Genomic DNA, 54650 nt, shown 5'->3' with positions numbered 1-54650 from the left:
CGCCGAGCAGGCGACAGCCGAACCAACGAATCTGAACACCCATCAACCCCTGCTGACCAGCTGATCAGCACCTCCCGCATGACGGGGGAACCTCACACCGCAAGGTCCGCGCCCGCGTCGAGCATGCCTTCGCCCGTATCAAGACCTGGAAGATCCTCCGCGACTGCCGTCTCAAGGGCGACGGTGTCCACCACGCCATGCTCGGCATCGCCCGCCTGCACAACCTCACCCTCGCCGGATGACAAAGCAAACAGCCAGGTCAGCAGGCATACCCGAAGCCATTTACGGGACAACGCTTAGGGGAGGCCACTGACAACGGTCACCGGACGGGCCGTCTCAGTTTCCGTCTCATTCAGCCCGGTTCACCGCCGTTCAGCCAAGCCCTAGAGCCGATCCCAGCCTAATGGCCATCCGCCAGTGAACGCAGGTGAATGCCCCTGCACGCACCCCAACGCCCCAACAACACAGTTGGAGAGCGTGTTGGCGAGGCGGATCCGACTCGGACACAACGGTGAGAGTGTCAGACCCCGATGACAATGTGTCCGGCATGGAGACACCCAATGCCCCTGACAGCGGGGATGAGGAGCACGCCGTCATCGCACACTTCCGGCTTGCCAGTCACGGTTTCGGCGATGTCGACCAGCGCGAGCGAATCTACGAAGCTGAGCAGGCGATGGAGGCAGCGACCGAGACGGCCGGCGTCGGGGAGGTTGACGGGAACGAGTTCGGAGGAGGCGAAGCCGTCGTGTACGCCTACGGCCCCGATGCCGATGCTCTATTCAAGGTCCTGGAGCCGACTCTGCGCAGTCTGCCGTTCCGGCCGGCGCACGTCCTTCTCAGACGTGGCGACAGCGAGACACGTGTGGATCTGTAGAGGCGCGCCGAGTAGCGCGAGGCGTCGACGAACGCACCACAAGCGCACCAGATATGGCGGGGAGCAGAGGGGAACCACAGTGAAAGCAGCCAAGCCCGACGACCCCACAGCGCAGGCCTTCGCCCAGGTCAGCACCCGAACAGGCCTCAAATGACCGCAGCTTCCCAAGCTGAGAGCGCGAGGTCGATTCTCGTCACTCGCTCCAGATAACCCCCAGGTTGAAGACCCGGGGGTTCCCTTTCTGGACCAGTGGACGAACAGGCGGACGTGAGGGTCATGGCGGCGAATTCCGCACCGGTGCGCCGCTGGTGACGCCGACGCCGGCTACGGCGGTGCCCGCGGCCCCTGCGGGAGGATCCGGCGGTCTGAAGCTGGGGCACGGCTCCCGGCGGTCGCCACAAGCTAGCCTCGCCGCATCGGCGTCGTGGCCGTGTCACAGGCTCTCATGGTCTCTTGCTGGACCACCTGCGGCTCCTGTTGAATCCACTGGATCCACGTGGGTGGAGCGGACGGGTTGGCGGTCGAACGCTAGGGGGATGGCCCATGGACGACACGGGGAGAAGTGGCGGCCCGGCGGGCGTGAACACGAAGCTGTATCTCTCCTCGCTGGGTCTGGCCGCCGCGCTGCTGATCGTCATCAGGCTGTTCGCGTTGCCGCACCTGGGCGGGGCGACGAAGGTGAGTCTCAGCGACACGATCATCTCGATCGTCGACTCGCTCACCGGGGCCGCAGTGGCCTCCTTGTGCGTCTCACTGCTCGTGGTGTTCTTCTACGGCATGAAGCGGCAGAGACCGATGGAGGTCCAGGTCACCGACCCCGGATCGATCTCCACCGAGCTGAACAGGGCCGCAGGCGCCACCAACTCCTGGGACTACCGGGGGCACACGGCTCGGTATTTCAGATCGGCGGTCCTGCCGACCCTTCTCCAGCGCGCCGAGCGGCAGGGACACTATCTCTCCGTGAACGTACAGGTGCTCGATCCGGACAACGTCGAACTCATGGACTTCTTCGCCGAGTACCGGAGAAACGCGAACCCCGACCGGCAGGACTACTGGACCCGGCGGCGCGCGCAGGCGGAAATCGCCGCGACCATCATCAGGCTCCAGCTCCTGAGTTACCAGTTCTCACGGCTCAACTGCCGGGTGTACCTGGCATCCACCGTTTCACCGTTCACAATCGACCTGTCCGACACCTGCGTGATCGTGACCCGCGAAAAGGCTGGCACGGCCGCGTTGAAATACCCGGTCGGCTCGTCCTTCTACGACTCGACCAAAGAGGACATGCGGCTGAGTAACCGCCAGAGCACGGAGCTGCCTCTCCCCCGGTCCGCCACCGAGCTGGATCCTGGTTCCGTCGCGGACCTCAGAGATGTCCTGTCCGTGCTGAACATACTCCAAGGGGCGGACGACGAGCTCGTGAGCATGACGCTGGACGCGTACCGGAGGCCGGTGAACCCCTATGCCAACGCGTGAGGCGATCGGCTCGTGGATGACCCGTCAAGAGTGGCGGGACCTGCGGACGTTTCTGGACGACTCGCCCTCATACCTACACCCCTACGGATTCCTCGTGTTCCGCCTCCCCTTGGACACGTTCCCGGAGTGGGGCATCCGCGTACATCTGTGGCCACCCGCCGGAAAACGGAGAACGGACTCCGACCCCTTCATCGTGCACAGCCACGGCTGGGACCTGCTGACACGTTCCGTCGTGGGCTGTGTCCGGCACGCGATGTACGACGTGGATGACGGCTCGACGGCCGCCTGGTACGACTCGTTCACCGTCGAGAACTCGCCCGGCGCCGGAGTCAGCGTGCTCTCGCCGGAAGGAAGGTCCACCAGTGTCCGCATGGTCTCGGAATGGGACGCCACACCGCAGGAAAGCCCGCTTTACATTCCTGCCGGGAGGTTCCACAGCACGACAAGCCCGCATGAAGCTGTATGGGATTCCTGGTCCGTGACCCTGGTCGCCACCGAGCACGTGACCAGCAACGACTCAAAGGTACTCGGCCCCTCGAATGGCAGTGCCGTGGTCAACGAACGAGCCGCGATCACGGATCCTGGTGTTCCGCTTTCCGCCGTCGACCACGCGTACGAGCAGCGGGCCAACGGATCCAACCTGTGGACCTCCTTCGTCTTCCTGATCGACTCGGGAAGAATCCTGCTCGCGCGGACTCGCCGCTATCCCAGGTACTGGCATCCCGTCGGGGGCCAGATGGAGCCCTGCGACGACACGCCCTTGGACACCGCTCGCCGCGAGGTGCGGGAAGAGCTGAGCATCGACCTGGACGCGAGGGAGATGATCTCACTCGGGTGCCTCCCCAGGGACGAAGGGCCCGGAAAAATCCACGCATGGGTCTGCGTCGGAAACTTTCCCGCGCATCCCGAGCTACAGGAGGAGGAAATCCACGAGGTCCGGTGGACGACGCTGGACGAGGCCCTTCGGGCGGACTCCCTGGCCGCGTCACAGAGCTTCCTCACCACCATCTCGGACCGGCGGCGCGAGTTCGACCTGGAGATCTGACCCTGGCCCCGAAGACGGCGCCGGGCCCACGGGAACGCCCCACGGACTCAGGGCACCTGACAACCCCGTACAGACGACATGGCGTACGCGTTCGCCCACCGTCAGACGCATGGACAGCTTCAGACGACGCAGACACTTGATGAGACGGAAGGGGAGTTGGTGGCGGAGAAGGAAGCGGTGGCACGCGTCGTGGCGCAGTTCGCTGACCATGTGCAGTGGGTGCGGGAGTGGCCGGACAAGCCGACCTGGCGTGACCGACTCCGTCGATGGGCATTCCCCGAGTCGTACCGCTTCGACGAGTCCGCCACACCAACGAGACCCTGGGTCGACCGGCCCGCCGGGCACTATGAGCGGACAGGCTGGCGCATCCGAGCGGCCTACTACAGATCCGACCTGGCTTTCGAAGTCGAGTACGTGGTGTGCGATCAGTGCAAGATCGGCTGGGTCGAATCGCCCTACACCTACGACGGCTACAAGCGCTGCGGCCTGGCCTCGGCCGCTCTCCGGTCCCTGCGCCGAGCCTATCCCGCGCTTCAGTGGCACACGGGTGGCGGACACTTCCGCGAGTCCAAGCCCTTCTGGGATTTCGTCAGCGTGGATGTTCCCGGGGGCTACACCCGGCGGGAAAGATGTCATCACGTGGAACCACACCGAGCGCGGTGAGCCCCTTCCGGCAGAAGCCACGGGGCGACCACTCACCCGTCTCCTGCCCCAGCGCTTGGCGCCGCTCCCCGCCCATCGAGCCAGGGCGACTCCGCTAAGAACTGGAGCCCCCGGAAGCCGACCGCGCGCTGCAGACCCCCAAGTCTGGCACTGACAACGGTGGCACCTGATCCGGGCGCTACATGCCCGAGTGGGAGGCGAGCCGCATGAGTTACCGGCTCCCCTCCCACTCGGAAAAGTGGCATCAAAGGCGCAATGTTCGAGTGCGTCCTTCAACGCCCTTGCAGCTCACCCACTGCCAGAAGATGACCGCGGCTGGCAGCCACGTGGAGAACGTCTCGGAGAGCTCCGACCAGTTCTCTCGCCAGTCGCTCCACCACCGCCGGGTCGACGTCCCGGTCAGCAAGGGCGTCCGACGCCTGCTCCAGCAGCTCAGTTGCGGTTCCGAGCTGGACCGCTTCAACGTTGTCCGCCAGGCGGGACATGTAGCCGTCTTTGTCGTCGGTGCTCAGGTAGCAAGGCTTGCCCTCAGGGCCCGTCCATGGCAGAAGCCGCAGTCCGTTCGACGTTGTCATCCCTGAGTCTGCCTCTCATCGGTCACATGGTGGACGGTAAAGACGGCATCGACGCGGTCCCCTGGGAAGGCCAGTAGTGCGGCCTCAACGACCCGGCCCGCAGCATCGGTCGCGAGGCGAGTGATCCCTAATACGGCCGTCGTGAGGCCGATACGGAGAGCCGTTGCTTCCTCCGGCGTCGGAGGGCGAGCGCACACCGTCTCCCGAACTGCGGCCGGCGGCGGACCGAGAATGGCGAAGCGTGTGACCGCCTCTCGGCGGCCGGAGTCGTCGTCCAGTACGCTGGCCGGGGCCAAGTCTCGCGGCATATAGATGCGGGCCAGCCCGCGCGGTGACTCCCCTTCGAGGCCGAGGCAAGAGAACTCCGCCAAGGGACTCCCCGACGGGACTCTCAGGAGCGCCGACAGACTCCCAACAGCTTGAACAGTGGCGTTGCGAACCGTGACACGCAAAGACGGCTCAGCGGCGGTCCAAGGGTCCAGAGTGCCCCAGCCGCCCACGTAGGTGATCTTCCGTGGAGGGCGGCGAACATAGTTGCCCTTGCCGTGGATCTTCTCCAAACGTCCCTCGCCCTGAAGCACTGCGAGGGCCAGTCGCAGGGTGACCGTGCTGACCGCGTACCGCTGGGACAGAGCGGTTTCCGACGGCAGCCTCTCGCCCGGCTGGAGACGACCGTTCGCGATCTGTTGCCGAAGGTCGTCCGCAATGTCGTTGTGGCGTGGAGGCACGAGATCGCTCACCGCCTTCTCAGCATCCGCACGGCAAGCAGCCGGGTACGCGCGTGAATCGTCAGCAGCTCACCCGAGTCGAAAATGAGTTGCTTCGCACCCTGTGAAAGCTGGAAGAGGTCTCTCACCCGGCAAGCCCGACCACCAACTTGAATCACGTCACCGCGCTGAACAGTGGTCGCCGTGATCTCGACGTTGGTCACCAGGGCGCCGCTTGGAATCCGAGCGATCACGACGCCGCCCCCGTAAGTGCGGACGGGCCGGCCGTCGAATGGCACGAGCAGTCGCACGCTTCGTAGATCACAGGCACGTCGGACGGTGCTGCCGCCGGATCGGACTCGGTGCAGACGGGATGCATACCGATCCGACAGGCAACCGAGCGGTAGGGGATAGGCAGCGAGTCTGTGGCGTGCGGCTGTCGGCCGGGAGCCATCAGCGGACCCCCATGACAGCCGGAGGCCACGCATGCTTCGGCATGTTGGGCGTCACGATGACCGTACGAGCCCGCGTGCGCCTCTCCCAGGCCAGCACATACGGCCTGACGAGCGCGACGTCCTCACCCGGCCACAGCGAACCGCCAACCGCCCCCAAGGGCGCCTGGCGCAAGGTCAGCGGCGAGTAGCCAATGGGTACGGGTGAGGCGGCGGCTGGAGACTCCGGACGTGCCGAAGCTAACGGGCGGCGGTGCCTGCCCCGGGAGACGGTCCGCACCCCGGTGAGGGCGAGGGCGCGGCGGATACGGTTGAGCACGCTGAATCAGCTCCTATCGCTGATGGCCCGGTCCCCCGACATCGCCCGTCGTGGGGACCGTTCTGCGTACGACCGCCCAAAGGGTGCGGCCGTTCAAGCTGGTGGCGAGGAGCCCGAACCGGTCGGCTTCAGCCACCACGTCCAGGACCGCCCGCCATAACTCGGCGGAGAGCCCCTCCGGGACCTCCGCTTCGACCGACGTGTGACGGTCTTGTTCCTCCACTCGCGTGGGAAGCCCGAGGGCGGACAACCGGGCGGCGATGGCCGCCGCGCTAATTCCCGAAACGGGCACAGGGCAGCCTCCGTCACCAGCGATCACTTTGAGTGAAGCTAGTTAACTAGATTAGAGCTAGTGGACTAGATTTTCCATATGCCTGAGCAGCCGCCCTATCTCCGCATCGCCGACGAACTCCGGCGCCGCATCGCGGAGCACGTCTGGGAGCCGGGCGACCGCCTGCCCTCCCGTGCCCAGATCGGCCAGGAGTGCGGAGTGGGCGAGAACGTGGTCCGCCGGGCGCAGGAGTTGCTCATCTCGCACGGAGTACTGGAGGGCCGTGCCGGGTCGGGGACTTACGTCGCCGAGCCCCGACAGCGGGTGCGGGTCGTACGGTCGTCGGCGCGGGAGCACCCCAACGAGTCGCCCTTCCGGACGGACATGAGGGCCGTGGGCAAGCAGGGCGATTGGGAGAGCCGTACGGACGCCAAGGTGCCGGCACCTGCCGACATCGCCACCCGGCTGGGGATGGCCGAGGGCGAGCTGTGCGTCAGAACGACGTACGAGTTCCTCGCGGACGGCAAGCCGGTGCAGCTCTCGACGAGTTGGGAGCCCTACGACCTCACCGCCGGTTCACTCGTCGTCCTCCCCGAAGGAGGCCCTCACGCCGGGGCCGGCGTCGTGAACCGTATGGCCGCCATCGGCGTGAGTGTCAGCCATGCCGTCGAGCAGCCTGAGCCTCGGACGGCGACCGCCGAGGAAGCGTCCCTGCTCGGCATCCAGAAGGCCGCACTCGTGACGCACATCCGGCGGACCTACTACAGCGACCAGGGACGCCCCGTCGAGACGGCGGACATCGTCGTGCCCGTCGCTCACTGCGAAATCGTCTACGAGATCCCGATCAACCGTTAGCCGATCGCCCTCACGGCAAGACTCGCGACCCTCGCCCGTATCGTGCACGCATGGGCAATGAGCGGCATGACGAACGGCTGTCGGACGACGAGTTGGAGCTGTTCCTTCAGTACCTCCACCGGTTCGCGAACCATGACCTTGACCTCTTCGCCCTCATGCAGGTGGGCGATCCTGAGCATCCCGCCTATGTGAGCATCAGCAGGGATCCCCAAGACGGTGTCGATCCATCGGCCTACCGGCGCCCGTAGCGAGCTTCAGCGAGGCCGTGTCGCATGCGTGTCGAAGAGCGTCCGCCAGGCCAGACCGTCCCAGGGAATGGGCAGGTCAGAGTGGGTACACCCTGCGTCGCACCCAGCGCCTTCTAAGCGCTTGGCCGCAGGTTCGAGTCCTGCCGGGGGCGCCAGTCTCCGCCCTCCCTCCGGGAGGGCTTTTCCGCTGGACATGAGGGCCGCGGCTTCCCGGCGGGCGCCCCTACCTTCGACGGCGGATGTACCAGGCGGCCGCCACCACGATGAGGATGGCAACCACGAAGGCCAGCAGCGTCGTTGGGCCGTGGTACGAGCGGTACGTCGTCAGAGCGAGCATGTACGGACGGATACCCGGAGTCGGCCCGGTCAGCCGACCGTCCCCATATGTCCGAAATGGCGTTCGGGCATACCCTGGAAGTGGGTCCGCGCACTCTCACGTGCAGCGACCCGGAAGGGCGGTCCCGGTGTGCATACGCCGGGACCGTTGAAACAGCGGCGCGCATTGTGGCGAAGATCGCCGGGTCGGCGGCCCGGGATGTGCCGGGCGGGCATGCGAGGGGCGGTGGAGCAGTCCGTTCGGCTTCTTCGGGGAGTAGCGTGACAGGTCCGCGCGATGTCCGCGACCACCACCCGCTCCCCGCCAATGGCATTCCCCTTCCGGGCCCCGCCCGCACGCCTGGCGCTGAAGTCCGCGAGCCCTTCCGCAGGACCCGCTGGGCTGGACGGCCGCCCGGCTGATGACCGCCGCAAGTGCGGACACCGGGCCGCCGAGGACCCCGTCCGCGCTCCTTGCGCCGGAGCGGCTTCGCCGTGGAGGCGGAGAGGGCGCCGGCGCCCCCTCAGCACACGGACGGCGTCAGCGGCTCGCCGGGCGGTGTGACTCGCGCGTGGGCACGGCGTGCAGTGCCCGTCACACCCGACCGCTCGCCGCCGCCATGAGCGGTTCCGCCGCCTCCGCGGTCGTATCCGGAGGGACCACCAGCAGGTCCCAGCGGCCCCGGCCGGGCGAGAGCAGGACGATGGTGTGCGCGGCGGATGGGGCGAGGGCCCGGTGCAGTTGTACCGCCTGGTTGGAGACGAGCATCCGGCCGGGCACCGCTGACCAGGTGGTCCCGTTGACGGTGGCGCTGGTGATGTGACCCCATGCCTGCGGCAACCCCTCGAGCAGTTGGGGGAGTTCGGTGAGGAGGTCGTACGAACGCGGCCACCACGCTCCGTCGATGGGCCGCGGCACGGTGCTGTGGGATGCGAGACGCAGCCGCAGGAGGGGTTGGGAGGGAAGCGGGGGCTGCAGTGCGGTGGTCATGGTGGCTCCTGCCAACTGCCGTGCACGGGTGGGGTGGTCGATGTCAGGCGCGACGGGCCGCGACCCGCTCCTCGGTCGGCCAGCGCACGTCGTGCACCCAGCCGAGGCGTTCGAAGAGGCGGATGACGGCGGCCGAAGGGTCGAGCTGACCGCGGTCGACGCCGTGGCGCGCGCTGGTGGGGTCGGCGTGGTGCAGGTTGTGCCAGCTCTCGCCGAAGGAGAGCAGGGCCAGCGGCCACAGGTTGGTGGCCCGGTCGTGACGCCGGGTGCGGAACGGGCGCTCACCGATCAGGTGGCACAGGGAGTTGACGCTCCAGGTGACGTGATGGAGCAACGCGATGCGCACAAGTCCCGCCCACAGCAGGGCGGTCACGCCGTACGGCCAGGTACCGCCGATGGCCCAGCCCAGCCCGAACGGCAGGGCGAGCGTGAGCACGCACAGCACCGGGAAGGCGCGGGAGACGGCGCGGATGTCGCGGTCGGCGAGCAGGTCGGGGGCGTAACGCTCCGGCGGCGTCCGGTCGTTGCGGAACAGCCAGCCGACGTGCGCGTGCAGCAGCCCGCGCAACTGGCCGCGCAGGTGCGTGCCGTAGCGGTACGGCGAGTGCGGGTCCCCCGGCCGGTCGGTGAAGGCGTGATGGCGGCGGTGGGTGGCGACCCAGCCGATGACATCGCCCTGGAAACTCATCGACCCGGCCACCGCGAGCGCGATCCGCACGGGCCGGACGGCCCGGTAGCCGCCGTGGGTGAGGCCGCGGTGGAAACCGACCGTCACACCGAGGCCCGTGATCGCGTAGAAGACGAGGGCGAGCACGATGTCGGCGGGGTGGACGAGACTCCCCCACAGCAACCAGCCGGCAAGACCGAGCGCCACGAACGGAAGGACGACGATCGCCGCGGTCACCGTGACGTACAGCCGGTCGCTGCCGCTGCGCGCGGGCGCCGGGCCGTCCGTCGGGAAGGGGGACGTCCCGTCGTAGCCCTGAGGTGGCGGGGCGGGGTCCGGCGGCGTGCGCCTCGTGGACGTGGTGGGACTGAGTGGCATACATGACTCCTCGGCCTGGATGCGGATGCGCGGCCGGGGTCACGGGCTGCCCATGGAGGGACGTCGCGAGAACGGCGCCGGTTCGGAGACCGGCACACGAAGGGCCCTCGCTCCCTCCACCGTACTCCGGCACGCTCCGGGACGAGGCGGGCCGAACCGAGCCGGGACGGCGTACGACCGCACACGCGCTCACCTTTCGATCGGCGAGTGCTCCATATTCGGGCGGCCACTTCTCTCCGCCGAAGCGGGACGCGGAGTAACATGGACATTACCGAGGGCACTTCGCACACCGGCTTCCACGCCGGGTCGTCCTCGGTGAAAGATGAAACCCGGGCCGCCGTAGACGCGGCCCGGAGACGGGTCCGCATCATGTCGGCGACCTTGCTTCCTCCCCTGCCGCATCCCGAGCCCGTCGCAGCCCCGGCCGCGCGTCTCGCCCTGAAGCCCGGGGAGACCGACGGCACCTCCCGTGGACTCCTGGACGGTGCCTGGTGGCCCCGCTCCCGGGATCTGCTGAGCGAACTACCGGCGCTCACCGACACGTTGGACCCCCTGTGGGGCCGTATCACCCGCATCGCCGTCAACCCGGAGCACTGGCCGGTCATCCCCCGCAAGGTTCCGGTGGACGGTCACATCGTCAAGGTCGGCTGGTTCACGCGGGAGCTGGACCCGCACAAGCTGCTGCTGCTCTCCTACGGTGCCAGGCGCTGGGACCTGCTGGTCATCCCGCCCGAGACCGACGCGGAGACGGCGGCCCGGCTGATGGCCGCCGCGTCCGGGGACGACGGTCCGCCGCTCACCGCGAGCGCGCTCATCGCCGCAGACGAATCCCGGCACGGCGTCTCCGGATCCGATGCCCCGCCGAGCCCGGACGACAGGACCAGTACCCCGCCCAGCCCGGACGACCGGACCAACACCCCGCCCAGCCCAGCCGAGGCGTGGGAGGCCGAGGGCGGCGCCTCCGCGGAGTCCGCGGCCGTGCCGGCGCAGACCGGTCCGCTCCATCGCGCCGGCCGCATGATCACCGGGATGTGAGGTGGCCACCATGAATACCTTCCTGACAGCCGCAGCCCTCGTCGTGCTCATCGCGGCGGGCGCGTACGCGATCCACCGGCTCAACCTCCAGCACGCCGACAGAATCGCCGTGCACCGGTACAGCGACCCCCTGCCCGGCCGCGGCGGCCGCAACACTCCGCAGCCCTCCGGACCGGACCGCTCCGAGTCGCCGCCCACCGGCGAACCGCGGGACCCCCGCGAGGGACGCGGCCGCTTCCCTCCGCGCCGCCGCAGCCGTACCCCTCACCACAAGTGACCAGCCGATCCGCTGAACGGCCCCCTGCCCGGCAGGGGGCCGTTCAGCTCGGCAGGTGCGGCTGAACACGCTCCCCCAGTGCGCCGCCAACCGCACAACCCACCGCCCCTCTATCGGAATTAGGCTGCTTCGAACCCGTCCGTCACCCGCCGCGAGGACTACGCTGCTGGGGAGACGTCCCAGACCCCGGCGGCACACTGTTGCTGAACACGGATGGCTGCGGGGTGCGGACTCCTGGTCCGCCACCGGCCGATTCCCTGGAGGGCACGGGTGGGTCCTACGTCCGGCCGCGCAGGCTGCCGGACCGGCCGCCGCTCTGCCTCCGCCGCACGTACGCCCCTGCCGCAAGCGCGCCCGGAGTGCCGTAACTCCGGCTCACCGGGCCGCTGCCGGATGGCTTCCGAACCGAGGCGTCATGCCCCTCTCCCAGCTCACCGTCCACCACCATGGCCACCGGGAACAGGCGTTGATCACCCTGTACGGCGAGATCGACCTCGACTCCGCGCCGCTGGTGCGCGAGTGCCTGGAGCGGTGCCTGCGGGACGGCATCCGCACCATCGCCGTCGACCTCTCCCCCGTCACGTTCTGCGACTGCAGCGGACTCAACGTGTTCCTCTACGCCGCGCAGCGGACCGCCGTCGCCGGTGGAACCCTGCGCCTGCACCATCCGCCGGCCACGCTGGCCCGGATCGTCGACCTCGTCGGCTGCGGGTACCTGCTCCTCGGCCCTCCGTCCGGCCGGCTGCCGCCCCCGCTCGGCGGCACCCCGCCCGCGCCCGCTCTCTCCGGCGACGCGCGATGACGGCCCGACCGGGGCGGGGACCGTCACGGCGGCCGGGGGCCGACGAGCTGCACGCGTCCGCCGCCATCCTGCCCCGGCCGCACGCGCGGGACCGGGAAGCCGCCCGCCGAGTGCGGGAGCGGCAGTTGACCCTCCGTCAGGCAAGGCCCGGCGCAGGCGGTGCCCCGAGTGGCCTCTGACAGGCGATCGGCCCGCATCCGGATGCTGGTGGCCGAGCAGGCGGTCCGACGAGGCGCACCGGTGAGTGTGCTGGACGTGTGCACCGCTGCCGTGGCCGCGCTGCCGGTCAGCGGGGCCGGGCTGTCGGCGATGTCCAGGGCCGCGGTGAGCCATCCGCTGTGCAGCACCGACGCCATCAGCGAGCAACTGGAAGAGCTCCAGCTCACGTTGGGCGAAGGGCCCTGCGTGGACGCCTTCGTGCGCGGCTCGGCCGTCCTCGCGCCTGATCTGCTCACCGCCGAACTGCGCGACCGGTGGGCCGTGTTCGCCGACGCGGCCCTGAAAGCGGGAGCCCGCGCGGTGTTCTCGCTCCCCCTGCAGATGGGGGCGATCAGCCCGGGAGTCCTGGACCTCTACGCCGGCGTTCCGACCGTACTGGACGCGGAGGAGCTGGCCGACGCGCTGGCGTTCGCCGATCTCGCGACGCTGCTGCTGCTCGACACGGGGATCGACGAGACGGGCGCGCCGGCCGGCGTACCGATGCCGGACCGCGGCTTCGAGGATCTCGGCGCGTACCGGGCGGAGATCGACCAGGCGAGCGGAATGCTCACGGTTCAGCTCGGAGTCGGCATCGAAGAAGCCTTCGTCCGGCTGCGCGCCTACGCCTACGCGCGGGAACGCAGGCTCGCGGACGTGGCCGCCGACGTGGTGGCCCGACGGCTTCGTTTCTCCCCGGACGCGGAGCCGGATCTGGCCGGGGAGGGAACCTGACGTCCGGTTCCGGTCGGGAAACGTGCGTACTTCCCGCCCCTTCGGGCAGGGGACTAGTCTCTATCGAGGGTGCCTACGATGGATCAAAAGCTTCTGGCCAAGACCTTCGTCGAGTTGGCCGACAACCTGGTCGCCGACTTCGACCTCATCGACTTCCTGCGCCTGCTGACCGACCGCTGCGTCGGCATGCTCGACGTGAGCGCCGCCGGGGTCCTGCTCGCCGACCGGGACGGCAAACTCCGCGTCATGGCCGCCTCCGACGAACAGGTGCGCCTGCTGGAGCTGTTCCAGCTGCAGAACGACGAGGGCCCCTGCCTGGAGTGCTTCCGCACGGGCGCCGCGGTGATCGTCCCCGACCTCGGTGCGGCGACCGTCCGCTGGCCGCGCTTCGCGGTGGCGGCCCAGCGCAGCGGGTTCGGGGCGGTCCAGGCCCTGCCGATGCGTCTGCGGGACGAGGTCGTCGGCGCCCTGAACCTCTTCCGCGCCCATTCCGGCCCCTTCGACCCGGCCGCCGCACCCGTCGCCCAGGCGCTGGCCGACGTCGCCACCATCAGCGTGCTGCAGCAACGCACCACCGAGCGCAGCACGGTGCTCAACGAGCAACTGCAGACGGCGCTGAACAGCCGGGTACTGATCGAACAGGCCAAGGGCAAGCTCGCCGAACGCCAGGGCATCGACATGGAGCAGGCGTTCACCGCGCTGCGCGGTTACGCCCGTGCCCACAACCGGCGCCTGGCCGATGTCGCCCGCGTCCTCATCGACGATTCCGAACCGCTCGCCGGCCTCGGATCCTGACCCGCACGGCGTCGGCTACGAGCGGCAGGACCCCCGGACGGCAGGCCGGGCACGGCTCACCGGCGGTGCCCACGGTCCCGGCGGTCCCGCCGGTCCTCGCGCCGCCACCGCGCCCGGTTCTGACGGCTGTAGCGGCGGTCCCAGCGTTCCTGGCGACTCCGGCGCTCCTGGTACTCCCGGTAGTCCCCGGCACCGGAACGGCCCCCGCGGCCTTGGCCGCCGCCCCGATCGCCGCCGCCCCGATCACGGCCGTGCCGGATCGCGGCGTACACCAGCACCGCCGCGGCCACCCACCAGAGGGGACTGAGAAAGCCGAGGCCGAACAGGACCGCGACGAGGACGAGGAGCAGGACGAACACAGTGGGCCTCCCGGGAGCTGGACACAGCTTCGATACCGGGGACTGGGGCCTCACTCCACAGCGTAGTACGCCGGAAGGCCGCACCGGCATGCCGGCCGACCACCATGGCCGAAACCCGCGGCACGCGGGGCGCGGCGCGGAGATACCCGGTTAGCCTGGAAGAACAGAGGCTCGGAGGCAAGCCATGATTCATGCAGCCGACATCCGCGAGTGGCGCAACCGCAGCGTCGTCGACCCGAAGGGCCACAAGATCGGCGTACTCGAAGCGGTCTACGTCGACACCGCCACCGACGAACCGGCCATGGCCACGGTCCGCACCGGGCTCCCCACCCGCCACCAGCTGGCCTTCGTCCCCCTCGACGAGGCGACCCTCGGCCCGGACTACGTCAGGGTCCCCTACTCCAGGACGCTGGTGAAGAAGGCGCCCTCGGTCGGCATGGACGACATCCTGCCCGCCGAGTCGGAGGAAGCGATCTTCCAGTACTACGACCTGCCCTACCAGCCGGGCCCGGGCGGCGAGCGGAAGCTCGCGCGCCGCTGACCGCCCGCGCTCAGCCGCCCGAGGAGGCGTACGCGTCATGGCCCTCTTGCTGTTTCTGCTGCTGGTCGCCGTCGTGCTGGGAATCATCGGAGTGGCCGCGGAAGGGCTGGGCTACTTGTTGATCATCGGCATCGTGGTGCTGGTGGCCGCGCTGGGCATCACCGCCGTCCGCTGGTCCCAGCGCGCCGGTCACCGCCCCATCCGTTAGGGACTTCACCGTGCCGCTGCGCTGTGCCGTGCTCGACGACTTCCAGCAGGTCGCTACCGGGCTCGTGGACTGGGCGCCGCTCGCCGAGGACGTGGAGGTGGTGTCCTTCGGGTTCCACTTCGGCGACGAGGACGCCCTGGCCGCGGCGCTCGCCGAGTTCGACATCGTGGTCACCCTGCGCGAGCGGGTCCCCTTCCCCGCCTCCCTGTTCGCCCGTCTCCCCCGGCTGCGCCTGCTCGTCGCCTCCGGCATGCGCAACAGCGTCATCGACTACGCCGCCGCCGAGGCCCACGGCGTCACCGTCTGCGGTACGGCCTCCTCCTCCACCCCGCCCGTCGAACTGACCTGGGCACTGCTGCTCGGCCTCGCGCGAGGGATCGTGGCGGAGAGCAACAACCTGCGCTCGGGCGGCCCTTGGCAGTCCACCGTCGGCGCCGATCTGCACGGCAGCCGCCTCGGCCTGCTCGGACTCGGCAGGATCGGCTCCCGGGTGGCGCAGATCGGCCTCGCCTTCGGCATGCGGGTCTGCGCCTGGAGCCAGCACCTCACCGACAAGCGCGCGGAGGAAGTCGGCGTCCACCGGGCCCGGTCCAAGGAGGAACTGCTCGCGGACAGCGACTTCGTCTCCGTCCACCTCGCCCTCGGCGACCGCACCCGCGGTCTGCTCGGCGCCCCCGAACTCGCCCTCCTCAAGCCGACCGCCTACCTGATCAACACCTCCCGCGCGGCCGTCGTGGACCAGGACGCCCTGCTCGCCGCCCTGCACGCGGGCCGGTTCGCCGGCGCGGCCGTGGACGTCTTCGACACCGAACCGCTCCCCGACGGCCACCCGATGCGCACGGCACCCCGCCTGCTGGCCACCCCGCACCTCGGCTATGTCTCCCGGGCCAACTACCGCACCTACTACGGCCAGGCCGTGGAGAACATCAAGGCCTTCCTCGCCGGTTCGCCCGTACGGCAGCTCCCCTGACTCCGCGCTCACACCCCGTCGGACACCGCCAGACGGGTTACAGGACCGGGTGATCTCCCCCCGGGCCCCGTGACCAGCCGTGGGCCCCGGCGTTGAACGGGAAGTCCGGCGGCGCACCCTGCCGCCGGACTCACCGAATCAAAGGAGAACGTGATGTCGCGCATCGCGAAGGCAGCCGCTGTCGCCGTCGGCACCGGTGCCATGGTGGTCAGCGGAGCCGGCCTGGCCCTGGCGGACGCGGAAGCCAACGGCACGGCCGCCCACTCGCCCGGCGTCCTCTCGGGCAATGTGCTCCAGGTCCCCATCCACATCCCCATCAACCTGTGCGGGAACACCGTCAACGTGATCGGCCTGCTGAACCCGGCCTTCGGCAACACCTGCATCAACAACGGCGGCGACGACGACAAGAAGGACGGCGGCCACGACCGCGGCAACGGTCACGACCGCGGCCACGGCAACGGCGGCTACGGCGGCTGACGTCCCCGACGTCTCCGCACCGCCCGTACGTCCCCGTACGGAACAGAGCCCCGGCACCTCCGAGCGCCGGGGCTCTGCCCTGTTCCCGTCTCCCTGCCCCCGCCCCCGCCCCCGCCCCTGTCACGCGTACCGGTAGATGTGGCTCACGTCCTCCAACTGGTCCGGCGTCACGTCCCACGGCGGCAGCTTCTGGTGCCGGGCGACGATCCGCCCCCGCTGTTCGTCGCCTGTCGAGGGCGGCTTGGCCGGCAGATACCGGTGCACCCGGTGCCGCCGCTGCCAGCGCGTCCAGCACAGGTCGACGAAGGCGTGGTGCAGCCAGAACACCGGGTCGTTGACGGAGGCGCCACCGACCATGTCACCGCCGACCCAGCGGTGCACCCGGTTGTGATTGCGCCAGGCCACCGGGCCGCGCCCCGCGCCCCACCCCTCCAGCTTGTTGCGGAACCCCTTGCGGGCGGTCGAGTCCCACGGCGGCGCGTCGTAGACCGGATCCGCCAGCGCCCACTCCAGATCGCTCTTCGTCGGCAGCGCGATCGGATCGCGCACCCGCCCGAGGTCGCGGGTGAGGAACCTGCCGTCCGTGACGTTCTCCCGGAGGGTCCAGTTGCCCTCCGCGTAGGCGAACGGCCCGGTCATCACCTGCCGGTCCGAGCGCCGCCCGGTGCCGCCGAGCAGGTCCGCGGTCCAGGGCGCGGAGGCCGCCGAACGGTCCTTCGTCCAGTCCCAGTACGGCAGCGTCACCGAGGAGTCCACCCGCCGCAGCGCCCGCTCCAGGTCCAGCAGGAACTGCCGGTGCCAGGGCAGGAAGGACGGCGTCATATGGGCCGTACGCAGTCCGCCCTCGCCGTCGGAGACGTAGTACGCGATGTGCATCCGCACGAACTCGTCGTACTCGCCCCGGCGTTTGAGCTCCAGCAGTGCCTTCACCAGCCGCCGACGCTCGGTCCGGGTCAGCGTGCTGACGTCCTTACGCGTGTACGCCATGGTGGCCCCCCGAGCCCGACTCCTCGTCCCGCAGCCGCTCCCCCGGCCCCAGTTCGTCGACCGCCGCCCGGGCCGCGTCCAGCGGGGTGTCGTAGGAGCGGTAGTGGTCGATCATGCTCAGCCAGGTGCCGTCGGCCCGGCGCATCAGGTGCAGGCGTACGCCGTCGACCGTGACGTACCACTGGGCGGCGCCGGCGCTGGGGCCCGCCGACGTCCGGATGCCGCGGAGGCGGCGGCCGCGGTAGGTCTCGTCGAAGGCGATCTCCCCGGGGGCGTCCAGGCCCTGGACGGGGTCCTGCGGCCGGGAGGCCGCGACGACGGGCGCCAGCGTCAGGGCACCCACCGCCGCGACCAGCCCGCGCAGCAGGTCCCGCCGTCCACCCGGTCTCACCGTGCCCAGCGTTCCGGGCTCCGCTTCCACTGCCACTGTGCCGACATCGACGACCATCGTGCGCTCCTCTTCCGGTTGGCTTGTCACAGCGGTAACCCCCACCCGGCCCGCCCGGTCACCGGGTCCGCCCCGGAGACCGGAAAAGCCGAAGGGCCCGGTCGGCGGTGCGCGCCCCGGGCCCTCGCGAAGTCGCGGCTACAGGCCGGGCCCCGTCGCCACGTCGGCGGCCGTCACGGTCTGCACGACCGGGGCCAGCACGCCCGCCTGCGGCAGCTTGGGCTCCGGCAGACCGAAGTTCTCCGGCTTCGGCGGGGTGAGCGGGGCGTCCAGGGTCAGGCCCGGCGCCAGGGCGCGCAGGTCGGAGGCCGGGGCGTGGAGGGCGAGGTGGTCGAATTCGTCGCCGAGGATGCGCGGCAGCGGCGCACGCAGGTCCCCGCCCGGCAGACCGCCGCTGACCGGCAGCTGCGGGATGACCCGCTCGGGGATGAGCCGGCCCTCGACGTACCGCGGGCCGTCGGGGGAGCCCGGCACCGGCACCGGGATCTCGGCGCCGAGCTGGGGCAGTTCGATGTTGAGGGACTTCTCCACGCCGTCCAGCGGCACCGGGACGGGGACCGTGCCGACCGCGGCGGCGGGGGTGGCGCCGGCTACCGCGGCCGCGAGGCCCGTGACGACGGCGGCGAGGGTTCCTCGGGTGGTCGACTTCATCTCAGCTACGGTCCCTTCCAGGGGTTCGATGGATCGGCGTCCGTACCGCACAACGACTCCGGGATCACCTCCAGCGCACAATTCCCCCGATCGCCGCAGTAGTACGACCTACGTCCTGTCAGCTCGTCCAGAAGTCCCACCAGCGGGTGAGGATCAGCATCCCGACCACCCCGAGGTGCACCACCGCGAGCACCCAGGTGAACTCGCCGAGGAAGGCGACCGCCCGGCCCGGCGCGGGCAGCAGCCGCTCGCGCACGACGAGCGAGGTGACGTACCAGAAGAGGACGATGGTGGCGATCCACGCCAGACAGCACCACAGGCACAGGGCGTTGATCCGGTACAGCGACTCGTACTGGAGCCAGGACACGAACCCGACGCCGAACAGACAGCCCGCGGCGAGGGTCAGCCAGTACCAGCGCGGGAACCGGGCACCGGCCAGCAGGCTGACGCCGACGCAGCCGACGACGGCGTAAGTGACCAGGCCCAGCATCGGGTTGGGGAATCCGAAGGCCTCGGCCTGGTCGCTCTCCATCACGCTGCCGCAGGACACCACCGGGTTCAGGCTGCATCCCGGGGTGAAGTCCGGGTCCTCCAGCAGCTTGAACTTGTCGATGGTGATGACCCAGGAGGCCAGCAGCCCGGCGGCGCCGGTGAGCACCAGCAGCAGGGCGAACCCCCGCCCCGCGCCCACGGTCCGCGCGGTCCGTCCCGCGGCCGTGGCCATCAGCCGCGCGGGGTGCGGGCCGGGAGCACGATGTGCGCGGCGGCGTTCAGGGTCTCGTCGGCGCCGACGAACTCGGCCAGCGCCTCGGGCGCGATCGGCTTGCCGGGCTGGGCCTCGGGCCAGGGCCGGGTGGTGAACACGAAATAGGCGTAACCGCGTTCGGCGACGGCCTCCAGCCACTCCTGGGGCGGAGCGCACCGGCAGTTGAAGCCGGGCATGCTGACGACGGCCTGTCCGCCCTCGACGAGCAGGCTGACCGGGAGGCTGGGCTGGGCCGCCCCGTCGACGAGGTCCCCGTCGACCGGCAGTCCGTTGTTCTCCAGCAGCGCCGTTACGGCGTCGACCGAGCCCTCCGGTCCCCCGGCACCGTCGCCGAGGGTGTAGGCGAGCAGATAGGGCATGTCGCCACCGGGGGCCTCGCCGCTCCAGGCCATCACGACGAGCGTGCCGAGGTCGGCGGCACGGAAAGCGTGGCTTTCGCTTGAGGTTGAGGTCACCGCGCGACCTTATCGACGCACCGGAACGGCTCCGGAACACTTCTCACCCGACCGGGCGACGTCCCGCCTGCTGTCCACACGAACGAGTTACCCGTGCCTCGAACGAGGCCCGGCGACTCGGCGGCACATACCGAGCGCCGATTCCGTGCGCCACGAAATCGGCCGATCTCGGTGCGGAATTGCCGAATTCAGCTCTGCAAGGGGAGCCCGCCGAGCAGTCCGCTCTGGTTCAGGGTGGTGGTGGCGTCCTTCACGGTGCTGAGCATGGAGTCCTTGTTCTCGGTGTTGAGCGCGTTCGACTGGTTCTGGAGCGGCATCGCGTCAGCGGGCGACAGGCGGCCACTGGTGAGCGTGTTCCAGGCGCCGTTGAGGCTGGTGGGCGTGAGGTCGGCGGTGCTGTGGGCGAACGCGGGCGCGGCGGCACCGGCGACGACCAGGGAACCGGCAACGACAGCGGCGGCCTTCAGGGACTTCATCGTGTTCCTTTCTTCGGCAACTCACAGTCGCCGCAGGGAATTCTGACGCCGTGCCTAACGACCTGGCGACGGACCGGAAACCCTGGGCCCGCATCCTCATATGAGATCCAAGAAAGACGGAGAGAAATACGGAAAGCCGTTGTGCCGGTCAAGTCGACCGGCACAACGGCTTTTTGCGGTGTCTCCGTGTGCTAGGAGGTGAGCGCCGGAGCGGCCGGTGCGGCGGGTGCGCTCGGCAGTTGCGGCAGCCCGGCCAGGGTCGGGGCGGGCAGCTTGCCGCCGAGCAGGGTGGCGGCGACCACGTCGACCAGATCGGTCAGCAGCCCGGTGACGGACGAGGTCACCTTGCCGACGTCGCCGTCGGTGAGGGCGGCGAGCAGGGAGTCGACGCCCTTCTGGAGGGCGGCCAGGGCGTCCCCGACGAGGTCGGCGGGGACCTGCGCGACGGGCGCCTTGGCGTCGTCGCCCTTGCTGAGCGTCGGCAGCGTGGCCGGCAGGCTCGGCGCGGCGGGCAGCGCGGGCGCGGCCGACGCGCTGGGCGCGGCGGGGGTGCTGGGCGCCGTGGGGACGGCCGGCACGTCCGGCGCCGTGGGAACAGCCGGGGCCGTGGGAACAGCCGGGGCAGTGGGGACAGCCGGGGCAGTGGGGACAGCCGGGGCAGTGGGAACAGCCGGCGGGGTGGGGACGGTCGAGGTCGCCGAGAGGTTCGCGGCCGGAGCGGCGGCCGAGACCTTGGCGATGGCGTCCTTGGCGGCCTTGCCGAGCTTCTCGGCGTCCGCGGCGGACAGCCGGCCCTCGTCGGCCTTGAGCACGCCGGTCAGCAGGTCGGTGACCGGCGTGAGCACACCACCGATGTCGCCCAGGGACTTGACCTGGGCGAGAAGCGCTTCCGCGTCGGGGACGGGCGCGTGGGACGCCGCATGGGTGCGCTCACGGGCGGAGTCGTCGGCGGCCATCGCGGCTGGACCGGCGATTCCGAGCAGGAGGGTGGCGCACAGCGCGGAGGACGCGATACGCCGTGCGGGCAGAGCACGCATGGGTGTTCCTTTCGGTGGTGCTTCCTTCTTGTGCCCACCGTGAGATCGCCCCTCGCGCTCTGCAACCGTTCGAGCGCCTCCGGTCACCACCCGTACGCCGTACGGACGGCGTCATGCCTGATGAAAGGCGTGTCAAGGCTGCCCGTGCGAGTCGGTGCGGGGATGCCCCGTTCGGGGTAACGCGAACCGGCCGCCCCACCGTGGCGGATCCACGGAAGTGCGGCCGGTCAGAAGGTCTGGCGACGACGTCAGTCGTTGATGCAGGTGTTGCCGAACGCCGGGTTCAGCAGACCGATCACGTTGATCGTGTTGCCGCAGACGTTGACCGGGATGTGGACCGGGACCTGGAGGACGTTGCCCGACAGGACGCCCGGGGAGTGGGCGGCGACGGCCTTCGCGTCGGCGTCGGCGGCGGCGATGCCGGCGCCGCCCGCAACGGCCGCGGCGGCAACGGACGTAAGGACCAGGCCCTTCGCGATACGCGACATGGAGAGGTGCTCCTTGGGGTTGACACAAACAGCCGGGCGGGGATGCCCGGCGCTGTGTCAACGCGCAACGCGCACCGGGGTTGTGCCGCCAATGGGGTGATCCGGTGACCAGTCCGGCTTCACCAATCCGACACACTTGTCCGGTTTCGACGGATTAATACGGATAGCAACTAGAGTTGCGGGCCTCCAGACGCGCCCCTATTGCCAGCCCATCGCACCGTCCCCTCGCCGTTCTCCCGAAAGGCATCCCGGTGATGCGCCACTGTCTGGGCCCGCCACGGCTCCGCCCTGTTCGAACCGAGCACGGCACCGCGAGCCGGTGGTGACCCGTGGGCCGTCCGGCTCGTTTCCCAGCGGGACGCAGTGTGCGCCGGCGCGCTTCTGGTCGCCGTCGACGCCCAGAGCCGGGGCGCGATCCCGCCCGTCCCCCGCGACACCCGTGAGCGAGGAAACCGCGCAATGCACCTGTCAGCCACCGACCCTCCGCCTCGGGTCCTCCATCTGACCCAGCCCGTGGAGGGCGGGGTCGCCCGGGTCGTGACGGACCTGGTACGCGCCCAGCTCACCACCGGACTGCACGTCACGGTCGCCTGCCCCGACAGTCCGCTGAGCGCGACCCTGGGGGCGCTCGGCGCCGACGTACACGCCTGGCCCGCAAGTCGTGCGCCGGGCCCGACTCTTGTTCGAGAGGTACGGCGTCTGACGCAGGTGATCGAGGCGGCACGGCCCGATCTGGTGCACGCGCACAGCGCCAAGGCCGGGCTCGCCGGACGGCTCGCGGTACGCGGGCGGATCCCGACCGTCTTCCAGCCGCACGCCTGGTCGTTCGCGGCGGTCGGCGGCGCCATGGCCGCCTTCGCGCTCAACTGGGAGCGCCAGGCAGCCCGTTGGGCCTCACGCGTGGTGTGTGTGAGCGAGGCGGAGCGGGTGACCGGGGTACGCGCCGGGATCCGCGGCCGGTACACGGTCATCCCCAACGGCATCGACCCCGAGCATTTCCGCCCCGCCGCCGCGGGCCCCGTACGCGCCGGGCTGCTGCCGGACGTCGATCCCGGGGCGCCGCTTGTGGTGTGCGTGGGACGGCTGTGCCGGCAGAAGGGGCAGGACGTCCTGCTGCGGGCGTGGGACTCGGTGGCGGAACGGGTGCCCGGGGCCCGGCTCGTGCTGGTCGGCGACGGCCCCGACGCCGGGTCACTGCGGGCCCGGGCGCCCGAGTCGGTGCTGTTCGCGGGGCCCGTCACCGACGCCGGCCCCTGGTACCAGGCCGCCGATCTCGTCGTCCTGCCCTCGCGCTGGGAGGGCATGGCGCTCGCCCCGCTGGAGGCGATGGCGTGCGGGCGTCCGGTGGTGGTGACCGATGTGGACGGCGCCCGGGAGAGCCTGCCCCCCTCGCTGGAGCCGCACTGCCTGGTGCCGCCGCGCGACCCGGCCCGGCTGGCCACGGCCGTCACCGAACTGCTGCGCGACCCGCTGCTGCGCGAGTCCCTCGGCCATCAGGGGCGCCGGCACGTCCGGTCCACGCACGACACGCGGCACACGGCCGAGGCGGTCGCGGAGGTCTACCAGGACCTGCTGGCCCGCCGCGTGCCCACCGAGCACAGGGAGTCCATCCACTCGTGACTGCCGACAGCACCGTCCCCTCGCCCGGCGGGCAGCCACGGGACCTGCCTGCCTCGCCCGTCTCCCTCATGCCGCCGCGCGGCGCGGCCCCGGGGTTCCGCTTCCCGGCCCGCAGACCCCGCCCGCGGCCCGCCTCCCCCGTACCGCTGCTGGCTGCCGACACCGCCGCCGCCCTGCTGGGCGCCTGGGCGCTCACCGGCGCCCAGCTCCGCCCGCTGCCGGCCGCGCTGCTGGTGGCCGCCGCGCTGCTGCTGCGCCCGCAGCCGTCCCGGACCGCGACCGGCGTACTCGACGAACTGCCCGCCATCTGCGGCCGGACCGCGGTGGCCTGGCTGGCGCTGGCGACCGCGGTCGCCGCGTACACCCCGGACCAGGCGCTCTCCGCGCGCACCCTCGCGCTCGGCTTCCTGACCCATGCGGCGGCCGGCTGCGCGGCCCGCGGTCTGGTGCACCGGCACCGGGCCGGCGCGCTGCTCGCCCGGCCGCGCGCCGCCCTCGTCATCGGCCCGGCGGCCACCGCCCAGCGCGTGGCCGACGGCGTGCTGCGCCACCCGCGGTGCGGGGTGCGGCCGGTGGGCATCGTCGCCGACGACCCGGACGGCACCGAAGGGCTGCCCGTGCTGACCACCGGCGAGGAGGTCGAGCGGGCCCTGATCCAGAACGGCGTCCGTGACGTCCTCGCCGTGCACCCCTCCGTACGGTCCGAACGGGCGCCGCTGCTGCGGGCGCTCGCCGGGTCGGGGTGCGCGGTGTGGGAGGTCGACGCGGACTCCCCGACGTACGCCACCCGCGACCAGCTCGCCGGGTTCGCCTGCCGCCGCCTCGACCTGGGCACCACCCGGCGCCGCGGCAGCGCGGGCAAGCGGGCCCTGGACATCACGGTGTCCGGGGCGCTGCTGCTGCTGGTCAGCCCGATGCTGCTGCTCTGCGCGGTGGTGCTGCGGCTGACCGACGGGCCCGGGGTGGTCTTCCGGCAGGAGCGCATCGGCAAGGACGGGCGCCCCTTCACCCTGCTGAAGTTCCGCACCCACCGCCCGGTCGACGAGCACGAGGCGGCCACCCGCTGGAGCGTCGCCGGCGAGGCGCGCATGTCGTGGTTCTGCCGCTTCCTGCGCCGCACCTCGCTGGACGAGCTGCTCCAGCTGTGGAACGTGCTGCGGGGCGACATGAGCCTGGTCGGACCGCGGCCCGAACGCCCGTACTTCGTGGGGAAGTTCAGCCAGACCTACCCCGGCTACGCGGCCCGCCACCGGATGCAGACCGGTATCACCGGGCTGGCCCAGATCCACGGGCTGCGCGGTGACACCTCCATCGAGGACCGGGCCCGCTTCGACAACGCCTACATCGACAACTGGTCGCTGTGGCAGGACATCTGCATCCTGCTGCGCACGGCGTCCGCCCTCGTCCGCCCGACGGGAAGCTGAACCGGTGGCCGGCCTCGCCCTCACCCCGCCCCGGGCCCACCCCGCCCTCACCCCGGCCCTGCCCCTGGTGGCGGTCGTCGCCCTGCTCGCCCTGCCCCTCGGCGCCGGCGGCGAGGGCGGCGCCGGCCCGGCCGACGCGCTGTCCGCACTGGTGGTGCTGTACTGCGCGGTCCGGGTCGTACGGGACCGGCGGCGCCCCCTGTCCCGTACGGCCGCCGTGGTCCTCGGCCTGCCCGTGCTGGGGCTCGCGGTCGCGGCCATGGGCGCGGCCTCGCCGGGTGCGGGGCTCACCGGCATGGGCCGCTATCTCCAGGTCTTCGTCCTGGTCCCGGCGGCCGTCCTGCTGCTGCTCCGGGACCGGTCCGACTTCCGGCTGCTGGCCTGGTCGTTCGTCGCCCTCGCCGGGTGGCAGGGGGCCCTGGGGGTGCACCAGTACGTGACCGGCACCGGCGCCTCCTACCAGGGCGAGCCGGTCCGGGCGGTCGGCACCTTCGGGGCGCAGGACGTGATGGGGATGGCGACCGTGGTCTCCCTGGGCCTGGTGTGCGCGCTGGGTCTGGCGCTCGGCCGCACGCCGGTACGGCAGCGGATGATCGCCGCCGGCTGCGCCCTCGCCCTGCTCCTGCCGCTCGCCCTCTCCTTCAGCCGGGGCGCCTGGATCGCGACCGCGGTGGCCTGCACGCTGCAGCTGGCGCTCGCCGGGCCGCGCCGGGCGCTGACGGTGGCCGCGGCGGTGACGGCGGTGGCCGTGATCCTGGTGGGCGGGTTCGGCCTCGGCTCGGCGATGCTGCAGCAGCGGATCAGCAGCATCACCCAGGTCACCGACGCCCCCGACCAGTCCGTCACCGACCGGTACACGATGTGGGCGGCCGCCGCCGGCATGTGGCGCGAACAGCCGCTGACCGGCGTCGGACTGAAGGGTTTCCCCGAGCACCGGGACGCGCACGCCTCCCTGGCGCTGTCCGCCGCGAGCGACACCGAGGGCGCGGGCGCCGGGTTCCGCAAGCAGCCGCTGCTGTCCCCGCACAACATGTACCTCCTCGTCCTCGCCGAGCAGGGTCTGATCGGCCTGCTCGCGCTCGCGGGCGGCTGGCTGGCACTGCTGGTGTGCGCCCTGCGCAGGCTCCGCGGGACGACCGCCCCGGACTGCGGGCTCGTCGCCTGCGGGCTGCTGGTGTGGCAGCTGACCGACTTCGCGTACGCCGACATCGGCGGTCCCTCGACCGTGCTGACCGCGGTCTGCCTGGGCCTCGTGGCGTGGTGGGCACTGGCCCCGAGGACCGGGGAGGGCCCGGCACGATGACGGTGACGCCTCCGCGGACCGGAGCCGACGGCCCGGCGATCCTGCCCCCGGCGCGCTCCGGGGAGCCGGGGCCGGTGCGGGACGGCACCGGACTCGCCCCCGTCTCCGGGAAGTTCCTGGCCCGGGCCACCCTGCTCACCGCCGTGCTGTCCATCGCCGGCGCCCTGCTGGGGCTGGCCCGCGACCAGGCGCTGGCCCGGCTGTTCGGGGCGGGCACCGAGACGGACGCCTTCCTCGTCGCCTGGACGGTGCCGGAGTTCGCCTCGACCCTGCTGATCGAGGACGGGCTGGCCTTCGCCCTGGTCCCCGCGTTCAGCCTGGCGCTCGCCCGCCGCGCCCAGGGCGCCCCCGGCGACCCGGTCCGCTCCCTGGTCGCCACCACGCTGCCGAAGCTGACGCTCACCCTGGTCGCCGCGGCGGGCCTGGTCGTCGCGACCGCCCCCTACCTGGTCGAGGCCCTCGCCCCCGGCCTGCCCGACCCCTCGCTCGCCGTCGACTGCACCCGCCTGACCGCGACCTGCGTGCTGAGCTTCGGGCTCGCCGGGTACTGCAGCGCGGCCCTGCGGGCGCACCGCCGCTTCCTGGCGCCGGCCGCGATCTACGTGGCGTACAACACCGGCATCATCACGGCGATGTTCGTCCTCGGCGGCCACTGGGGGGTGCGTTCGGCGGCGGTCGGGGTCGCGGTGGGCGGCGCCTTGATGGTCGTCATCCAACTGCCGTTCGTGCTGCGGCAGCTGCGGCGCAAGCCGGTCGCTTCGGAGGCGGCGCCCGGCGACGCTCAGGCGGTGTCGCTCGGGCTGGTCGCGTCGGTGCTGCTGTTCGCGCTGTGCCGTCAGTCCCAGGTGCTCATCGAGCGTTTCCTCGCCTCCACGCTGCCCGCCGGGTCCATCTCGCATCTGAACTACGCGCAGAAGGTGGCCCAGATCCCGATGACGCTCTCGCTGATGCTGTGCACGGTCACCTTCCCGGTGGTGGCGCGGGCGGTGGCCGAGGGCGACTTCGAGCGGGCCCGCGTCCGGGTGGAGCGCGATCTGGCGCTGGCCGCCTGCGTGGTGCTGCTCGGTGCCGCCACGGTCATCGCCTGCGCCCCGCAGATCGTCGAACTCCTCTTCCAGCGCGGCGCGTTCACCGCCCGGGACACGGCGGCTACGGCGGACGTCATGCGCGTGTACGCCCTCGGGCTGCTCGGCCAGACCCTGACCGGCGCCCTGATCCGCTCCTACTTCTCGGCGGGCCGCCCCAGCTGGTACCCGCTCGCGACGATGACCGTCGGCATCGCCGTCACCTGCTGCCTGGGCGCCTGGTCCGTGGCGCCCTGGGGCGTGGCCGGGATCGCCGCCGCCAACGCCGCCGGCATCACCGTCACCGCCCTGCTGCTGCTCGCCGGAATGCGCCGGCGGGCCGTCCCGATCGGCACCCGGCGGGTGCTGGGCGAACTGAGCAGGCCGACAGCGGCCGCGGTGCTCGCCACCGCCGCCGGCGCCCTGGCCGCCGCCCGCTTCGACACCGCCCTGCCCGCCCTGGCCGCCGGGGCCACGACCGTGACCGGCGTGTTCCTCCTGACCGGCTGGGCCCTCGGCGCCCAAGGCCTCGCCCCTGTCCGCACCGTCACGCAAAGGCTCCGCCATGTCCGTCTCCGTTGACACCGGCCCCCGCCTCGGGCCCCGCCCAGGACCGGCCCCGTGGGTGGCGATGTACCACTCCGTGGGCGACTGCTCCGACGACCCCTACCGGATCACCGTCACCCCCGAGCGCCTCGGCGAACAGCTCGGCCGGCTGCGCCGCCGGGGCCTGCGGGGCGTGTCCGTGGCCGCCCTGCTCGCCGCCCGCGCCCGGGGCGAGGGGCACGGCCTGGTCGGGCTCACCTTCGACGACGGGTACGCCGACTTCGTCGACCACGCCCTGCCCGTGCTGCGCCGACACGACTGCGGCGCCACCCTGTTCGTCCTGCCCGGCAGGCTCGGCGGCGACAACGCCTGGGACCCGCTCGGCCCGCGCAAGCCGCTGCTGACCGCCGACGGCATCCGGCACGCCGCCGAGGCCGGAGTGGAGATCGGCTCGCACGGCCTGACCCATGTCGACCTGACGCAGGCCGACGACGCCCTGCTGCGCGCCGAGACCGCCGAGAGCAGAGCGCTGCTCTCGGAGCTGACCGGTGCTCCGGTCGACGGCTTCTGCTACCCGTACGGCACGGTCGACGCCCGCGCCGTCGAGGCGGTCCGGGCGGCCGGCTACACCTACGCCTGCGCCATCGATCCCGGCCCGCTCACCTCCCTGCACGCCCTCCCCCGCGTCCACGTCGGCCAGAACGACACCGCCGTACGCCTCTATCTCAAGCACCGTCTGCACCGGCTGCGCCGACGCCCCGTGGCGGGCCTGCGGTGAAGGCCCTGCACATCATCACCGGTCTCGGGGTGGGCGGCGCCGAGCAGCAACTGCGGCTGCTGCTGCGGCACTTGCTGGTCGACTGCGATGTCGTCACGCTCACCAACCCGGGCGCGGTCGCCGACGGCCTGGTCGCCGACGGCGTGCGCGTCGTCCACCTCGGCATGGCCGGCAACCGCGATCTCGCCGCCCTGCCCCGGCTGACCCGCCTGATCCGCACCGGCGGCTACGACCTGGTCCACACCCACCTCTACCGCGCCTGCCTCTACGGCCGGCTCGCCGCCCGCACCGCCGGCGTCAGGGCGGTCGTGGCCACCGAACACTCCCTCGGCGACTCGCAGATGGAGGGGCGGCGGCTCAGCCCGGGGGTGCGCGCCCTGTACCTGGCGGGCGAACGCCTCGGCCGCAAGACGGTCGCCGTGTCGCCCACCGTCGCCGACCGCCTCAAGCGCTGGGGGGTGCCCGCACCCCGGATCGAGGTCGTCCCCAACGGCATCGACCTGGACCGCTTCCGCTTCGACCCGGCGCGGCGCGTGCGCACCCGCCGCCGTCTCGGGCTGCCCGAGGACGCGTACGTCATCGGCGGCATCGGCCGGCTCGCCGCGGGCAAGCACTTCGGCACCCTGGTGCGAGCCCTCGCCCATCTCCCCGAGGATTGCTGGCTGCTGCTGGTCGGCGGCGGCCCCGAGGAGAGCGTCCTGCGCCGTACCGCGCACGAGGCCCGGGTCGCCGACCGGGTCCTGTTCACCGGCGAACGCCCCTACGTCCCCGACGGCTCCCCCGGCCCGGACCTGCCCTCCCTCACGGCCGCGATGGACGTCTTCGCCTCCCCCTCCCCGGAGGAGGCGTTCGGCCTGGCCGCCGTGGAGGCGCTGGCGAGCGGACTGCCCGTGCTCTACACCTCCTGCCCGGCGATCGAGGACATCCCCGCCGAGGCCGCGCCGGCCGCCCGCCGGGTCCGGGGCGGCCCCGAGGAGTTCGCCCGCGCCCTCGCCGCGACCCGCGCCGAGGGCCCCCGGCCGCGCACCCCCGCCGAGGCCGCCCTGCACTACGGCATCACCCGCAGCGCCGCCCGGCTGATGGACGTGTACCGCACCGTCACCGCCCCGTCGTCCCCGTCACCCCAGGAGGTCAGTCCCGCATGACCGACACCCTCACCGGGCAACGCCGCCCGATCGCTCCCCTGGTCCGCGCGAAAGCCCTGCCACCGTGGTCCCTGATCGTGGCCGGCGCCCTCGCCGGCGGCCTGCTCGGCGGCGCGTACGGCCTGGTCAGGACGCCGACCTACACGGCCACCAGCTATGTCGTCGCCGTCCCCGGCGAGAAGTCCGACCCGGTCTCCGCGCTCGGCTTCGCCCAGGCGTACGGCCGGGTCGCCACCCAGCTCGCGGTGCTCGGGGACGCCCAGGTGTGGGCGGGCGTCCCGGTGTCGACGCTGAAGGAGAGCGTGCGGACCGCGACCTCCCCGGACGCCCCGATGGTCGCCGTCACCGCCACCTCCGAGCGCGCCGATCTCGCCGCCGACATGGCCAACGCCGTCTCCCGCGCCCTGACCCGGCACGCGAACGACGTCGAGAAGTCCACCCACGTCGAGCTCCAGCAGTTCGCCCGCGCCACCGAGCCCACCGAGCCCTCCTCGGCGTCCGCCGGGGTGACCGGGCTGGTCGGCGCGAGCGCGGGCGGACTCCTCGGCGGCCTGGCGCTGCTGGTGCGGCCCCGGCGCGGCGCCGCGGACCCCGGGCGTCCCGCCGTACCGGGCCCGGCCTCCGCCGCCGACGTCCGCGGACAGCTGTGACGTACACGACCGAACTCGTCACCGACGAGGCCGCCTTCGCCGACCTGTCCGCCGACTGGTCGCGGCTGTACGGCAGTTGCGCCACCGCGACCCCGTTCCAGAGCCACCCCTGGCTGCACTCCTGGTGGCTGTCGTACGGCTGTCCCGGGCGGCTCCGGGTGGTGCTGGTCCGCGACCGGGACGAACTCGTCGCCGCCGCCCCGCTGATGCGGGTGCGCCGCCCGCTGCCCGCGCTGGTGCCGCTCGGCGGCGCGATCTCCGACTACGGGGACGTGCTGCTGGACGACGAGCGCGGCGAACCGGCGGTCGCCGCGCTCACCGACGGCCTGGCGGCAGCCGCCCGCACGGCCCTGATCGATCTGCGCGAGGTCCGCCCGGGCGGCGCGGCCGAGCGGATCTACGACCACTGGCCGGGCCCGCGCAGCCGGGTGCCCGACTCCCTGTGCCTGGAACTGCCCGCCGCGCCGATGCCCGAGCTGATCGCCCGGCTGCCCCTGGCGAAGACCCAGCAGCGCGCCCGCGCCAAGCTGCGCAGGCTGGCCGCGCTCGGCATCCAGCGGCACGTCGTGGAGCCGGCCGAGGTCGACAAGGCGCTGCGGCGGCTGCTGGAGCTGCACGAACTCCAGTGGCAGGGCCGCAAGGTGACGCCCGAGCACCTGCGCCCCCGCTTCCGGGACCATCTGGTGCGCGCGGTCGGCCCGATGGTGGCCGGCGGGGACGCGGTCGTCACCGAGTTCCGGCTAACCGACGACGTGGTTGCCGTCGATCTGACGCTGCTGTCGCCCAGTCTGGCGGGTGGCTACCTGTACGGCGCCCATCCGTGTCTGCGGGAGCGCAAGGCGGACGTGGCGGTGATGCTGCTGGAGGCGTCCACCGAGTACGCGCGCGGCACGCTGAGCCTGCTGCGCGGCAATGAGCCGTACAAGCACCACTGGCGGCCCGAACCGGTGGAGAACCGGCGGCTGCTGCTGGCCCGGCGGCGCACCGCCCCGCTGCTGGCGGCGGCGCTGGGCGCGGTCGCCGCCCGGCGTCAGGGCAAGGAACTGGTGCGCCGCTGGAAGGAGCGCGACGGTGGCGGCAGGTCCTGACGGGCCCGCCACCACCGGGGGCTCACCGGTTGCGCGAGAACCAGTCGAAGCGCAGGCACAGCTTCCCGCCGAGCCAGTACTCCACCCAGTCGCCCAACTCCAGCGGCGAGCAGTTCGGCGGGGTGACGGGCGGAGCGGTGGGCTCGCCCGGGGTCGGCTCCGGCGTGGGCTCGGGCGTGGGCTGCGGCACGTCCGTACGGCCGGACAGGACCGAGCGGTAGATCTCCGCCGACTCGGGGTTGGCCCGGCACTGCCACACACCGTGCGGGCAGTAGTCGGTCAGCGTGTTGTACAGCGGCTTGTGCTCGTCCATCCAGGCGAGCATCCGCCGCATGTACTCGGGATTGTCACCGTTGCGGAAGAGTCCCCATTCCGGATACGAAATGGGCTTGCCGTGGGCTTTGGCGAAGTCCACGTGCGCCTGGAGGCCGTAGGGCTCCTTCACCTGTTCGTCGAACGGCATTCCGCGCGGCTGGTCGTACGCGTCCATTCCGATGATGTCGACCGTGTCGTCGCCCGGATAGCACTCCGTCCAGGGAACGGCGTCCCGGCCCCGGGTCGGGGTGAAATCGAACAGGAATTTCTGCCCCGGCACCGCACGCATGGTGGTGACGATCCTGTTCCAGTACTTCTTCCACGCCTCCGGGTCGGGGCCGCAGCGATGGGTGTACGTGATGCCGTTCATCTCCCAGCCGAGCACGATCACCGTGTCCGGGACCTTCAGCTCCACCAGGCGCTCGGCGAGGCGGCGGTAGTGGCGGTCGAAGGCGCCGGCCGCGCCCTGCCGCAGCAACTGCCGGACCTCGGTGTCGGAGACTCCCTCCTCGTTGCGCTCCTGCATGGGGACGTTGAGGACGAACATCCGGTCGTCCCGTTCCCGCCGCCAGTCGGCCCAGGCCTCCAGGAAGTTGGGGGCGCCCTCGATGTTGCTCCACCGGTCGCCGGGCAGGTACGTGTGGCCGACCCGCAGGTCGGCGCCGTCCAGCCAGCGGCTGAGCTCGGCGATCCGGTCGACGCCCCGGGCGCTGTAGTCGAGGTAGGCGCCGAAGGCGGGGGTGTGCTGGGGCGGCGCCGCGGGTGCCGGAGTCGCCTGCGCGGTGACCGTGGGTGCCGGGGTCGCCTGTGCGGTGGCCGTGGGTGCCGGAGCGGGAGGATCGGCGACCCGGCCCACCCCCGTGCCCGCGGCGAATCCCGTACCGGACGCCAGGGCTGCGGACGCGGCGACGACCACCGCGACACACGCCAGCCGCCGACGGGACCGGGACGGTCGCTGCTGTGGGGCCATGCCTGCTCCTTTCTCCACACTCGCGGTATTTCCCATTACTGACACCCAGTCATATGAACAGGCATTACGCCACCGTTGTTACGGCTTTCGAGTGCCCCGCTCGCCCGACCGAAGGAATTGAGTCCGTGTCGCTGTTCGACACCCGGATCCCCGCAGTACTGCTGCGGATCGACCGGAATCCCTTTCACCACGGAACGCTGGGCGCCGTGCGCTCGCTGGGCCGGGCGGGCGTGGAGGTGCATGTGGTCGCCGACTGCGCGGCGTCCCCGGTTCGCCGCTCCCGTTTCGTGACCCGCGTGCATCCGGCGCCGCCGCCCGGTGCGGCCCCGGCCGACATCGCGGGGGCGCTGCGCAGGGTGGCCGCCGGGATCGCGAGGCCGGCCGTGCTGATCCCGATGGACGACGCGGGCGCGGTGGCGGTGAGCCGGCTCGGCGCGGAGCTCTCCCCTGCCTATCTCCTGCCGCAGCAGCCCCGTTCACTGCCCGAGCGGGTCGCCGACAAGGCCGAGCTGGCGGGGATCTGCGCCGCGGCGGGCGTACCGCACCCCCGCACGCTCGTCCCGGCCAGCGCCTCCGAGGCCGCGGCGGACGCCTGGCGGCTGGGCCTGCCGGTGGTCGCGAAGTGGAGCCGCCCCTGGCTGCTGCCGCCGGGCAGCGGGCTGCGCAGCACGGCGATCATCCGCTCGGCGCAGCAGGCACGGGAGCTGTACGCGCGCACAGCGGAGGCGGGCAGCGAGCTGCTGCTCCAGGCGTTCCTGCCGCCGGGTCCGGACCTGGACTGGTTCTTCCACGGGTACGTCGACCGCGCGGGCGCCCTCCGGGCGGGCGGCACGGGGGCGAAGCACCTGTCCTGGCCGCGCGGCGCGGGGCTGACCGCGGTGGGCCGCTGGACTCCCGACCCCCAAGTGCGGGCGCTGGCGGCGGGCTTGGTGGCACACCTCGGTTACCGCGGCATCCTCGACCTCGACTTCCGCCGCTGCGCCACGACGGGCCAGTACCACCTGCTCGACTTCAACCCGCGCCCGGGCGCCCAGTTCCGCCTCTTCACCGACACCGCGGAGCTGGACGTCGTACGGGCCCTGCACCTGGACCTGACCCACCGTCCGCTGCCGGAGGGGTCACCGCGTCCGGGGCGGCTGTTCGTCGTGGAGAACTACGCGCCGTTGACGGCCCTGCGTCCGACGCGGCAGGGCCGCGAGACGGCCTGGTACGCCCCGGACGACCGGGCGCCGGGCCGGGCGATGTGGACCCTGTGGACCAGGCACGTGTCGCGCCGCGTGCTGGACCGGCTGCGCCGCCTGTGCCGGCGGTCGGTGCCGCCGGCCGAGGCGCGCGTGGTCCGGCAGGGGAAGGCGCCGGTCGCCGACGACGAGAAGGCGGGCAGTCACTGAGGTGCGCGGGCGCACACACCACGGGTGCCGGACGTCCTGGACGTCCGGCACCCGTTGTCCGTCTCACCGATGGGACGCGGCCCGTCCTCGCCGGTACAGAACGGCCCCGCCCGCGATCAGCGCGGCACTGGCACCGGACGCGGCCAGCATGCCCTCAGCGCTACCGGTCTCGGGCAGCATGGGCGCCGGCCCGTTGTGGCCCCCGCCGGGAGGTGGCGGCGTGTGCTCACCGGCCGGAGGCGGAGGGGTGTGCTCACCGCCAGGGGGCGGCGGGGGCGTGTGACCGCCACCGGGCGGCGGAGGGGTCTGTTCCCCACCGGACGGCGGTGGCGTGTGACCGCCACCACCCGGGGGCGTGTGACCGCCACCCGGAGGAGTGTGGCCGCCGCCCGGGGGCGTCGTGGGCGGTTTCGGCGGGGGCGTGTCGCCGTACCCCCCGTCCCCGTCCCCGTCCCCGTGGTCGCGGTCGTCGTCGCCGTGTCCGGAATCGTCGTACGGCTCCCCGTACGCACCGCGCTTCGTCGCGTCGTCCGCCGTGGCGCAGTCGTTGCCGAAGGACGGGTTGAGCGCGGCGACCACGTCGACGGTGTTGCCGCAGGCGTTGACCGGGAGCTCGACCGGCGCCGACACGTCGTTGCCGGACGCCACGCCGGGCGAATCCTTGGCACCCCCGTCCGCGCTCGTGTCGGCGAGGGCGGGAGCACCGCACAGGGACAGAATGCTTGTCGCGGCTGCGGCCGCGACCATTCCCCTGCTCAGGGTCTGTCGCAATCTCGTTGTCTTCCTGCTTGAAGAAGTGAAGGAAAAAAAAGCCGGCCTCGGAACGGGGAGAAGGCGTCCGAGGCCGGCCGTGCCACAAGCGGAGTGGCTGGTGCGCTGCGTCGTCAGTCGTTGACGCAGGTGTTGCCGAACGCCGGGTTCAGCAGGGCGATGACGTTCACGGAGTTGCCGCACACGTTGATCGGAACGTGCACGGGAATCTGGACCACATTGCCCGACAGGACGCCGGGGGAGCCGATGGCCGCACCCTTGGCCTCCGCGTCGGCGAACGCCGGGGTGGCCATGCCCATGGCCATGATGGCACCCGCGACAACAGCAACGCTCTTCTTCATGAACTATCCCTTCTCAGCGGTCATGCCCCTTTGTCGGCCGAAGCCGAAGCGAGCTGGAACGGCTCGCACCATGACCTGCAGCCTGCTAACGAGCAATTCACGGATGAGGAAGCCGTGGAACGTGCGACACCGCGAAATTCACTCGCATGCCTCGTTCCACGCCGCCCCCGCTCCGCCGGGAGAGCGACGAGCACACCGTCGCGTCGCCCGGAGGGTCCGTTCCCTGACGCGACCGGGCGGCCCGCAGAGAATTCCGCGGACCGCCCGGGCTGCGTGAGGCCACGGCTCAGTTCGACTCGCCGTTCGCCGACAGGACCGACAGGTCCTCCAGGATGTGCGAGAGCGCGCCATCGCGCTTGGCCTGCGTGGAGTTGTCGGAGCACTGCTGCGCCATGTCGTCCGACAGGATCGGGACGTCCTGGATGGGCACGATGTTGAGGACGGCGACGTTGATGTCCTCCAGCGCGGCGCACGGCTTGTTCAGCGTCCCGTCGACCAGCGAGAGCTGCGGGCTCATGTCGCCCTTGGTCGCCGAGTTGCCGAAGGACGAACTGGCACCGTTGCCGTTGGCCACGGCCGGGCCGGAGTCGTCACCGATGGCAAGCGCCTGGGGAGCCGCCGCCACCGACATACCAATGACAGAAGCGGCAGCCGCCGCGGCGACCATTGCCTTCTTGAGCACTTCGCGTTCCTTTCCTCGTAGCGACGCATGTCGTACGGCTTCATCAACCGAGCGCGTCGGGATTGGTTGCGGGGATTCACCCGGTTGGCCCGCACGGAGTCGAAACGCGCGGTCCCAGCGGTGCGGGCAAACGTCCCCGGTGTGGGCCGACGGAGTGAACGGGAGAAACCAAGTCGCGCCCCATCAGTTGGATCAGAGCGCTCCGGTGCACACGTTTTTCTCTGAAAGGACTGGCCAGTGATCAAGAAGGTTATTGCCACCGCGGCTCTCGCCGCCTCCGTCGTGGGTGCCTCCGCTGCCACGGCGCCGCAGGCGCTGGCGATCGGTGACGACAGCGGTCCGGTCACCTCGAACGGCAACGGGGCGATGCAGAGCTTCGGCAACTCGAGCACGTACGGCAACATGAGCCCGCAGATGGCGCTCATCCAGGGCTCCTTCAACAAGCCCTGCATCGCCCTGGAGGACATCAACGTCCCCATCGTCAACATCGTCTCGATCCAGGACCTCCCGATCCTGTCGGACGACATGAACCAGCAGTGTGCCGAGAACTCGACGCAGACCAAGCGGGACGGCGCGCTGGCGCACCTCCTGGAGGACGTGTCGATCCTGTCGGAGAACAGCGAGCGCTGACGCCGGTACGAGGGCGGGGCCACCGGTTGTCCGGTGGTCCCGCCCTTCGGTGTGTCCGGCGCTGCCGGCGGTGTGCGGTCGGTCAGTCCTCGGGGTCCAGGGGCACGGCCCGGCGGATGGTCGCGGCGAGGTCCCGCACCGCCCGGTCCCCGGTGGTGTCCGCCAGCGTGCCGGCGTGCCCGGCCAGTTCGCGCAGGGGCGGCGCGCCGGGCAGCGCCGGCCGGCGGTTGCCGTCGCGGCGGAGGGCGTCGGCGAAGTAGGCCGCGACGGCCGTGACCTGGAAGCGGGGGCTCGCGCTCCAGAGGTCGTCGTGGAGCGAGGCCCGCTCCAGCCGGCCGGACTCCTCGTGCGGGGCGCGGGTGTCGGGGTCCTGCCAGCGCACGGTGGCGGTGGCGAGATGGCCGTCGGCGCCGGGCACGGTGCGGACGGCGTACACGGCGGTCACGGTGTGGCCCGGGCCGACCTCGCCGCCGTCCACCCGGTCGTCGCGGAAGTCGTCGTCGGCGACGCGGCGGTTGTCGTAGCCGACGAGGCGGAACTCGGCGACCGTCTCCGGGTCGAAGGCGACCTGGGCCTTGGCGTCGCGGGCGGTGAGGTCGATGTTCCGCGGAAGCTGCTCGCTGAAGACCTCGCGGGCCTCCTCCTCGCCCGACACGTACACCGTGTGGCCGTCGCCCCGGTCCGCCAGGCGTTCCATCAGGGCGTCGCCGTAGTCGCTGCCGACGCCGACGCCGAAGAGGGTGATGCCGTGTTCGCGGCGGGCGCCCTCGATGCGTTCGAGGATGGTGTCGGCGTCCGTGGCGCCCGTGTTGGCGAGGGCGTCGGAGATCAGGACGACCCGGTTGGTCGCGCCCTCGCGCAGGCCCTCCACCGCGGTGGCGTAGCCGGTCTCCACGCCCGCTTGCAGGTTGGTCGACAGGGTCGGCTCCAGGCTGTCGACGGCGTCGTGGATGTCGTCGCGGTGGCCGCCCACCCGGGTCATCGGCAGGACCGTCTCGGCCTCGTCGCTGAACGTCACGATCGCGACCGAGTCGTCGTCGCGCAGGCGGTCCGTCATCACGCCCAGCGACTCCTGGGCCAGGTCGAGGCGGCCCTCCTCGCTCATCGAGCCCGAGATGTCGATGACGAAGGTCAGGGCGGCGGGCGGGCGTTGGTCCTCGTCCGGGGCGGCTCGGGTGGCCAGGCCCACGCGGACCAGGGACCAGTCCTCCCGGTCCGTGCGCGCGCCGTCGACCGTGACGGAGAAGCCGTCGCCGTCGGGGCGGTCGTAGTCCTGGCGGAAGCTGTTGACGAACTCCTCGGGGCGGACCGTCCAGGGGTCGGGCAGCCGGCCCTCGGCGAGGGTGCGGCGGGCGTAGCCGTAGGAGGCGGTGTCGACGTCGAGGGCGAAGGTGGAGAGGTGGTCGGGGGACGGGGCGATGTCCCGGGACGTGCCGTCGTCGTCCCGCTCGTCGTGCCCGCCGCTGTCGGGGGCCGGGGCCGGGTGGTAGTCGCCGTTCTTGTCCGTGCTGTCCGTCGCGTGGTCGCCGCTGCCCTGGCCGCAGCCCGTGAGCAGGAGGCCCGCCGTCGTGAGCGCCAGCACCGCGCCCCGCCACCGTCGTCGTGTGCCGTACCGTGCCATCGTCCGTGCCCCCTGGGTCCGTTGACGCCGACTTCTGTGACTGTGACGGGGCCAGGGGGCGGAACGTGCGGTACGGGGTGTTGCGGGTGGGTCTCGAAGTGGGCACGGAAGGGGGGCTTCGAGACCGGTGGGTGATCCTCCGGTGACCTAGGAGACCACGTCCTTGCGCGCGAAACCGCGGAAGGCCAGCGCGAACAGGACGACGGCGTACGTTACCGAGACGGCGACGCCCTGGATCATGCCGGACCACTCCGGGGTGGGCTGGACGGCGTCCGCCCAGGCGAACTGCCAGTGCGCGGGCAGGAAGTGGCGCCAGTCGCCGAGGGCGGTCACCGCGTCCAGGACGTTGCCGACGATGGTGAGGCCCACCGCGCCGCCGACCGCGCCAAGCGGGGCGTCGGTCTTCGTCGACAGCCAGAACGCCAGCCCGGCGGTGACCAGCTGGGAGACGAAGAGGTATGCCACGACGACCACCAGGCGCTGGGCCGCGGTGCCGGCGTCGAGCGAGCCGCCGGTGGGGATGGCCAGCGGGCCCCAGCCGTAGGCGGCGGTGCCGACGGCCAGCGCGACCACCGGCAGCAGCACCATCGCGGCCAGGCTCAGGCCGAGCCCGACGACGAGCTTGGACCACAGCAGCCGGGCCCGCGGCACGGGCGCCGCGAGCAGGTAGCGCAGGGAGGACCAGCCGGCCTCCGAGGCCACCGTGTCGCCGCAGAACAGGGCGACCGGGATGACCAGCAGGAAGCCGGCGGAGACGAACAGGTTCACCGCGGCGAAGTTGGCGCCGGAGGCGGTGGCCGTGTCCATCAGGGTGATGCGGTCGCCGCCGCGGTCCGGTTCGCCGCCGATCGCGAAGGCGACCAGCAGTACGAACGGCAGCGCGGCCAGGATGGCGCCCATCACCAGGGTGCGGCGGCGCTTGAGCTGGCGGAGCAGCTCCACGCGCAGCGGCAGGGTGCGGCCCGCCTGGTAACCGGAGGCGACCTCGGTGAGCGTGCTCATGCGGAACCTCCGATCAGGGTGAGGAAGGCGTCCTCCAGGCGGCGGTGCGGGCCCACCGACGCCACGGGCACGTCGAGGCGGACGAGTTCGGCGACCAGGCGGGAGGCGCTGCCGTCGGCGCCGAGGCGGACCAGGAGCCCGTCGTCGGTCCGTACGGCCGAGGCGACCCCTTCGAGCGCGGTCACCTTCTCCAGGACCGGCTCCTCCACCGGCGTGGCGGTGCCGACCAGCAGCGTGTCGCCGGAGCCGACGATCTCGCCGACCGGGCCCGCCTGGACGAGCCGGCCGCGGTCCATGACCACCAGGTGGGTGCAGGTCTGCTCGACCTCCGCCAGCAGATGGCTGGAGACGATCACCGTGCGCCCGGCGGCCGCGTACCGGATCATCACCTCGCGCATCTCGCGGATCTGGGGCGGGTCGAGGCCGTTGGTCGGCTCGTCCAGGATCAGCAGGTCCGGCAGGCCGAGCATGGCCTGGGCGATGGCCAGGCGCTGGCGCATGCCCTGGGAGTAGGTGCGCACCGCGCGGGCCAGGGCGTCGCCGAGGCCCGCGATCTCCAGGGCCTCGTCCAGGTGGGCGTCCCCCGCGGGGCGGCCGGTGGCGGCCCAGTACAGCTCCAGGTTCTCCCGGCCCGACAGGTGCGGCAGGAAGCCCGCGCCCTCGACGAAGGCGCCGACCCTGGACAGGACCGGGGAGCCGGGGCGGATGGCGTGGCCGAAGACGCGGATCTCGCCGCCGTCCGGGCGGATCAGGCCCATCAGCATGCGCAGGGTCGTCGTCTTGCCGGCGCCGTTCGGGCCGAGCAGGCCGAGGACCTGGCCCTTGTCGACGCGGAAGGTGAGGTCGCGGACGCTGTAGCGGTCGCCGCCCGCGTACTTCTTGCTCAGGTCCGTGATCTGGAGCGGGACGTCGGCCAGTGCCGGGTCGGGGGCGGGTGCCGTGGTGCGGCGGCGGGCGGTCAGCAGCAGGGCCGCGGCGACCAGCGCACCGGCGAGCGGCAGCCACCACACCCACGCGGGCAGCGGGGCGGCGGCGGCGGTCACGCCGGGGGCCGTAGGCACGCTCAGGTCGCTCTGCAGGGCGACCCGGTACGTCGCCGGGGCGGCCGGGGAGGCGTAGCCGAGGTCCGTGGAGGCGAGGACCAGGCGCAGCCGGTGGCCCCGGTCGATCTCGTGGTCGACGGCGGGGAGCGTGATCGTCACGTCCTTGCCGGACTTCGCGCCCTCCACGCGCACCGGGGCGACCAGCTGGGACGGCAGCACCTGCTGGGTGCCGTCGGCGCCGACGTCGTAGACCTTGGCGAAGAGGACGGCGTCCTCGCTGGTCGACTCGACGTGCACGGTGACCGTCGGGGAGCCGGTGATGCGCAGGTCGTCCCGGACGGGGGCGGAGTCGAAGCGGGCGTACTGGCCGGGGAAGTCGAGGGAGACGCCGACGCCGAGGGAGGAGAGCTGGGCGAGGCCGCCGCCGCCCAGGCCCGGGAGGGCGGAGACGGCGGGCGGGTTGGCGCCGGCCGGGTTGGCGAAGCTCTGTTCGCGGCCGGTCAGGGCGACCTCCTTGCGGCCGCTGTCCAGACCGGGGTAGCGGTCCCCGCTCGCGCCGCGCAACTGGGCCTGGCCGTCGGTGGAGTCGACGCCTCCGGTGCGGGTGACGCGGAAGGCGGGGCCGGTGTCGACGGCCTTGTCGTCCTTCAGGTACCGGTCGAACCAGGCCCGCACGCGCGCCCGGAGCCGGTCGATCTCCTGGTCGCCGCCGTCATGGCCGCCCGCGATCCAGTCGACGTCGACGGGGGCGCCGTTGGCGCGGATCGCCCGGGCGGCGGCGTCGGCCTGGCCGAGCGGGAACAGGGAGTCCCGCTGGCCCTGCACCAGGAGCGTGGGGACGTCGATGCGGTCGGCGACGGCGGACGGGGAGCGCTGCTCCAGCAGTGCGCGCGCCTCGGCGTCCGGGGTGCCGGACTCGGCGACCCGCTCGTACATCCGGCACAGCCGGTCCTCGAACCGGTGACAGCCGCCGCCGGTGTTGACGAAGAGGCCGGCCCAGAGCTTCTTGAAGACGCCGTTCGGGAAAAGGGCGTCGGCGAGGTTCCAGTACGTCACCGCCGGGGCGATGGCGTCGACGCGGTCGTCGTACCCGGCGCCGAGGAGGCTGATCGCGCCGCCGTAGGAGGCGCCCGCCATGCCCACGCGCGGGTCGCCGGTCCGGTCGAGCCGGACCTGGGGCTGCTTCGCCAGCCAGTCGATCAGCTTGCTGACGTCGGCGACCTCGCCCTTCGGGTCGTTGAGGCCGATCGCGCCGGTGGACCTGCCGAAGCCGCGGGCCGACCAGGTCAGCACCGCGTACCCGTCGGCGGCCAGCTCCTCGGCCTGCTCGCGCATGTCGTCCTTGCTGCCGCCGAAGCCGTGGCCGAGCAGGACGGCGGGGCGCCGCTCGCCGCCGGAGGTGGTGAAGTACGAGGTGTCCAGGCGTACGTCGCCCGCGGACAGGAGCCGGTCGGCGCGGTGCACCGCGGGCCCCTCGTCCGAGGCGACGGCGGTCCAGGTGCCGGCGCCGGCGAGCACGACGACGGCGGCCCCGGCGGCCAGCAGACGCCGGGGCCGCCGGGACGGCCCTCGCAGTCGAAGATCCATGTGTCAACGGTACGGGGTCAACCTGTCGGGGAGTTGTCGACCGCAGGGTGAACCGGCCCACCTCCCACGGGCGTACGGCGGCCTCCCGCATACCGCGCCCGTGGTACGAGGACCGCTGTTCGAGGCGCCACCCGATCCACTGAAGCGGGGCGAAACGGCACGCCCTGCCGCCGGGCGCGGCAGACCCTAGAAGGTCCGCCCCCCACGCGAACGGAGACGCCCTGTGCGCATCACCGACATCCAGCGCTGCGAGGTCCGGCCCGGCCGGCTCGTCGAGTGGACGCTCAGTCCGGCGACCGTCGAGAGAGCCTCGCGGCTGCCGGACGACACGCGCCCGCCGGCGTACATCCAGGAGTCGCACATCAAGACCGCCCGGACCGTGCGCGAGGACGGGCTGTTCGTCCCGACCTGGCTCGGCACGGCGTTCGACGTCCCGGGCCGGATCGACCTCGACGCCCTCCAGGACGCCCTGCGGACCTGGACGCTGCGCCACGAGACGCTGCGCAGCGGCTTCCGGCTGGCCGGTGACGAACTGCGCCGGTTCACGCTCGGCTCCGAGGAGGTGGCGCTGCACCGCGAGGTGGTCGGCGACTTCACCGACGCGGCGGACCTGGTCCAGCACCTCCAGGACCGGTTCGACGCGGTGGCCGACGCGCTGCGCTGGCCGAACCTGATCTACGCGGCGGTGGTGCGGGACGACGCCACCAGCGTGTACCTGGCCTTCGACCACAGCAATGTCGACGCCTACTCCCTGCACCGCATCCCCGCCGAGCTGTACGAGCTGTACGCGGCGGCCCTCGCGGGCCGGGCCGAGGAGCAGCCGCCGGTGAGCAGTTACATCGACTTCTGCGAGCTCGAACGGGCGGACGCGGACCGGATCGACGAGAGCCACGAGATCGTCGGCCGCTGGCGGGAGTTCATCGGGCGGTGCGACGGGAGGCTGCCGGGCTTCCCGGTCGACCTCGGGGTGGCGCCCGGGGGGCCGCTGCCCGAGCAGAAGCTGATGCGGGAGATGCTCGTCGGTCCGGAGGACGCCGCCGCGTTCGAGGCGTACTGCCGGCCCTGCGGCGGGAGCCTGGTCGGTCTGCTGGCGGCCACGGCGCTCATCGTCCGGGAGATCGGGGGGCAGTCCGTCTACCGCACGGTCGTGCCCTTCCACACCCGGGCGAAGTCGCGGTGGTCGGATTCCCTGGGGTGGTACGTCGGGGGTGCGCCGATCGAGGTGCCGCTGGTGCCGGAGCCGGACTTCGCGCAGGCCCTGCGGAGCGTGCGCGCGCAGTTGCAGGCCGCCCGGCCGCTGGCGCGGATGCCGCTCGCCCGGGTGCTGACCCTGCTGGGGGCCGACTTCCGGCCCACCTCGCCGGACCTGTACTCGATCGTGTCGTACCTCGACGCCCGGGGGATTCCGGGCGCCGGAGACTGGGCCGGGCGGTCGGCGTACGCGCTGATCAGGGTGTCGTACGGGGATCAGGTCTGTGTCTGGGTGAACCGGCTGCACGAGGGGCTCTGGCTCGCCAGCCGGTACCCGGACACGGACGTCGCGCAGAAGAACATGCGGCTGTACGTGGAGCGGTTGCGGGATGTCTTGGTGGCAGTGGCCCGCGGGTGAGGGCTAGTCCCGCGCGTCGTGCGGGAGGGTCACCAGCCATCGTGTGGCCCGCCTCGGGCGGAGGTACAGCGCCCAGTACAGGGTGGCCACGGCCGTGATGCCGCCCGTCCACAGCAGGTACTCCGTCTCCTGCTGGGCCAGGATGTAGGCCAGGACGACGATCAGCAGGACCGGCATGGCGGGCCACAGGGGCATGCGCCAGGCGGGGCGGTGCCGGTGGGCGCCGCGGCGGGCCAGCAGGGCGGCCACCGCGACCAGCAGGTACATGCCGGTCACCGACACGCCGGTCACGCCGTACAGGGTGTCCAGGTTGACGAAGCACATGGCGGCGCCGGGGACGCCGACCGCCAGCGTGGCGACCCAGGGGGAGCCGAAGCGGCCGAGCTTGGCGAAGACGGCGTTGACCGGCTCGGGCCAGGCCTTGTCGCGGGCCGAGGCGAACAGGACGCGGGAGTTCTGGATGACCATGACGATGCCCGCGTTGATGATCGCGAGGGCGACGCAGAGGCTGACGAAGGTACCGACCGCGGAGTTGGACCAGGCCTCGACCATGCCGCCGATGTCACCGCTGGTCAGCTCGGAGAGGTCGGAGGCGCCGAGGGTGATGCCGATGACCGGGACCAGGATGATCACGGCGGAGATGCCGAGGGTGGCCAGGACGGTACGGGCGACGTTGCGGCGCGGGTTCTCCATTTCCTCGGAGAGGTAGACGGCGGTCGAGAAGCCCTGGGTGACGAAGAGGGCGATGGCGAGCCCGGAGACGATCAGCATCGCCGTCACGGTGTCGACGCCGCCGTCGGCGCCGGCCACCTGGAGCGAGACCAGGCTGTCCGGACCGCGCTCGGCGTGGGCGAAGCCCAGCACGGCGACCACGGCCGCGGCCACCACCTCCAGGACCAGGAAGACGCCGGTGATCCAGGCGTTCGCGCGCAGGTCCAGCAGACCGGCGAGGGTGGCGAGCAGCATCACGCCGGCGCCCGCCATCGAGGGGTCGAGGTCGACGATCGGGGCGAGATAGTCGGCCGTGCCCATCGCGATCACCGGGGGCACGATCATCACGACGAGCAGGGAGAGCACGAAGACCAGCCAGCCGGCGAGGCGTCCGGCCATCGTGGTGACCATCGCGTACTCGCCGCCGGCGCTGGGGATGAGGGTGCCCAGCTCGGAGTAGCAGAACGCGACGGCGATGCAGAGCAGGGAGCCGATCGCGATGGTGAGCGCGGTGGCGGTGCCGAGCGAGCCGAAGAGGTCGGGGACGACCACGAAGAGGGTGGAGGCGGGCGTCACACAGGAGAGCGTGAGCAGAGTGCCGCCGACGACTCCGATCGAACGCTTCAGCTCCGGTGCGCGGGCCGGTACGTCATCGGGGACGAGGGACTTCTCCAGCGTGTCGGTCATGCGGCGGTTCCGATCGGCTCGTGCGGGGGTGGTTTCGGGCGGGAGCGCTATCGCCTCCGGCGGCTTCGGTCGTACGTGGTTTTCCGTCCGCTCCCGGCGCTGCATGGAACACCGACGAAAACCAACACGTCAATGGTTGTTTACCTACGAAATCCGCAGCCGATTGACCCTCTAGATCGCGTATACAGCAGAAGAGGCAAGCCGTTCCGCTTCTTGCGGCCGTACGGGAACCGCAACGTGAAGGTCGAAAAAACTGCCGACGTCCGGCATACGGACGTGTCGGTGGGGGCCGCTAGAGTCGTTTTGTCACACAGCGATGTCACACAGCGAAGACACAGCGATGGGGTGGGGACGGATGAAGCTGAGGCACACCACGGCCTGGGTGGGGGTCACGGCGGCGGCCCTGGTGGCGGTCACCGGGTGCGGGTCCGAGGGGGCCGAGGAGACGACGAAGAAGGCGGCCGAGACGGTCACCGGCGCGGACAAGATCATGGCGGCGCTGGCCCGCGCCACCGACCGCACCGAGCAGCTCGGTTCGGCGGAGGTGAGCATGTCGACCGACATCGGCACGGGCAAGCCGATAGCCATGGAGGGCACCTACTCGTGGGGTGACGGCATGGCCTACGACGTCCAGATGGACACCGCGGCCGCCCAGATGCAGGAGCTCCAGGACGACCCGACGATCCAGGTCCTGCTCGTCGACGGCGTCTACTACTACGACGTCGACCCCCAGGCCTCCGGCCCGATCGCGGGCAAGGAGTGGATCAAGGTCGACTCCTCCGCGGTGTTCGGCGACAGCGGCAGCCAGGCCTACAAGGGCGGCGGCGACGCCGGCAACCCGACGGCGTCCATGAAGAGCCTGAAGTACGCGGGCGATGTCGAGGACCTCGGCACCGAGACCGTGAACGGCCAGAGCACGACCCACTACCGGGCCGTGCTCGACGAGAACGACATGGGCAAGTTCAAGGACGCCTACAGCGGCGATGACAGCATGCTGGGCGCCATGACCGGCGGCGCCACCACCATGGAGATGGACATCTGGGTCAACGACAAGGACCTGCCCGTCCGCATGGAGCAGGTGATGGGCTCCATGTCGATCTCCATGGACTTCGCCAAGTTCGGCGCCACCAAGGACATCGCCGCCCCGCCGGCCGCGCAGACCGCCGACCTGACCGAGGCGGTCAAGGACCAGAACGGCCAGTGACACGACCGGGCCCGGGCACGTGAGGTGCCCGGGCCCGCTCGGTGGGTGCGCGGATGGTGGGTGCGCGGATGGTGGTTGCGCGGATGGTGGTTGCGCGGATGGTGGTTGCGCGGATCAGTGGTTGCGCGGGAAGCCCAGGTCGACGCCCGCCGGGGCCTCGGACGGGTCCGGCCAGCGGGTGGTGACGACCTTGCCGCGGGTGTAGAAGTGCGTGCCGTCGTTGCCGTAGATGTGGTGGTCCCCGAAGAGGGAGTCCTTCCAGCCGCCGAAGCTGTGGTAGCCGACGGGGACCGGGATCGGGACGTTCACGCCGACCATGCCGGCCTCGATCTCCAGCTGGAAGCGGCGGGCGGCGCCGCCGTCCCGGGTGAAGATCGCGGTGCCGTTGCCGAACGGCGAGCCGTTGATGAGGGCCACGCCCTCCTCGTAGGTGTCCACGCGCAGCACGCACAGCACCGGGCCGAAGATCTCGTCCTGGTACGCCTTCGCGCTGGTCGGCACCTTGTCGAGGAGCGAGATGCCGATCCAGTGGCCGTCCTCGTGGCCCTCGACCGTGTAGCCGGTGCCGTCCAGGACGACCTCGCAGCCCTCCGCCGCCGCACCCTCGACGTAGGACGCCACCTTGTCGCGGTGGACCTTGGTGATCAGCGGGCCCATCTCGGAGGAGGGGTCGTTGCCGGGGCCGATCTTGATCTTCTCGGCGCGCTCGCGGATCTTCTCCACCAGCTCGTCGCCGATCGCGCCGACGGCCACGACCGCGGAGATCGCCATGCAGCGCTCGCCCGCCGAGCCGTAGGCCGCGGAGACGGCCGCGTCGGCCGCCGCGTCCAGGTCCGCGTCGGGGAGGACCAGCATGTGGTTCTTGGCGCCGCCGAGCGCCTGCACGCGCTTGCCGTTGGCGGCGGCGGTGGTGTGGATGTAGCGGGCGATCGGGGTCGAGCCGACGAAGGAGACGGCCCTGACGTCCGGGTGCTCCAGCAGGCGGTCCACGGCCACCTTGTCGCCGTGGACGACGTTGAAGACGCCGTCCGGCAGACCGGCCTCGGCGAGCAGCTCGGCGATCTTCATCGCGGCCGAGGGGTCCTTCTCCGACGGCTTCAGCACGAAGGTGTTGCCGCACGCGATGGCCAGCGGGAACATCCACATCGGGACCATCGCCGGGAAGTTGAACGGCGTGATGCCCGCGACCACGCCGAGCGGCTGGCGGATCGAGGCCACGTCCACGCGGCTCGCGACCTGCGTCGACAGCTCGCCCTTGAGCTGCACGTTGATCCCGCACGCCAGGTCGACGATCTCCAGGCCGCGCGCGACCTCGCCGAGGGCGTCGGAGTGCACCTTGCCGTGCTCGGCGGTGATCAGCTCGGCGATGGCGTCCCGGTTGGCGTCCAGCAGCGCCCGGAACTTGAACAGGATCGTGGTGCGCTGGGCCAGCGAGGACTGGCCCCAGGTCACGAAGGCCTCCTTCGCGGCCCGTACGGCGGCGTCGACCTCGTCGACCGAGGCGAACGCGACCTTCGTGGTGACCGCGCCGGTGGCCGGGTCGGTGACCGGCCCGTAGGTACCCGACGCGCCGTCGACGGACTTGCCGCCGATCCAGTGGTTGACGATCTTCGTCATGACCAAGAACTCCTTCACAGATGGCGGCGTCGGGTTGAGACGTGCCGGTCGTACTCGTCGCGGGCCTTGACCGCCGACGGTCGGGTCGCGGTCTCGGCCACAGGAACATCCCACCAGGCCTGCGCCTCGGGCGCGCCCGACACTGTGTCTGCCGTTTCGGTCTCCACGTAGACACATGTGGGCGTGTCGGCGGCCCGTGCCTCGGCGAGGGCCGCGCGCAGGTCGCGGACGGTCCGCGCGCGCAGGACGCGCATGCCGAGGCTGGCGGCGTTGGCGGCCAGGTCGACCGGGAGCGGGGCGCCGGTGTAGGTGCCGTCGTCCGCCCGGAAGCGGTAGGCGGTGCCGAACCGCTCGCCGCCCACCGACTCCGACAGGCCGCCGATGGACGCGTACCCGTGGTTCTGCACGAGCAGCACCTTGATGGCGATGCCCTCCTGCACGGCGGTGACGATCTCCGTCGGCATCATCAGGTAGGTGCCGTCGCCGACCAGCGCCCAGACGGTGCGCTCGGGGGCGGCGAGCTGCACGCCGATCGCGGCCGGGATCTCGTAGCCCATGCAGGAGTAGCCGTACTCCAGGTGGTACTGGTCGGCCGACCGGGACCGCCACAGTTTGTGCAGGTCGCCGGGGAGCGAACCGGCCGCGTTGATGATCACGTCCGACTCGTCGACGATGGCGTCCAGCGCGCCGATGACCTGCGGCTGGCTCGGTCGTACATCCGGCTCCGGGGCCGCGAAGCAGGCGTCCACGCGCTGTTCCCAGCGCGCCTTGTCCTCGGTGTACTCGGCGACGTACGACGGGTCGAGCCGGTGATCGTGCATCTCCAGCCGCGCGGTCAGCTCCTCCAGGCCGGTGCGGGCGTCCGCGATCAGGGGGGTCCCGGAGAGCTTGTGGCCGTCGTGGGGCGCGATGTTGAGGTTGAGGAAGCGGACGTCCGGGTTCTGGAAGAGGGTGCCGGAGGCGGTGGTGAAGTCGGTGTACCGGGTGCCGACGCCGATCACCAGGTCTGCGGTGCGGGCCAGCCGGTCGGCGGTCTCGGTGCCGGTGTGGCCGATGCCGCCGACGTCCTGGGGGTGGTCGTGGCGCAGGGAGCCCTTGCCGGCCTGGGTGGAGGCCACCGGGATGCCGGTGGCGGCCGCGAACTCGGCGAGGGCCTCCTCGGCGCGGCTGTGGTGGACCCCGCCGCCGGCCACGACGAGGGGCCGCCGTGCGGTGCGGATCGCGGTCACGGCCTCGGCCAGCTCGGCCGGGTCGGCTCCCGGCCGCCGTACCGCCCAGGTGCGCTCGGCGAAGAACTCCTCCGGCCAGTCGTACGCCTCGGCCTGCACGTCCTGGGGCAGGGCGAGGGTCACGGCGCCGGTCTCGACCGGGTCGGTGAGCACCCGTACGGCCTGGAGGGCGGCCGGGATCAGGGCCTCGGGGCGGGTGACGCGGTCGAAGTACCGGGAGACCGGGCGCAGGCAGTCGTTGACGCTGAGGTCGCCCGCGTAGGGGACCTCCAGCTGCTGGAGGACCGGGTCGGCCGGGCGGGTGGCGAAGATGTCCCCGGGGAGCAGCAGGACCGGGAGGTGGTTGACGGTGGCGAGGGCGGCGCCGGTGACCAGGTTGGTCGCGCCGGGGCCGATCGACGTCGTCACCGCGTGCGTGGACAGCCGGTTCGACTGGCGGGCGTAGCCGACGGCCGCGTGCACCATGGACTGCTCGTTGCGGCCCTGGTGGTACGGCATGACGTCGGCGTACTCCACGAGCGCCTGGCCGAGTCCGGCGACGTTGCCGTGGCCGAAGATCCCCCAGGTCGCGCCGATGAGCCGGTGCCGGGCGCCGTCGCGTTCGGTGTACTGCGCGGCGAGGAAACGGACCAGCGCCTGGGCGACGGTCAGCCGGGTGGTCATCAGTACCCCTCCGTGTGGTCCGGGTGGAAGCAGATCCGCCACTCCCGGGTCTCGCCCGGGCCCGCCATGACGTTCAGGTAGTACATGTCGTGGCCGGGCTGGGCGATCGACGGGCCGTGCCAGCCGTCGGGAACGAGGACGACGTCACCCGAGCGGACCTCGGCGAGCACGTCGGAGCCGCCCTCCCGGGAGGGGGACACGCGCTGGTAGCCGAAGCCGTGCGGGCCGTCGATCTCGAAGTAGTAGATCTCCTCCAGCTGCGACTCCTCGCCCGGCCGGTGCTCGTCGTGCTTGTGCGGCGGGTACGAGGACCAGTTGCCGCCGGGGGTGATCACCTCGACGGCGATGAGCTTGTCGCAGTCGAAGGCGTCGGCGGAGGCGAAGTTGCGTACGTGGCGCAGCCGGTTGCCGCTGCCGCGCTGCTCCACGGGGACCTCCGGCGCGGGGCCGTAGCGGGCGGGGAGTCGTCGCTCGCACCTTGCTCCTGCCAAAGCAAAGCGGCCACCCGCGCCGGAGGCGATCTGGACCCGGGTGTCCCGGGGGGCGTACGCGAAGTCGGTGACCGACGCGAACACGCTTTCCCGGCCCAGGAGTTCGTACTCTTCCTGTTCTGTTTGCACGGTACATCCACCGGTGAGGGGGAGGACGATCCATTCGCTGTCCCCGGTGGTGAAGGTGTGCGTACCGGCGGGGGCGAGCTCGACGATCCGCAGGCTGGAGTGCGTCCAGCCGGCGCGGTCGGGGGTGATGTCGAGGACGTGGTGCGGGTCGGTGGTCGCGCCCTTGGGGATGTGCAGCTGGTTTTTCGTCGGGTTGCTCGTCGGGCTTTTCGTCGGGTTGCTCGTCGGGGTGTTCGTCGGGCTTTTCGTCTCGCTTGTCCTCAGGTTTTTCGTCATGCGGCCCTCACAGCAGTCCTACGGCGGTGTCCACGGCGGCGGCCACGTCGCCGTCCGCCGGATACAGCAGCGAACGGCCGACCACCAGGCCGCGCACGGTGGGGAGTTGGAGGGCGCCGCGCCACTTCTCGTAGGCGGCGTCCTGGTCGTCCCCGATGTCGCCGCCGAGGAGCACGGCGGGCAGCGTCGATGTCTCCATGACCTCGGCCATGTCGTCCGGGTTGTCGGTGACCGGGACCTTGAGCCAGGTGTACGCCGAACTGCCGCCCAGGCCCGAGGCGATGGCGATGGACCGGGTGACCGCGTCGGCGGAGAGATCGTTGCGGAGTATGCCGTCGGGGGTGCGACGGCTGATGAACGGCTCGACGAACAGCGGGAGGTGCCGGGCGGCCATCTCGTCGACGGCGCGGGCGGTGGACTCCAGGGTGTTCAGGGAGCCGGGGTCGTCGTAGTCGATGCGCAGGAGGAGCTTTCCGGCGTCGAAGTTGAGGCGGGCGATGTCCTCGGGGCGGTGGCCGGTGAAGCGGTCGTCGAGTTCGAAGGCGGCGCCCTGGAGTCCGCCGCGGTTCATCGAGCCCATGACGACGCGGTCGTCGAGGGCGCCGAGGAGGAGCAGGTCGTCGAGGATGTCGGCGGTGGCGAGGACTCCGTCGACGCCGGGTCTGCTGAGCGCGAGGCAGAGGCGGGCGAGGAGGTCGGCGCGGTTGGCCATGGCGTGTTTGCGGTCGCCGACGCTCAGGGCTCCGCGGGCGGGGTGGTCGGCGGCGACGATCAGCAGGCGGTCGCGGGTGGGGGTGAGCAGGGGGCGTCGCCTGCGGCGGGCGGCTGCTTCGGCGATGGCCTCGGGGTGGCGGGTGCGGGTGCGGATCAGCTCCGCGATGTCGACGGTCACCGGGGGGCTCCGTCTCCGGCCTCGGTCTCGGCCTCGGCTTCGCCTTCGGCCGGTCGGTTCCCACCCGCACCACCCGTGCGGCTCTCGTCGTCGGGTGCGGGTGGCCCCTGTGGGGCGGGGGCGCCGTCGGCGGGTGCGGGGGGTCGTGGCGGGGTGCGGGCGCCGTCGATGGGGGCGGGTGGCGCTGACGGGGTGCGGGCGCCGTCAGCGGGGGCGGGTCGCCCCGGCGGGATGCTGTCGCCGTCCGCGAGGGCGGGTCGCCCCGGCGGGGTGCGGACGTCGTCCGCGAGGGCGGGTCGCCCCGGCGGGATGCTGTCACCCCCCGCGAGTGCGGGTGGTCCCGGCGGGGTGCTGTCACCGTCAGCGGGTGCGGGTCGCCCTGGCGGGGTGCGGGCGTCGTCCGCGGGGGCGGGGGGTCTCGGTGGGGTGTTGGCGTCGGCGGTGGGGGTGGGGGTGGGGGTTGGCTCTTGTGGGGGGGCCGATCCTGTGGTCAGGGCTGTTGTCACCTCCTCGGGGGTTGGCATTGCCGAGGAGCATTCCAGGCGGGAGGCGACGATGGCGCCGGCCGCGTTGGCGTGGCGCATGGTCGTCTCCAGGTCCCAGCCGCTGAGCAGGCCGTGGCAGAGGGAGCCGCCGAAGGCGTCGCCGGCGCCGAGGCCGTTGAGGACGGTCACCGGGAGCGGGGGGACCTCCGCCCGGTCGCCGTCGCGGTGCACGGCCAGCACGCCCTTGGGGCCCTGCTTGACCACGGCGAGTTCCACTCCGGCATCGAGCAGCGCGCGGGCGGCGGCGTGCGGGTCGCGGACTCCGGTGGCGACCTCCACCTCGTCGAGGTTGCCGACGGCGACGGTGGCGTGCCGGAGCGCTTCGGCGTAGAAGGGGCGGGCCGCTTCGGGGTCGCTCCAGAACATGGGGCGCCAGTCGAGGTCGAACACCGTGATGCCGGACTTGGCGCGGTGGGCGAGCGCCGCGAGGGTCGCCGTACGGCTGGGCTCCTCGCTCAGTCCGGTGCCGGTCACCCAGAAGACCCGGGCGGCGCGGATGGCGTCCAGGTCGAGTTCATGGACGTCGATCTCCAGGTCGGGCGCCTTGGGCTGACGGTAGAAGTAGAGCGGGAAGTCGTCCGGCGGGAACACCTCGCAGAAGGTGACCGGGGTGGGCAGGCCCGGGACCGGGGTCACCCAGCGGTCGTCGACGCCGAAGTCCCGCAGGGCCTCGTGGAGATAGGTGCCGAAGGGGTCGTCGCCGGTGCGGGTGATGACGGCGGTGTCCCGGCCCAGCCGGGCCGCGGCGACCGCGACGTTCGTCGCCGAGCCGCCGAGGAACTTGCCGAAGGAGGTGACCTGCGGCAGGGGGACGCCCGTCTGCAACGGATAGAGGTCCACCCCGATCCGCCCCATGGTGATCAGGTCGTACGCCATCGCGTTCCCTTCGTATCGGCTCTCCCGGCTTTCTAGCCCTGGGGACGGAGCCCTGTCAATGTTTTGTCCAGACATTCGGACCAGACGTGGCACCTGAGCGAGCGGCTCCCGCGGGTGTTGTTCTCGCCGTACGGCTGCAATGCTCGGTGCGTGCTTGTTCGGTCCGGGCACGGGCCCGGTGGATCCTGGGAAGTCGCCTTCGGCCGGCCCCACCCCCGGCTGCGGCCGGGACTGATCAGTTATCGCGGGTTCCGGCTCGGCTTCGAGCGGCCCCGGCGACGGCTGGAGACGCCGATCGGGGCGGCGACCGTGCTGTTCGGGTTCGGGGACCCGGTGCGGATCCTGCGGCCCGGGCGGGCGCCCGACACGCTGGTGTCCCTGTTCTGCGGGCCCACGACCACCCCGGCCGTCGGCGAGCACGACGGGCGGCTGGCCGGGATCGAGGTGCTGCTCACACCGTGGGCCGGGTTCACCCTGTTCGGCACTCCGCAGCACGAACTCGCCGACCGCACGGTCGACCCCGACGACCTGCCGCACGCCCTGGACATCGGCGTGCGCGAACTCGCCGGCGCGCTCGCCTCATTGCCGACCTGGCAGGGCCGGTTCGGGCTGCTGGACGAGGTGTTCACACGCTGGTCCGCGGCCGGGGTGCCCAGTTCGGGGCGGGTGGTGCGGGCCTGGTCGGAGCTGGTGCGCACGGGCGGCGCGATGCCGGTGCCGCGGCTCGCGGAGGAGGTCGGCTGGAGTGCGCGGCATCTGGAGAGCCGGTTCCGGGAGCAGATCGGGCTCGGCCCGAAGGCCGCGGCCCGGGTGCTGCGCCTGCAGCGGGCCCGGCGCCTGCTGGCGGCCGGACGCGCCGCCGCCGAGACCGCGGCCCTGTGCGGGTTCTACGACCAGGCCCACCTGAGCGGTGAGTTCAAGACGATGACGGGGTGCACGCCCCGTCAGTTCACGGCCGCCCGGCGGTCGTCGGTCCGGACCGCGGAGGGGTCTCCGGTCGCGGACCGGCTGGCGGGCGAGGTCACCAGTCTCGTGCTCGCGTCCGGCGGCAGTTCGGTTTTCTCCAATACCTGACGGGATCTCCACCGGCACGCTGTGCCCCTGACCTCGAGCGGACGACGCGCCGAGGTCGGCGGGGGAAACGGCGGGCCGGACCCGACGCAGCGGGTGCGGCCCGCCCTGCCGCACACATTCCGCCGCGGCCGTCAACGCGCCACGCCCATGCGCCCGCGTGCGCCTTTGCGTCACCTGTGTCACAAACGCCCCCCTTGTGTCACACATGTCGCGCCTACGCGGGCCTTGCGTCACACCCGGCGCACAGCCCCTGCCCTGCGGTCACCGAGCGTCGTTCACCGGGCACAGGCTTTGTGATCACCAGCGCAGCGCCCGGTACCCCCGACGGCCGTTCCGGCCGCCGCCGCGGTGCGCGCGGGGAGGTGCACGTCATGACCGACCGACGGCTCTGGTCGTACAAGGAGATCGCGGCGCACATCCGGGTGCAGCCCGACACCGTGCGGTCCTACCGCAAGCACGGGCTGCTGCCCCCGCCCGACCACGTGGAGGGCGGCAAGCCCTACTGGTACGCCGACACCGTCCGGGCGTGGGTGGCCTCCCGCCCGGGCAACCGCGGCCGACGAGCGGACTGACGCTCCGGCGCCCCGGTCTCCGGGTGGGGACTCCCCCGGCCGGGGCGTCAGCTCCAGGGCTCGATGACCGTCACCCCGGACCCCGGTGCCCTGCCCATCGCCGCCAGCGCGGCCGGGGTCTCGTCCAGGGTGATGGTGGAGGTGACCAGCAGGTCGGGGCGCAGCATGCCGGACCGGACGAGCTCCAGCATCGGCGGGTAGGTGTGCGCGGCCATGCCGTGACTGCCGAAGATCTCCAGCTCCCAGCCGATGACGCGGGCCATCGGGACGGGGGTGGTGCCGTCGGCCGAGGGCAGCAGGCCCACCTGGAGGTGCCGGCCGCGGCGGCGCAGGCCGTTCACCGAGGCGGCGCAGGTGCCGGGCGAGCCCAGGGCGTCGAGGGAGAGATGGGCGCCGCCACCGGTCAGGTCCCGGACCGCCTCGGCCGTGTCCGGGGTGCTCGCCGCGTCCACGCAGTGCGCGGCCCCGGACTTCCTTGCCAGGAACGCGTATCGCTGCGCTGATCACCTCGAGTGCGAGAAAGTAGAGCTGGATGTCCCGGCGACACCGATGGCTCTGCGATGCCGGTG

The 54650-nt window shown here is 71.9% G+C and carries 57 protein-coding genes and 3 pseudogenes; 31 read left to right on the top strand and 29 right to left on the bottom strand.

Annotated features, from left to right (window positions below; all coding sequences use genetic code 11):
- Positions 1–92 precede the first annotated feature (92 nt).
- The 5 genes and pseudogenes from ACWD1Z_RS32305 to ACWD1Z_RS32285 all read left to right on the top strand — a co-directional run.
- Positions 93–242, top strand: a pseudogene (locus ACWD1Z_RS32305) (transposase); the annotation flags it as partial.
- Positions 243–547: 305 nt separating this feature from the next.
- Positions 548–874, top strand: a complete 327-nt coding sequence (locus ACWD1Z_RS32300) for a hypothetical protein (RefSeq protein ID WP_451123602.1) — start codon at positions 548–550, stop codon at positions 872–874.
- A gap of 543 nt (positions 875–1417) precedes the next feature.
- Positions 1418–2347 (top strand): hypothetical protein, encoded by a 930-nt coding sequence (locus ACWD1Z_RS32295; protein WP_451123600.1) that lies wholly within the window; start codon positions 1418–1420, stop codon positions 2345–2347.
- A 16-nt stretch (positions 2348–2363) separates the two neighbouring features.
- Positions 2364–3392, top strand: coding sequence for an NUDIX hydrolase (locus tag ACWD1Z_RS32290; RefSeq protein WP_451123598.1), 1029 nt, complete (start codon positions 2364–2366; stop codon positions 3390–3392).
- Positions 3393–3470: 78 nt separating this feature from the next.
- Entirely contained in the window at positions 3471–4055 is a 585-nt protein-coding gene (locus tag ACWD1Z_RS32285; protein ID WP_451123596.1) for a hypothetical protein, read from the top strand.
- Positions 4056–4327: 272 nt separating this feature from the next.
- Here the strand turns inward: ACWD1Z_RS32285 and ACWD1Z_RS32280 are convergent, their stop codons facing one another.
- The 3 genes from ACWD1Z_RS32280 to ACWD1Z_RS32270 are packed head-to-tail and all read right to left on the bottom strand — an operon-like array spanning position 4328 to position 5591.
- On the bottom strand, positions 4328–4630 hold the full coding sequence (locus ACWD1Z_RS32280; protein WP_451123594.1) for a hypothetical protein: 303 nt from the start codon (positions 4628–4630) through the stop codon (positions 4328–4330).
- Positions 4627–5370, bottom strand: coding sequence for a GntR family transcriptional regulator (locus tag ACWD1Z_RS32275; protein WP_451123592.1), 744 nt, complete (start codon positions 5368–5370; stop codon positions 4627–4629). The genes ACWD1Z_RS32280 and ACWD1Z_RS32275 overlap by 4 nt, the downstream gene beginning before the upstream one ends.
- Positions 5367–5591: a hypothetical protein gene (locus ACWD1Z_RS32270; protein ID WP_451123604.1), complete on the bottom strand. Its 225-nt coding sequence runs from the start codon at positions 5589–5591 to the stop codon at positions 5367–5369. The genes ACWD1Z_RS32275 and ACWD1Z_RS32270 overlap by 4 nt, the downstream gene beginning before the upstream one ends.
- Before the next feature lie 257 nt (positions 5592–5848).
- On the opposite strand from ACWD1Z_RS32270, the gene ACWD1Z_RS32265 reads away from it, so the two are divergent.
- Positions 5849–5980 carry a hypothetical protein gene (locus tag ACWD1Z_RS32265; RefSeq protein ID WP_451123590.1) on the top strand — a complete coding sequence of 44 codons (132 nt, stop codon included), beginning with the start codon at positions 5849–5851 and terminating at the stop codon, positions 5978–5980.
- A 141-nt stretch (positions 5981–6121) separates the two neighbouring features.
- On the opposite strand, the gene ACWD1Z_RS32260 is transcribed toward ACWD1Z_RS32265, so the two are convergent.
- Entirely contained in the window at positions 6122–6400 is a 279-nt protein-coding gene (locus tag ACWD1Z_RS32260) for a hypothetical protein (protein WP_451123588.1), read from the bottom strand.
- 78 nt (positions 6401–6478) lie between these two features.
- Between ACWD1Z_RS32260 and ACWD1Z_RS32255 the strand changes: the two genes are divergently transcribed.
- Together ACWD1Z_RS32255 and ACWD1Z_RS32250 are read left to right on the top strand one after the other, a co-directional pair.
- Complete coding sequence (locus ACWD1Z_RS32255; protein WP_451123586.1) at positions 6479–7234, top strand: GntR family transcriptional regulator; 756 nt, start codon at positions 6479–6481, stop codon at positions 7232–7234.
- Positions 7235–7284: 50 nt separating this feature from the next.
- Positions 7285–7482 (top strand): hypothetical protein, encoded by a 198-nt coding sequence (locus ACWD1Z_RS32250; RefSeq protein WP_451123584.1) that lies wholly within the window; start codon positions 7285–7287, stop codon positions 7480–7482.
- 910 nt (positions 7483–8392) lie between these two features.
- Here the strand turns inward: ACWD1Z_RS32250 and ACWD1Z_RS32245 are convergent.
- On the bottom strand, positions 8393–8788 hold the full coding sequence (locus ACWD1Z_RS32245; RefSeq protein WP_451123582.1) for a DUF5994 family protein: 396 nt from the start codon (positions 8786–8788) through the stop codon (positions 8393–8395).
- A gap of 43 nt (positions 8789–8831) precedes the next feature.
- The gene (locus tag ACWD1Z_RS32240; protein ID WP_451123581.1) at positions 8832–9833 is read right to left on the bottom strand and encodes an acyl-CoA desaturase; all 1002 of its coding nucleotides are present in this window, start codon (positions 9831–9833) and stop codon (positions 8832–8834) included.
- A 261-nt stretch (positions 9834–10094) separates the two neighbouring features.
- Between ACWD1Z_RS32240 and ACWD1Z_RS32235 the strand changes: the two genes are divergently transcribed.
- The 5 genes from ACWD1Z_RS32235 to ACWD1Z_RS32215 all read left to right on the top strand — a co-directional run bounded on the left by ACWD1Z_RS32235 (position 10095) and on the right by ACWD1Z_RS32215 (position 13672).
- Complete coding sequence (locus tag ACWD1Z_RS32235; protein ID WP_451123580.1) at positions 10095–10868, top strand: DUF5994 family protein; 774 nt, start codon at positions 10095–10097, stop codon at positions 10866–10868.
- Between the two features lie 10 nt (positions 10869–10878).
- The gene (locus ACWD1Z_RS32230; protein ID WP_451123579.1) at positions 10879–11145 is read left to right on the top strand and encodes a hypothetical protein; all 267 of its coding nucleotides are present in this window, start codon (positions 10879–10881) and stop codon (positions 11143–11145) included.
- A gap of 415 nt (positions 11146–11560) precedes the next feature.
- On the top strand, positions 11561–11947 hold the full coding sequence (locus ACWD1Z_RS32225) for an STAS domain-containing protein (protein ID WP_451123577.1): 387 nt from the start codon (positions 11561–11563) through the stop codon (positions 11945–11947).
- A 168-nt stretch (positions 11948–12115) separates the two neighbouring features.
- Positions 12116–12877 (top strand): ANTAR domain-containing protein, encoded by a 762-nt coding sequence (locus tag ACWD1Z_RS32220; protein WP_451123575.1) that lies wholly within the window; start codon positions 12116–12118, stop codon positions 12875–12877.
- Positions 12878–12955: 78 nt separating this feature from the next.
- On the top strand, positions 12956–13672 hold the full coding sequence (locus tag ACWD1Z_RS32215) for a GAF and ANTAR domain-containing protein (protein WP_451123573.1): 717 nt from the start codon (positions 12956–12958) through the stop codon (positions 13670–13672).
- A 56-nt stretch (positions 13673–13728) separates the two neighbouring features.
- Here the strand turns inward: ACWD1Z_RS32215 and ACWD1Z_RS32210 are convergent, their stop codons facing one another.
- The gene (locus ACWD1Z_RS32210; protein ID WP_451123571.1) at positions 13729–14031 is read right to left on the bottom strand and encodes a hypothetical protein; all 303 of its coding nucleotides are present in this window, start codon (positions 14029–14031) and stop codon (positions 13729–13731) included.
- A 184-nt stretch (positions 14032–14215) separates the two neighbouring features.
- Here ACWD1Z_RS32210 and ACWD1Z_RS32205 point away from each other — a divergent pair, with 184 nt between their 5' ends.
- The 4 genes from ACWD1Z_RS32205 (at position 14216) to ACWD1Z_RS32190 (ending at position 16227) form a co-directional block, all read left to right on the top strand.
- The gene (locus ACWD1Z_RS32205; RefSeq protein ID WP_451123569.1) at positions 14216–14572 is read left to right on the top strand and encodes a PRC-barrel domain-containing protein; all 357 of its coding nucleotides are present in this window, start codon (positions 14216–14218) and stop codon (positions 14570–14572) included.
- A 37-nt stretch (positions 14573–14609) separates the two neighbouring features.
- Entirely contained in the window at positions 14610–14780 is a 171-nt protein-coding gene (locus ACWD1Z_RS32200) for a hypothetical protein (RefSeq protein WP_451123567.1), read from the top strand.
- A 10-nt stretch (positions 14781–14790) separates the two neighbouring features.
- The gene (locus ACWD1Z_RS32195) at positions 14791–15750 is read left to right on the top strand and encodes a D-2-hydroxyacid dehydrogenase family protein (protein WP_451123565.1); all 960 of its coding nucleotides are present in this window, start codon (positions 14791–14793) and stop codon (positions 15748–15750) included.
- 153 nt (positions 15751–15903) lie between these two features.
- Positions 15904–16227 (top strand): chaplin, encoded by a 324-nt coding sequence (locus ACWD1Z_RS32190; protein ID WP_451123563.1) that lies wholly within the window; start codon positions 15904–15906, stop codon positions 16225–16227.
- 120 nt (positions 16228–16347) lie between these two features.
- Here the strand turns inward: ACWD1Z_RS32190 and ACWD1Z_RS32185 are convergent, their stop codons facing one another.
- From ACWD1Z_RS32185 to chpG, 8 genes are all read right to left on the bottom strand, one after another.
- Entirely contained in the window at positions 16348–17214 is an 867-nt protein-coding gene (locus ACWD1Z_RS32185) for a tyrosinase family protein (protein WP_451123561.1), read from the bottom strand.
- Positions 17198–17662, bottom strand: coding sequence for a tyrosinase cofactor (locus ACWD1Z_RS32180; RefSeq protein WP_451123559.1), 465 nt, complete (start codon positions 17660–17662; stop codon positions 17198–17200). Before ACWD1Z_RS32180 ends, ACWD1Z_RS32185 begins: the two co-directional genes overlap by 17 nt.
- Before the next feature lie 138 nt (positions 17663–17800).
- The gene (locus ACWD1Z_RS32175) at positions 17801–18313 is read right to left on the bottom strand and encodes a hypothetical protein (RefSeq protein ID WP_451123557.1); all 513 of its coding nucleotides are present in this window, start codon (positions 18311–18313) and stop codon (positions 17801–17803) included.
- A gap of 118 nt (positions 18314–18431) precedes the next feature.
- Complete coding sequence (locus ACWD1Z_RS32170; protein WP_451123555.1) at positions 18432–19037, bottom strand: vitamin K epoxide reductase family protein; 606 nt, start codon at positions 19035–19037, stop codon at positions 18432–18434.
- A complete protein-coding gene (locus tag ACWD1Z_RS32165) occupies positions 19037–19534 on the bottom strand; it encodes a DUF5949 family protein (RefSeq protein ID WP_451123553.1) in 498 nt (165 codons plus the stop codon). The genes ACWD1Z_RS32170 and ACWD1Z_RS32165 overlap by 1 nt, the downstream gene beginning before the upstream one ends.
- Before the next feature lie 188 nt (positions 19535–19722).
- A complete protein-coding gene (locus ACWD1Z_RS32160; protein ID WP_451123551.1) occupies positions 19723–20010 on the bottom strand; it encodes a hypothetical protein in 288 nt (95 codons plus the stop codon).
- Positions 20011–20201: 191 nt separating this feature from the next.
- Positions 20202–21047, bottom strand: a complete 846-nt coding sequence (locus ACWD1Z_RS32155; RefSeq protein ID WP_451123549.1) for a hypothetical protein — start codon at positions 21045–21047, stop codon at positions 20202–20204.
- A 248-nt stretch (positions 21048–21295) separates the two neighbouring features.
- Entirely contained in the window at positions 21296–21535 is a 240-nt protein-coding gene (gene chpG, locus ACWD1Z_RS32150) for a chaplin ChpG (RefSeq protein ID WP_389415936.1), read from the bottom strand.
- Positions 21536–21994: 459 nt separating this feature from the next.
- On the opposite strand from chpG, the gene ACWD1Z_RS32145 reads away from it, so the two are divergent.
- From ACWD1Z_RS32145 to ACWD1Z_RS32110, 8 genes are read left to right on the top strand one after another with little or no spacing between them, the layout of a single operon-like run.
- Positions 21995–23155, top strand: a complete 1161-nt coding sequence (locus ACWD1Z_RS32145) for a glycosyltransferase (protein ID WP_451123547.1) — start codon at positions 21995–21997, stop codon at positions 23153–23155.
- Positions 23152–24579, top strand: coding sequence for a sugar transferase (locus tag ACWD1Z_RS32140; RefSeq protein ID WP_451123545.1), 1428 nt, complete (start codon positions 23152–23154; stop codon positions 24577–24579). Before ACWD1Z_RS32145 ends, ACWD1Z_RS32140 begins: the two co-directional genes overlap by 4 nt.
- Before the next feature lie 4 nt (positions 24580–24583).
- Positions 24584–25882, top strand: a complete 1299-nt coding sequence (locus ACWD1Z_RS32135) for an O-antigen ligase family protein (protein ID WP_451123543.1) — start codon at positions 24584–24586, stop codon at positions 25880–25882.
- Positions 25879–27528 (top strand): murein biosynthesis integral membrane protein MurJ, encoded by a 1650-nt coding sequence (gene murJ / locus ACWD1Z_RS32130; RefSeq protein ID WP_451123541.1) that lies wholly within the window; start codon positions 25879–25881, stop codon positions 27526–27528. Before ACWD1Z_RS32135 ends, murJ begins: the two co-directional genes overlap by 4 nt.
- A complete protein-coding gene (locus tag ACWD1Z_RS32125; protein ID WP_451123539.1) occupies positions 27512–28270 on the top strand; it encodes a polysaccharide deacetylase family protein in 759 nt (252 codons plus the stop codon). Before murJ ends, ACWD1Z_RS32125 begins: the two co-directional genes overlap by 17 nt.
- Complete coding sequence (locus tag ACWD1Z_RS32120) at positions 28267–29415, top strand: glycosyltransferase (protein ID WP_451123537.1); 1149 nt, start codon at positions 28267–28269, stop codon at positions 29413–29415. The genes ACWD1Z_RS32125 and ACWD1Z_RS32120 overlap by 4 nt, the downstream gene beginning before the upstream one ends.
- Positions 29412–30065, top strand: a complete 654-nt coding sequence (locus tag ACWD1Z_RS32115; protein WP_451123535.1) for a lipopolysaccharide biosynthesis protein — start codon at positions 29412–29414, stop codon at positions 30063–30065. The genes ACWD1Z_RS32120 and ACWD1Z_RS32115 overlap by 4 nt, the downstream gene beginning before the upstream one ends.
- Positions 30062–31153, top strand: coding sequence for a GNAT family N-acetyltransferase (locus ACWD1Z_RS32110; protein ID WP_451123533.1), 1092 nt, complete (start codon positions 30062–30064; stop codon positions 31151–31153). Before ACWD1Z_RS32115 ends, ACWD1Z_RS32110 begins: the two co-directional genes overlap by 4 nt.
- A 22-nt stretch (positions 31154–31175) precedes the next feature.
- On the opposite strand, the gene ACWD1Z_RS32105 is transcribed toward ACWD1Z_RS32110, so the two are convergent.
- Positions 31176–32438, bottom strand: coding sequence for a glycoside hydrolase family 26 protein (locus ACWD1Z_RS32105; protein ID WP_451123531.1), 1263 nt, complete (start codon positions 32436–32438; stop codon positions 31176–31178).
- A gap of 125 nt (positions 32439–32563) precedes the next feature.
- Here ACWD1Z_RS32105 and ACWD1Z_RS32100 point away from each other — a divergent pair, with 125 nt between their 5' ends.
- Positions 32564–33829, top strand: a complete 1266-nt coding sequence (locus ACWD1Z_RS32100) for a carboxylate--amine ligase (RefSeq protein WP_451123529.1) — start codon at positions 32564–32566, stop codon at positions 33827–33829.
- A gap of 63 nt (positions 33830–33892) precedes the next feature.
- On the opposite strand, the gene ACWD1Z_RS32095 is transcribed toward ACWD1Z_RS32100, so the two are convergent.
- The 3 genes from ACWD1Z_RS32095 to rdlA all read right to left on the bottom strand — a co-directional run bounded on the left by ACWD1Z_RS32095 (position 33893) and on the right by rdlA (position 35623).
- On the bottom strand, positions 33893–34576 hold the full coding sequence (locus ACWD1Z_RS32095) for a chaplin (RefSeq protein ID WP_451123527.1): 684 nt from the start codon (positions 34574–34576) through the stop codon (positions 33893–33895).
- Between the two features lie 137 nt (positions 34577–34713).
- A complete protein-coding gene (locus ACWD1Z_RS32090) occupies positions 34714–34941 on the bottom strand; it encodes a chaplin (RefSeq protein ID WP_451123525.1) in 228 nt (75 codons plus the stop codon).
- Between the two features lie 286 nt (positions 34942–35227).
- Positions 35228–35623, bottom strand: coding sequence for a rodlin RdlA (gene rdlA, locus ACWD1Z_RS32085; RefSeq protein ID WP_451123523.1), 396 nt, complete (start codon positions 35621–35623; stop codon positions 35228–35230).
- 237 nt (positions 35624–35860) lie between these two features.
- Here rdlA and ACWD1Z_RS32080 point away from each other — a divergent pair, with 237 nt between their 5' ends.
- Positions 35861–36253, top strand: coding sequence for a rodlin (locus ACWD1Z_RS32080; protein ID WP_451123521.1), 393 nt, complete (start codon positions 35861–35863; stop codon positions 36251–36253).
- An 82-nt stretch (positions 36254–36335) separates the two neighbouring features.
- Here ACWD1Z_RS32080 and ACWD1Z_RS32075 read toward each other — a convergent pair whose 3' ends face one another.
- The 3 genes from ACWD1Z_RS32075 to ACWD1Z_RS32065 form a co-directional block, all read right to left on the bottom strand.
- Entirely contained in the window at positions 36336–37874 is a 1539-nt protein-coding gene (locus ACWD1Z_RS32075) for a YfbK domain-containing protein (protein WP_451123519.1), read from the bottom strand.
- A gap of 147 nt (positions 37875–38021) precedes the next feature.
- Positions 38022–38876, bottom strand: coding sequence for an ABC transporter permease (locus tag ACWD1Z_RS32070; RefSeq protein ID WP_451123517.1), 855 nt, complete (start codon positions 38874–38876; stop codon positions 38022–38024).
- On the bottom strand, positions 38873–41506 hold the full coding sequence (locus tag ACWD1Z_RS32065; protein ID WP_451123515.1) for an alpha/beta fold hydrolase: 2634 nt from the start codon (positions 41504–41506) through the stop codon (positions 38873–38875). Before ACWD1Z_RS32065 ends, ACWD1Z_RS32070 begins: the two co-directional genes overlap by 4 nt.
- 223 nt (positions 41507–41729) lie before the next feature.
- Between ACWD1Z_RS32065 and ACWD1Z_RS32060 the strand changes: the two genes are divergently transcribed.
- The gene (locus ACWD1Z_RS32060; protein ID WP_451123513.1) at positions 41730–43115 is read left to right on the top strand and encodes a condensation domain-containing protein; all 1386 of its coding nucleotides are present in this window, start codon (positions 41730–41732) and stop codon (positions 43113–43115) included.
- A 3-nt stretch (positions 43116–43118) separates the two neighbouring features.
- On the opposite strand, the gene ACWD1Z_RS32055 is transcribed toward ACWD1Z_RS32060, so the two are convergent.
- Positions 43119–44513 (bottom strand): APC family permease, encoded by a 1395-nt coding sequence (locus tag ACWD1Z_RS32055; protein ID WP_451123511.1) that lies wholly within the window; start codon positions 44511–44513, stop codon positions 43119–43121.
- Positions 44514–44868: 355 nt separating this feature from the next.
- On the opposite strand from ACWD1Z_RS32055, the gene ACWD1Z_RS32050 reads away from it, so the two are divergent.
- On the top strand, positions 44869–45717 hold the full coding sequence (locus ACWD1Z_RS32050) for a hypothetical protein (RefSeq protein WP_451123509.1): 849 nt from the start codon (positions 44869–44871) through the stop codon (positions 45715–45717).
- Between the two features lie 114 nt (positions 45718–45831).
- On the opposite strand, the gene mmsA is transcribed toward ACWD1Z_RS32050, so the two are convergent.
- The 5 genes and pseudogenes from mmsA to iolC all read right to left on the bottom strand — a co-directional run.
- The gene (mmsA, locus tag ACWD1Z_RS32045) at positions 45832–47334 is read right to left on the bottom strand and encodes a CoA-acylating methylmalonate-semialdehyde dehydrogenase (RefSeq protein WP_451123507.1); all 1503 of its coding nucleotides are present in this window, start codon (positions 47332–47334) and stop codon (positions 45832–45834) included.
- A 14-nt stretch (positions 47335–47348) separates the two neighbouring features.
- Positions 47349–49226, bottom strand: coding sequence for a 3D-(3,5/4)-trihydroxycyclohexane-1,2-dione acylhydrolase (decyclizing) (gene iolD, locus ACWD1Z_RS32040; RefSeq protein WP_451123505.1), 1878 nt, complete (start codon positions 49224–49226; stop codon positions 47349–47351).
- Positions 49226–50122 carry a 5-deoxy-glucuronate isomerase gene (gene iolB, locus ACWD1Z_RS32035; protein ID WP_451123503.1) on the bottom strand — a complete coding sequence of 299 codons (897 nt, stop codon included), beginning with the start codon at positions 50120–50122 and terminating at the stop codon, positions 49226–49228. Before iolB ends, iolD begins: the two co-directional genes overlap by 1 nt.
- A gap of 7 nt (positions 50123–50129) precedes the next feature.
- Positions 50130–51014: a Cgl0159 family (beta/alpha)8-fold protein gene (locus tag ACWD1Z_RS32030; protein ID WP_451123501.1), complete on the bottom strand. Its 885-nt coding sequence runs from the start codon at positions 51012–51014 to the stop codon at positions 50130–50132.
- Positions 51015–51493: 479 nt separating this feature from the next.
- Positions 51494–52435, bottom strand: a pseudogene (gene iolC, locus ACWD1Z_RS32025) (5-dehydro-2-deoxygluconokinase); the annotation flags it as partial.
- Between the two features lie 150 nt (positions 52436–52585).
- Between iolC and ACWD1Z_RS32020 the strand changes: the two are divergent.
- Complete coding sequence (locus ACWD1Z_RS32020) at positions 52586–53509, top strand: helix-turn-helix domain-containing protein (RefSeq protein ID WP_451123498.1); 924 nt, start codon at positions 52586–52588, stop codon at positions 53507–53509.
- A 371-nt stretch (positions 53510–53880) separates the two neighbouring features.
- On the top strand, positions 53881–54081 hold the full coding sequence (locus tag ACWD1Z_RS32015; protein WP_234847426.1) for a helix-turn-helix transcriptional regulator: 201 nt from the start codon (positions 53881–53883) through the stop codon (positions 54079–54081).
- Positions 54082–54128: 47 nt separating this feature from the next.
- On the opposite strand, the pseudogene ACWD1Z_RS32010 reads toward ACWD1Z_RS32015, so the two are convergent.
- Positions 54129–54563 (bottom strand): annotated as a pseudogene (locus tag ACWD1Z_RS32010) (zinc-binding dehydrogenase); the annotation flags it as partial.
- Positions 54564–54650 lie beyond the last annotated feature (87 nt).

It is taken from the genome of Streptomyces sp. NPDC002784 (assembly GCF_053592135.1).
This window is presented reverse-complemented; position numbering and strand designations above follow the sequence as displayed.

Coding starts and splice junctions, on each gene's coding strand:
- ACWD1Z_RS32300 (WP_451123602.1), top strand. CDS start 548: ATGGAGACACCCAATGCCCCTGACAGCGGGGATGAGGAGCACGCCGTC.
- ACWD1Z_RS32295 (WP_451123600.1), top strand. CDS start 1,418: ATGGACGACACGGGGAGAAGTGGCGGCCCGGCGGGCGTGAACACGAAG.
- ACWD1Z_RS32290 (WP_451123598.1), top strand. CDS start 2,364: ATGACCCGTCAAGAGTGGCGGGACCTGCGGACGTTTCTGGACGACTCG.
- ACWD1Z_RS32285 (WP_451123596.1), top strand. CDS start 3,471: ATGGCGTACGCGTTCGCCCACCGTCAGACGCATGGACAGCTTCAGACG.
- ACWD1Z_RS32280 (WP_451123594.1), bottom strand. CDS start 4,630: ATGACAACGTCGAACGGACTGCGGCTTCTGCCATGGACGGGCCCTGAG.
- ACWD1Z_RS32265 (WP_451123590.1), top strand. CDS start 5,849: ATGACCGTACGAGCCCGCGTGCGCCTCTCCCAGGCCAGCACATACGGC.
- ACWD1Z_RS32255 (WP_451123586.1), top strand. CDS start 6,479: ATGCCTGAGCAGCCGCCCTATCTCCGCATCGCCGACGAACTCCGGCGC.
- ACWD1Z_RS32250 (WP_451123584.1), top strand. CDS start 7,285: ATGGGCAATGAGCGGCATGACGAACGGCTGTCGGACGACGAGTTGGAG.
- ACWD1Z_RS32245 (WP_451123582.1), bottom strand. CDS start 8,788: ATGACCACCGCACTGCAGCCCCCGCTTCCCTCCCAACCCCTCCTGCGG.
- ACWD1Z_RS32240 (WP_451123581.1), bottom strand. CDS start 9,833: ATGCCACTCAGTCCCACCACGTCCACGAGGCGCACGCCGCCGGACCCC.
- ACWD1Z_RS32235 (WP_451123580.1), top strand. CDS start 10,095: ATGGACATTACCGAGGGCACTTCGCACACCGGCTTCCACGCCGGGTCG.
- ACWD1Z_RS32230 (WP_451123579.1), top strand. CDS start 10,879: ATGAATACCTTCCTGACAGCCGCAGCCCTCGTCGTGCTCATCGCGGCG.
- ACWD1Z_RS32225 (WP_451123577.1), top strand. CDS start 11,561: ATGCCCCTCTCCCAGCTCACCGTCCACCACCATGGCCACCGGGAACAG.
- ACWD1Z_RS32215 (WP_451123573.1), top strand. CDS start 12,956: ATGGATCAAAAGCTTCTGGCCAAGACCTTCGTCGAGTTGGCCGACAAC.
- ACWD1Z_RS32205 (WP_451123569.1), top strand. CDS start 14,216: ATGATTCATGCAGCCGACATCCGCGAGTGGCGCAACCGCAGCGTCGTC.
- ACWD1Z_RS32200 (WP_451123567.1), top strand. CDS start 14,610: ATGGCCCTCTTGCTGTTTCTGCTGCTGGTCGCCGTCGTGCTGGGAATC.
- ACWD1Z_RS32190 (WP_451123563.1), top strand. CDS start 15,904: ATGTCGCGCATCGCGAAGGCAGCCGCTGTCGCCGTCGGCACCGGTGCC.
- ACWD1Z_RS32185 (WP_451123561.1), bottom strand. CDS start 17,214: ATGGCGTACACGCGTAAGGACGTCAGCACGCTGACCCGGACCGAGCGT.
- ACWD1Z_RS32180 (WP_451123559.1), bottom strand. CDS start 17,662: ATGGTCGTCGATGTCGGCACAGTGGCAGTGGAAGCGGAGCCCGGAACG.
- ACWD1Z_RS32175 (WP_451123557.1), bottom strand. CDS start 18,313: ATGAAGTCGACCACCCGAGGAACCCTCGCCGCCGTCGTCACGGGCCTC.
- ACWD1Z_RS32170 (WP_451123555.1), bottom strand. CDS start 19,037: ATGGCCACGGCCGCGGGACGGACCGCGCGGACCGTGGGCGCGGGGCGG.
- ACWD1Z_RS32160 (WP_451123551.1), bottom strand. CDS start 20,010: ATGAAGTCCCTGAAGGCCGCCGCTGTCGTTGCCGGTTCCCTGGTCGTC.
- ACWD1Z_RS32155 (WP_451123549.1), bottom strand. CDS start 21,047: ATGCGTGCTCTGCCCGCACGGCGTATCGCGTCCTCCGCGCTGTGCGCC.
- chpG (WP_389415936.1), bottom strand. CDS start 21,535: ATGTCGCGTATCGCGAAGGGCCTGGTCCTTACGTCCGTTGCCGCCGCG.
- ACWD1Z_RS32145 (WP_451123547.1), top strand. CDS start 21,995: ATGCACCTGTCAGCCACCGACCCTCCGCCTCGGGTCCTCCATCTGACC.
- murJ (WP_451123541.1), top strand. CDS start 25,879: ATGACGGTGACGCCTCCGCGGACCGGAGCCGACGGCCCGGCGATCCTG.
- ACWD1Z_RS32125 (WP_451123539.1), top strand. CDS start 27,512: ATGTCCGTCTCCGTTGACACCGGCCCCCGCCTCGGGCCCCGCCCAGGA.
- ACWD1Z_RS32115 (WP_451123535.1), top strand. CDS start 29,412: ATGACCGACACCCTCACCGGGCAACGCCGCCCGATCGCTCCCCTGGTC.
- ACWD1Z_RS32105 (WP_451123531.1), bottom strand. CDS start 32,438: ATGGCCCCACAGCAGCGACCGTCCCGGTCCCGTCGGCGGCTGGCGTGT.
- ACWD1Z_RS32095 (WP_451123527.1), bottom strand. CDS start 34,576: ATGGTCGCGGCCGCAGCCGCGACAAGCATTCTGTCCCTGTGCGGTGCT.
- ACWD1Z_RS32090 (WP_451123525.1), bottom strand. CDS start 34,941: ATGAAGAAGAGCGTTGCTGTTGTCGCGGGTGCCATCATGGCCATGGGC.
- ACWD1Z_RS32075 (WP_451123519.1), bottom strand. CDS start 37,874: ATGGCACGGTACGGCACACGACGACGGTGGCGGGGCGCGGTGCTGGCG.
- ACWD1Z_RS32070 (WP_451123517.1), bottom strand. CDS start 38,876: ATGAGCACGCTCACCGAGGTCGCCTCCGGTTACCAGGCGGGCCGCACC.
- ACWD1Z_RS32065 (WP_451123515.1), bottom strand. CDS start 41,506: ATGGATCTTCGACTGCGAGGGCCGTCCCGGCGGCCCCGGCGTCTGCTG.
- ACWD1Z_RS32055 (WP_451123511.1), bottom strand. CDS start 44,513: ATGACCGACACGCTGGAGAAGTCCCTCGTCCCCGATGACGTACCGGCC.
- ACWD1Z_RS32050 (WP_451123509.1), top strand. CDS start 44,869: ATGAAGCTGAGGCACACCACGGCCTGGGTGGGGGTCACGGCGGCGGCC.
- mmsA (WP_451123507.1), bottom strand. CDS start 47,334: ATGACGAAGATCGTCAACCACTGGATCGGCGGCAAGTCCGTCGACGGC.
- iolD (WP_451123505.1), bottom strand. CDS start 49,226: ATGACCACCCGGCTGACCGTCGCCCAGGCGCTGGTCCGTTTCCTCGCC.
- iolB (WP_451123503.1), bottom strand. CDS start 50,122: ATGACGAAAAACCTGAGGACAAGCGAGACGAAAAGCCCGACGAACACC.
- ACWD1Z_RS32015 (WP_234847426.1), top strand. CDS start 53,881: ATGACCGACCGACGGCTCTGGTCGTACAAGGAGATCGCGGCGCACATC.